The organism is Bradyrhizobium sp. AUGA SZCCT0177 (assembly GCF_018130125.1).
GTDB lineage: Bacteria > Pseudomonadota > Alphaproteobacteria > Rhizobiales > Xanthobacteraceae > Bradyrhizobium.
Genome location: NZ_JAFCMA010000029.1, coordinates 1 through 56,330, shown reverse-complemented (window position 1 = coordinate 56,330; position 56,330 = coordinate 1). Strand labels below are relative to the sequence as shown.

Genomic DNA, 56,330 nt, shown 5'->3' with positions numbered 1-56,330 from the left:
CGCTAGCGATGCCTCTCCGTGAGTACACATGTCGGCGGTGGCGTAGATCGCGCCGTCGACCCGGTAGAGCGCCACGTTGGAGCCATCGGGCAGCGGCGCCTGCTTGATTTCGCCTTCGACCACTTCATTGGCCGCGCAGAGGACGAGTGTTTCAGCCATATCAAGACCTAGAGCATGGTGCTGCCGCCGTTGACGCTGATGACCTGTCCGGTCACGAACGATGCTTCGGCGGAAGCGAGATAGGAAACCATCGAGGCGACTTCCTCCATTTCGGCCGGACGACCCATGGGAATGACGCTGACGAATTTGGCGGCGAGCGCGGGGTTGCTCTTGGTGATCGCCACCATCTGCGGCGTGTTCACCGCGCAGGGGGCGACCGTATTGACCGTGATGCCGTCCTTGGCGAATTCCCGTGCCATGCCTGTCGTGAGGCCGTGAACGCCGCCCTTGGCGGCGTTATAGGCAGCATGATCCCACAGGCCGTTGCGGACTGAATCGGCGCCAAGGTTGATAATGCGGCCATAAGCCTGCGCGCGCATCCTGGGGACCGCGTACCAGGAGCACCACAGCACGGTCCAGAGATTGCGATCGATGGTGGTCTTCAGGGTTTCCGGCGTTTGCTCGGCGAACGCCTTGATGATGCCGCCGCCGGCATTGTTGATGAGGATGTCGAGCCGGCCGAAGCGCTCACTCGCGAGATTGATGGTCTTCTCCGCCGTGCCCTGATCGGAGAGATCGCCGGCATGGCTGGTGACCTCGGCGCCGAACTCCTTGCTGAGATGTGCGGCAGCCTGTTTCAACCCGGCCTCGTCGAGGTCGGCAAGCACGAGCTTGGCGCCGTCCCGCGCCAACCGCTCGGCGATCGCAAGGCCGATGCCCTTGGCCGCGCCGGTGACGATGGCAACATTATCCCTGAGCTTCTTGTCCATTACCTGCCTTGCTTTCACAGAATGATGCTGACGCGGCCCTGGGCGCGGAGGCCTTCGCTGTCGAGAAGGCAGCGCTTTTCCTTGATCCGGAACGTGCCCTTGCCGGGGACGAGACGATAACGGTTGCTGCCGAAATAGGTGTCCGTCACGCCGTCCTTGGTGCGATAGGTGATAAAGGCCGAACTCACCTCGATATCGTCGCCGATATGCTTTCTGATGCGGACGTTGCTGACGAGGTGTCGCGTCCTCGAATGCGGGAACTCGGCATGCGCGGTTCGTTTCATCAAGCGCTTGACCCGCTCGCTGAGCCGGAAGCGGTCGTCGGCGACATAGAACAGGTTGTTGTCGGGCGAAGCGTCGACGGCGAGGTCGGTCGCCGGGACGTAATAAATCGCGTCATCGGTGAACAGCTCCAGCCATTCCGGCAGCCGCCATTCATCCAGCAGTTCAGCTTCGGCGAACAGGAAATCCTCGACGTCGGTGCGGGCTATGGTTTGCATCGCGGTTACTCCGTCGCTCATGCCGGCACCCTGAAAATATGTTCGTTCCAGTTCGACCAGAACGCGCGCATCTGCAATTCGTCGTCGTAGGACGGATTTTCCTTGCCCATGCCTTTCGAAATGTCGTTCCACTGCGCCTCGGCGGAGTTGCGAAAGCCGCGCTGGCATTGTTCGAGCGCCTCGACGTCGTCAGGCGTTGCAAAGCCGCCGGGCCCGAGAAATTCGAGGAAGTTGAACAGCCGGTATTTCCGCGCCCATTCGGTCTCTTCCTTGGGGGCTAGCGCCCAGGCGCTGATGTTCATGAAGTCGGGCGCGGCGGGATAGTAGGTTCGCACCGTCACCGCCATGATGTCGTTGATCACCAGGTTTGGAAAGATAAACAGATTGCGGTTGAAGGTGGCGATGCGATCGGCGCGTTCCTTGCCGAACCGCTTCACCAGGCCATCATAAAGACGAGTAAGCTCGCGTTTTCCTTCTTCGCCCCATGAGGGGATCCATTGCGCAACGGGACGGCCCCATGGCGCCTTGTATTCGAGCACGGCATGGCCTTTGCCGAGATCGCGCGCAGACCCCTCAAAGGCGACCTGAGCCAGCGCGCCGGTCGCCGACTTCAGGTAGTCCAGATAGGTCGCATGCGTCGTCAACGCGTGGTAACCGTCGATGCTGTTCTCGGTCAGCAGCTTCCAGTTCGCCCGCATCGAATATTCCTGAGTGCCGCCGACGATGGTCATTCCCATCTCGGCCTGGTCGCAGATCACATCGAGATATTCCTTCACCGGACCGAGATAGTCCGAAAGGCTTTCGACGCCCTTGTCGAAGCAGATGAAATTGAGATCGCGGTAGCTCTCGAACCGCGCCACCTGCTGCATATTGGAGGTCGAGCGCTCCTTGAAATCCTCGGCGTAGGAGGATTCGCCAGGCTGGCTGCGCAGCGTTCCATCCAGCCCAAATACCCAGCCGTGATAGAAGCATTGGAAGGATTTGGCGCTGCCGTGCTTTTCGCGGCAGACCTGCGCGCCGCGGTGCGGGCAGGTGTTGAGCATCGCCTTGAGATTGCCCTTGCCATCGCGCGCGAACAGAATGTTCCGCCCCCCGACCGAACGCGTGACAAAGTCCCCCGGCTTGGCGAGTTCGGAACTATGGCCGAGGTAGAGCCAGCATTTGTCGAAGATCTGCGCCCGCTCGGCCTCCAGAATATCGGGATCGACAAAGGCCCGGCGCGAAACCTTGAATATCTTCTTGCCTTCATCGATCATGAGCGCGGTATTCATCCGTTGGAACGCGTTCATTGCTGTTTCTCCCTGGAAAGTTCTTTTCTTTTCATTTCAAGGCGGCCCGCAAATCGTAGGCGGGCGATTCAAGATCGGCACGTGACGGCTTGGTGTTCGCCGCGATCACGCGCTTGAGCATCGCCATCTCCTTGGCGGCATTAACCGACAACGCGCCGACCACTTCCGAGCCGCGCATCGCTACAACCGAGAATTTCCCAGAACGTTCATCGCCGCGGACGATGTGGTCGCTGTCGAGCATGTCGCCGGCGACCTGGATGTTCAGGTCATATTGGTCGGTCCAGAACCAGGGCGGGTCGCTGTACTCTCTGGCCTCGCCGATCATGTTCGCCGCGACCGAAATCGCCTGGTTCTGCGCGTTGGCCCAGGTCTCGACCCGGATCGCGCGGCCGTGACAGCGGCTCCATTGCAGAGCGGCATCGCCGGCGCAGAACACGCCTGACGCCGCGGTGCGGCCGCAGGCATCGACGGCGATCCCATCCGCCGTTGGCAGGCCAAGCCGTTCGGCGACCGTCGGCACCGGTTCAACGCCAATGCCGATCAGCACCAGATCCGCCTCGACCCCTTCGCCATTGCTGAGCTGAATGCCTTCAGGCGTACTTCCGGTGACGGTCGCGCCAAAGATGAAGTTGACTCCATGGCTGCGATGCTTGGCGGCGACGATGTCGCTGACGAGCGACGGGAATGCCCGGGCCAGCAAGCGCGGCTCGCTCTCGATCACCGTAACGCGACATCCGTTCTTTGCGGCTGCGCAGGCCGCCTCGAGCCCGATCACGCCGCCGCCGACGATCGCGATCCGGGATTGATGCTGAACGGATTTGCGAAAGCGCAGCGCATCCTCGACGTTGCGCAGGTACTGAATTTCAAGGCCCGGCTGTTCCAGCGCAGCAAGCCGGCGAGGCCGCGTTCCGGTCGCGATCAGCAGGCGATCATAGGCGAACGAACGGCCATCGGCTGTGGTAACCGTGCGGCGGTCGGCGTCGCAATCAGTCACTGCCGCGCCGGTTTCGAGCCGAACGTTCAGGACGTCGCTCCAATCCCGGGCCTGCTTGATGTAGGCTACCGGCGCGTCCGGGCTGAAGAGCATCGCTTTGGACAATTGCGGCCGCTCGTACGGCGGATGGGGCTCTTCGCCGAGGATGGTGATGGCGCCCTGAAAGCCGCGGGCGCGCAACGCTTCCGCCGCACGGCCGCCGGCCTGGCCTGCTCCTGCAATCACGATGTTTTCGACTGGCGCCGTCAATTTTCCGCTTTCACTCCCTGACGCGATCTTGATCGTCGCGTCCTTTCCGCAAGTCGGTTGAGCGGAGGTCCGCAAAACCCTGCAATTCGTTTCTTTGATTGCATCCATATTAAAAACAGTCCAACCTGCTTGTAAAGTAGCATCGCAGGTTCCGCCCGGAGAATGTGGGCGGGGAACACTGGTGCGGTGCATAACAATATCGAGGAAGCGCGTTGTGGCCGAGGCCATCGATACCCATACCCATTTCGTTCCCGGCAGCATTCCGCAGCAAGCCGGGCGCAATCCGCTTTGGCCGTCGATCGAACGCAAGGGGGCGGATAGCGCCGCGGTGATGGTCGGCGGCAAGGTGTTCCGCGTCATCGATTCCCGAAGCTGGGACGCCAGGCGCCGCATCGACGACATGGCAGCCGACGATGTCGACGTGCAGGTCGTCTCGCCGATGCCGGAACTGCTGTCGCACTGGTTTCCGGCCGCGGATGCCGACGCGCTGTGCCGGCATATCAATGCGGGTATCGCCGAACTCTGCAATGCGAACCCCGGGCAATTCATCGGCATCGGCATGGCGCCGATGCAGGATGCGTCTCTCGCCGTCAAGCGGTTGGACGAGATCAAATCGCTTGGCCTGCGCGGAATCGAGATTGGCAGCCACATCAACGGTATTCCGCTCGGCGATATCAGGCTGCACGATATCTATGCCGCGGCCGAACAGGCGGGCTTGATGGTGATGGTCCATCCGCTGCATCCGCTCGGTCTCGACCGCATGGGCGGTCGGCCCGAGCTGGCGGCGGTTGCGGCATTTCCGCTCGAAACCGCGTTTGCCGCGGTGTCGCTGATGACCAACGGTGTGACTGAGCGTTTCCCAAATCTGCGGATCCTGCTCAGCCATGGCGGCGGCGCACTGCCCTGGATCCTGCCGCGACTGCGGCACGCCCGGAGCATCGGACCGCCCTTGGACAGCCTGTTTCCGCGCGATCCCGGCGAGATGGTGAAGTCGTTCTTTTACGACACCATCCTCTATGACGATGTCGCGCTGGACTATCTGGTGACCAAGGTCGGCAAGGACCGCATTGTGGCTGGGTCGGACTATCCGTTCACGATCAAGCAGGATCGGCCGGCGGAGTTTGCCGAGCGGGCGCTGGGCCTCGCGCGTGAAACGTTTATGAGCAATGCGAAGGGCTTGTTGGGTCTCGACATCAGGGCCCCAGCTTGAAGCAAACCTGAAGGGAGGCTGTTCTGGCTACCTGTTATTCCTATCGTCAATTCTGTTCGCTTGGGCTTCTCCCACCGCGTACGCCGGCAAGGCCGGACCCGCAGGTGCCGCGCGACCGCGCATTGGGACCGTGCGCGCATGGCAAAATCGGTGCATTTTATTTCTATGCGGAGGGCTCGCGCGACGATCCCGCGTTCGGCTTTTGCGACATCGAGGTTTCGATCCAGGTGGTAGCGACCGGGAAGGTGCGGCTCGAACTCTATTGCATCGCCGACGGCTACCAGACCGCGCGCGGTGTCGGCGCCAGCCATCCGCTCAAGATCGCGGTGATGGCAAAGGACCGGGTGGTGGCCGTGGCGGGCTGGCATTTCGCCGACGTGATATGCGGCCACGCCGATCCCATGAACTTCGCAACCGATCTTGATATCGCGGATGAATTGTTCGCGCAGATCGACCGGATTGAACTGCAGGAAACCAAAGGCGAATCCAGGGCGTGCGAGTAGAAGGGTAGGCCGTGCTGATGCGTGCCGACGACGCTACCTGCGGGCCCACGACAAAAGAAACCGGCCAACTTGCTTGTAAGCCAAAAATTAGTATGCTAGTGTACCGTTAAATCGAGATCCGTTCAAGCGGGCTTAACGGGGAGGGAAGCATGATCCGGAAATTTGGATGGACGGCCGCGGTTGCCATGATGGCCGTTGCAACGATCGGTGACCTGTCGGCCGCCGAGAAGAAATACGGGCCCGGCGTCACCGACACCGAGATCAAGCTCGGTCAGACGGTTCCCTATAGCGGGCCGGCGTCGGCGTTCTCCAGCTACGGCCGGGTGATGACCGGCTATTTCAAGATGGTCAACGAGGCCGGCGGCATCAACGGCCGCAAGATCAACATGATCTCGCTCGATAACGCCTTCAGTCCGCCGAAGGCAATCGAACAGACCCGAAAGCTGGTCGAGAATGACGAGGTGCTGGCCGATGTCGGTACCGTCGGCACGACGCCGAATGTCGCGATCCAGAAATATCTGAACGGCGCCAAGGTGCCGCACATCTTCGTGTCTGCCGGTGGCCGGCGTTTCGCCGACCCGCAGAACTTCCCCTGGACCGTGCCGATGTATCCGGGCTTCGAGATGGAGGGAAAAACGTTCGGGCAGTACATCCTGAAGCACAAGCCGGCCGCCAAAATCGGCGTGCTCTATCAGAACGATGATTACGGCAAGGACTTTCTGGTCGGCCTGAAGGCTGCGCTCGGCGACAAGATCAAGATCGTTGCCGAAGTGACCTATGAAATAACCGAGCCGACCATCGACTCCCAGATCGTTCGTCTGAAGGATTCCGGATCCGACACGTTGCTGTACTTCTCGACGCCAAAATTCACCGCGCAAGGACTGCGCAAGGTGAAGGAGACGGGCTGGACGCCGCTGCAGTTCCTTGCCAGCCCGACCAATTCGGTCAAGACGGTGCTGGAGCCGGCCGGATTCGACAACGCGCAAGGCATCATCACGACGCAATTCACCAAGCAGGCTGGTGATCCGGCCTGGGCCGATGACCCCGAGGTGAAGGAGTATGTGGAGTTCATGAAGAAGTGGGTGCCGAACGACAATCCCGGCGATTTCGTCGCCCTGTCGGGCTATGTCAACGTGCAGGGCATCGTCCAGGCGATTACGAAGTGCGGGGACGACCTGACGCGGGAGAATCTCCTGAAGCAGGCGACCAACATGAAGGGCACGCGCCTCAAGATGATGCTGCCCGGAATCCAGCTCAACACCACGCCGCAGGACTATGCTCCCTATGAATCGCTGCGCATGGCAAAGTTCGAAGGCTCTTCGTGGAAGCTGATCGACGAGGCTGCAACGTCGGCCTCGGCCAAATAGCGGCATTGGTCCGGAGTACCGGCCGTCACCTGATCCTGATCAGCCGCTTGCCGGTGTTCTCACCGCGATAGAGTCCGGCGATCGCTCCCGGCGCGTGTTCGATGCCTTCGAGCACGTCTTCGGAATAGCGCAGTCGTCCATCGCGGATCCACTGGGCCAGACGGGTGACGGCCTCTTCGAACCGGGGCGCGTAGTCGAAGATGACGAAACCCTGCATGCGTGCGCGTTTGACCAGCAAATGGCGCTCGGTGCGCGGACCGTTGGGCCACGGATTCCAGCTCGACACCGACGCGGTACCGCAAATCACCACGCGGGCACCGACGGCGAGATGGCGAAGCACAATGTCGCTGATAGCGCCACCGGTGTTGTCGAAATAGAGGTCGACACCCCTTGGGCAGGCCGTGGCAAGCGCGGTCTCCAGACTGTCGCTCTTGTAATCGATCGCCACGTCGTAGCCGAACAGTTCACGACACTGGGCGACCTTGGCCGGCCCGCCGGCAATCCCGACCGTCCGGCAACCCGACAGTTTTGCGATCTGGCCGACCGCTGACCCCACCGCGCCGGCCGCGGTCGACACCACAACGGTGTCGCCGGGGCGCGGCTGGCCAACGTCCAGCAGCCCGAAATAAGCAGTGATCCCGTTGAGACCGGTGACGCCGAGCGAGAGCGAAAGCGGCAGTCCGTCTTCCCCGATCTTTCGCGTGACGGCGGCAGGTCCGACGACGGCGAACTCCTGCCATCCGAACATGCCCATCACCTTGTCGCCCGGCTTGAAGTCGGGATGTGCCGATTGCAGCACCTCGCCGGCGGCGAATGAGCGCATCACTTCGCCGATGCGCACCGGCTCCGAATAATTGGCGACATTGCTAACCCAGCCGCGCATGGCGGGTTCGACCGAAAGATAAAGGTTCTGCACCAGGATTTGCCCGTCCCGCAGATCGGGAACGTCGGACTCGATGATTTCGAAATTGTCGGCCTGGGGAATATCGGCCGGCCGGGATTTCAGGATGACCTGACGATTGCGATTGTTGTTCATGGCCAACGGTTCCTGTTGGGAGGATGCGGTGCTCGAACGCGACAAGCTGATTGGTCCCACCGATCCGCTTGCATTAGTCCGCAAAGATAGTACGTATGTGTACTATATCGGACAAGGCCCATATGTCGAGGTCGATCCGGAAGGCGATGCCGCCCAAACGCCAACAGGGGAGAGATCAGCTTGAGGGCCAATTTCGCGCGGGCTATCGCTGTCGTCGTACTTCTCCCGGCCGCTTGCTTCCCGGCGGCTGCTGCGGAACCCTATCCCTCGCAGCGTCTCACCCTGATCGTTCCATTCCCGCCCGGCAGCGCGACCGACAGCGTAACGCGGCATCTGGCCGAAAGCATTCGTGCAACGACCAACGCTACCGTTGTGGTCGAGAACAAGCCCGGCGCCGACGGCAATCTTGCGGCGCTCGCGGTCCTGAAGGCGGAGCCCGACGGCTATACGGCATTTGTGACGACGAATTCGACGCAGGCGGCGAACATCAGCCTGTTCAATTCGCTGCCCTACGATCCCAAAGCGGACTTCGCACCGGTCGCCGGCATCATGACAATACCGATGATGCTGACGGTAAGGGCTGATTTTCCGGCCAGGACCGTTACCGAATTCGTCGCGCTGGCGAAGCAGCGCGAAAAACCCTTGTCCTTTGGCAGCGGCAATACATCGAGCAGGGGCGCGGCCGAGCTATTCAGGTTTCGCCAGGCCATCGAAATGCAGCACGTGCCGTATCGCGGCATGCCGCAGGCCTTGACGGACGTGATGGGCGGGCAGATCGATTGTGTCTTCGCTGATCCCGCGAGCGCGCAAGGCCTGGTCCAGGACGGCAAACTGCGGGCTTTGGCCGTGACCAGTGCGAAGCGGCTGGAGACGATGCCGGAGCTACCCACCATCGCGGAAAGCGGATTGCCGGGTTACGAATTGACGGCCTGGGTTGGCGTCTTCGTCCGGGCAAAGACGCCAACCGAAATCATCGCAAGGCTCAACACGCTGGTCACCGGCTTCGTCAACAGCGCTGAGGCGAAAAAGTACCTGACCACGATTGGTGCTGCGCCATTTTCCTCGACGCCGCAGGAGCTCGGGGCCTTTCAGGAGGCGGATACCAGGCGCTGGGCCGAGATCGTCGCGACCGCGAAGATCGAAAAGAAGTGAACGGCGCTCTGCTGTTCGTCGACGTGCGCAAATGGCGCTGCGGCGATGGCGAGTTTGCCCTGAGTGTATGTGTCAGTGAAACGAAACGATCCAGGAACAATGAAAATGGGAAATCTGTGTGCGGGACGTGTTGCGATCGTGACAGGTGCGGGCCGCGGCCTCGGGCGCGAATACGCGCTGATGCTGGCCGAGCAGGGAGCGAAGGTCGTCGTCAACGATCTCGGCGCCACCGCGGCCGGTGAGGGCGCCGATCTGACGCCGGCGCAGTCGGTGGTCGAAGCGATCAGAGATGCCGGCGGCGAGGCGATCGTGAACGGCAACGACGTCAGCGACTGGGGCGGCGCGAAGGCGCTGATCGACGAAGCGGTTGGGGCATTCGGGCGCCTCGACGTCCTGATCAACAATGCCGGTATCCTGCGGGACCGCATGATGGTCAACATGACGGAGCAGGAATGGGACAGCGTCATCAAGGTGCATTTGAAGGGGACGTTCGCGCCTTCGCACCATGCGGCACAATATTGGCGGCAGGAAGCCAAGCGGCGCGGTTCCCCGGTGGGCGCGCGGTTGATCAATACGTCTTCCGCCTCAGGCCTGTTCGGCAATGTCGGCCAGACCAATTACGGGGCGGCGAAGGCGGGCATCGCCGCCTTCACCATCATCAGCGCGACCGAACTCCGGCAGTATGGAATAACCGTCAACGCTATCGCGCCGCGCGCGCAGACCCGGATGACGGAAGGATTGAGGGAGCGCACCGAGGAAGACATCAAGCGGCGCAATCCGCGCTGGGTCGCGCCGATCGTCGTCTGGCTGGCCAGCGAGGAAGCCCGCGACGTCACGGGCCGCGTGTTCGAAGCGGGCGATGGCATTCTCAAAATTGCCGAAGGCTGGCACGCGGGGCCGGGGATAGAGCCGGTCGAGGATCCCAATGAGTTGGGTCCAAAGGTTGCGGAGTTGCTGAAGCAGGCACGCCCCAATGCCGATATTTGGGGGCGAGACATCGTGTCATAGAGCGCCACCGCATCGCTAACGATCGATGCGGTCTGCTCAGCACGTAAAGGGATGAGCGGCTATGCCGCTTTCCTGCTCTTCCGTGGTTTGCCCTTCTTGCCGACGTCTGCTTCGCTCTCATCCGGCAGGGCGCTTCCGTCGGACATCGCCAGCAGATTGTGCTTCATCGCCAGCAATGCGTCCGAAGCCGCCTCCAATGCCTGCCTGTCAATCCCGTTGGTCAGTTGGGCATTGAACTTGTCGGTCTCCTTGCGAAGTTTTTCCAGGAAGCCGCGCGCCTGCTTGGTGACAAAGACGCGCTTGACGCGGCGATCGACCGGGTCCGCCTGCCGAAGCACGAAGCCGGAAGACTCCAGACGATCGATCAGCGCTCCCACGCCGACCTTGCCGACGTCGAGCTCATTGGCTAGCTGAGTCTGCGGCAGTCCGTCTTTCCGCGAGATGAAGGCAAGCACCCACCATTGCGACCGCGTGATGCCGAGCGGCGCCAGGGCGCGGTCGAACATCATCCGGCGCAGCCGGGAAACGTCGTGGATGAGGTAGCCTAGTCGGAGATCCCAGTCGGGCCGGTCGACCATTCGATTTTTTCCTCGTCAGAAGCTGATACCGATCGCGTGTCCATCACCGGCGATTCAACTGATATCATACACAAGCGTATTTTAAAAGGAACGCGCCGCGGCGATCCCGTCCGGGGCGATTCATGGCCGTGCGTATCCCCAGGAATCGGCTCTATTTGCTGGGGATTAGGCCGGATCGAGCTCCCGGGGACATCCTTGAGTCGGGACGATCGCGATTTACAGATGAAGTACATTAGTGTATTAATTTGGCTTGGCGGCCTGGCTTGGCTGTAATGTAAGCTTCGAATAGCGGGATTTGCCGTTCATGTTCAGCCGTGACGTCCTCAAGGGAAAGCGCATCCTCGTGACCGGCGGCGGCACGGGGCTCGGCAAGGAGATTTCCTTGGGCTTTGCCGCGCATGGCGCGCATGTCTTCATCTGCGGCCGCCGGCCGGAAATTCTCGAGCAGGCGGCGGGCGAAATTCGTGCGCGATCGGGCGGGCAGGCCGAGGCGCTGGTCGCCAACGTTCGCGATCCCGACAGCATTGAAAAGATGATGGCGGAAATCTGGGCTACCGGACCTCTCACGGGCCTCGTGAACAACGCCGGCGCCAATTTCCTGGCGCCGACCGAGACGTTGTCGCCTCGCGGTTACGAGGCGATCAGGTCGACCATCATGGACGGCTCGTTTTACGCGGCGCAGGGCTGCGGAAGACGCTGGATTGCGGCGGGGCTTCCCGGCGTGATCATCAGCAATCTCGTCACCTGGGTCTGGACAGGATCGGCCTATGTGGTGCCGGCCGCGATGGCCAAGGCCGCCGTCCATGCGATGACGATGTCGCTCGCAGTCGAATGGGGACCGAAGGGCATCCGCGTCAACGCGGTCGCGCCCGGTCCGTTTCCGACCGAGAATGCCTGGGACAAGCTCAATCCGCTGGCGGAGACCGGCGTGGGGGCGACCCAGGCGGACGAGGTTCCACTGCGCCGGTTCGGCAAGATGGATGAGCTGCGCAACCTCATGATCTTCCTGATGTCGGATGGCTGCAGCTACATCACCGGCGACACCATCAGCATCGACGGCGGGCATCATCTGGCGGCGCCAAGCACGTTTGCCGGGCTCTCAAAACTTTCGCCTGACGATTGGCAGCGGGCGCGCGAGGCCATTCAAGCCTCCACGCGCAAGGAAAAGGAAGGCCGGTCAGCCTGACGCCAGGCCGGCGACGAAAAGCCGGTCCATGCTGGCCGCCTCGAACGCATTTCCAAGAAGGTCCGAATGCCCTGGGAGAGACGCAATGGGTCTGGCAATCGCTACCACCAGCTTCGAATGCACGATCGACGGTGGCCTCGCGCATATCGTTCTCAATCAGCCCGAGCGGGGCAACCCGATCGACGGCGACTTCTGCCGCGAGTTCGGCCTTTGCATGGCAGAATTGAGCGAGCGCGACGATGTGCGGTCCGTGCTGATCTCCGCACGCGGAAGGCTGTTCAGTGTCGGCGGCGATCTCGCAGCGCTCGCCTCCCGTGGCGCCGCGTTGCCCGTGACCATCAAGTCTTGGACAGCCGATTTGCATGCCGCCATCGTGCGGATGGTCCGCATGCGTGCGCCGGTCGTCGTGGCCGTGCAAGGCAACGTCGCGGGCGGAAGCGTTTCGCTGATGGCCGCGGGCGATCTGGTGGTGATCGGCAAATCGGCGCGCATTTCATCCGCATTCGCCAGGATCGGCTTCACGCCGGACAGCGGCTCGACGACAACCGTGACGCGGCGCATCGGGGTCGCCCGTGCCCGGCGGTTTTTCCTGCTGGCGGAGACGATGGACGCCGACGCCGCGCTGGCGACGGGGCTGGTCGACTATGTCGTGAACGACGACGCGGTTGTCGCCGAGGCCGAGAAGATCGCGCGCGATCTGGCTTTGGGTCCCACCGAAGCCTATGGCGGGATCAAGCGCCTGTTCCTGCAGACGCTCAACCGTTCCATCGAGAGCCAGATGGAAGATGAGGCACAAACGCTCGCAGCGATCTCGCGAACGGCGGATGCCCAGGAGGGGATAAAAGCCTTCAGGGAGAAGCGCAAACCGACATTTGCGGGAAGATAGGTTCTATTGATCCCTGTAGGTCGGGTCGCGCTTCTCTCGAATTGCCGCGACAGCCTCCTGGTGGTCGCTGGTTTCAAGCAGCATCACCTGCTGGCGGTCCTCGATCATCAGCGCGGCATCGATGCCGGGAGCGTCGATCAGCGCGTTCAGCGTTTGCTTGGTCATGCGCAAGCCCATTGGCGAGGCGCGGGCCATTTCAGCAGCGAAAGCAAGGCCGGTCTCGAGCAATTTGTCGTCGTCAACGACGTCGCTGACGAGTCCTACCGCCTTGGCCCGGTCTGCACCCAGAAACCGCCCGGTCAGCAACAATTCCGACGCCACCGAAAGACCGATCAGCCGCGGCAGCAGATAGCCGGACCCCATGTCGCAGCCGCCGACGCCGACGCGTATGTAGGCGGCGTTCATCCGCGCCGCCGGCGTCGCGAAGCGAACATCGGAGGCCAGCAGCAAGGAAAACCCGGCGCCGCATGCCGCTCCCTGAACAAGTGCGACGATCGGCTGCGGGCAACTTCGCATCAGGCGGATGATCCGCGAATAGCGCTGCTGCATGTCCAGCTGCCGCTGCGGACGCCCCGCGCCGGGCGCTGCGAACGCATCGGATCCGAGTTCGGCCCCGGCGCAAAACGCCCGCCCATTGCCGCGGAAGATGACGATGCGCGTGGTCAGGCGTTCGTGCAGACCCGAAAAGTAGGCGATCAGCTCGTCGGCCATCGCTGGTGTCACCGCATTGAGCGCATCCGGCCGATTGAGGGAGAGGATTTCAATGGTGTCGCGCGCTTCGACGGTGATGGTCGTGAATTTGTCCATGTCGTGCGTTTCCAAGGGCATCATTCGGCGCCGGGACAACACAATGTCACGGGGCGATGTGGATGGCCATAAGCGGCCGGTTGTTCCAATCGTTCGGCCTCCGGCCTTGTGGCGAGGCCCGCCGCAAAGCGCTTGCGAAACAGAGTACACCATATCATAATATAGTGTACTAATTCTGGCAATGCGGCGTGACCCGCCAGTCCGTCACTCTCGGAGAGCACGATGCCGTATCAATCGGTTTTCAGGTCCGATCTGTTCAAGGGCAAGACGATTATCGTCACCGGTGGCGGCAGCGGTATCGGCCGTTGCACCGCACACGAACTGGTTGCTCTCGGTGCCAATGTCGCGATCCTCGGCCGCACTGCCGAAAAGCTGGCGGAGGTGAGGGCGGAGATTGAAGAGGATGGCGGACGGGTCCTCACCCATGTTTGCGATATCCGCGACGAAACGATGGTAATCGCTGCGATCGACGCGGTGCTCGGCACTTATGGCCGCATCGACGGGCTGGTGAACAATGCCGGGGGTCAATATCGCGCGCCGATGAAAACCATCTCGACCAAGGGCTTTGAGGCCGTGGTCCGCAGCAATTTGACCGGTGGCTTCATTTTCATGCGCGAGGTCTACAACCGCTGGATGGAGGCCAATGGCGGGGCCATCGTCAACATCATTGCCGACATCTGGCATGGCTGGCCCGAGTTCGCCCACTCCGGTGCGGCGCGCGGCGGAATGCTGACGCTCACCGAAACCGCGGCGTGCGAATGGTCCGCTTCCGGGGTTCGCGTCAATGCGGTCGCGCCGGGAGGCATCGTGTCCAGCGGGTTTGATACCTACACGCCGGAAATGCAAAAGAAGCTGCATGATTTCACGGCCGGTGTGCCGCTGCAGCGGTTCGGCACCGAGGCCGAAATCTCGGCCGCGATTGTGTATCTGTTGTCGCCGGCTGCCGCCTACGTCACCGGTTCCTGCATTCGGGTCGATGGCGGCACACCGAATGCGCGGACCACGTGGAAGCTCGAACCGCACAATCGTAGCGCGCCCTTTGAAGGCTTTCATCGCTCCAGGCTTCCGGAGGCGTTGAAGAAAGCGCCCTGACTCCTGTCGGGCAGCGTCAATAAGAAATAGTATGCATGTGTACGAATACAGAAAGGCGAGGAAACGGGATGGCGGGACTCTATTTCGAGCAGTTTTCGGTCGGGCAAACTTTCGTTCATGAAATCCGGCGGACGGTCACCGACATGGACAACATCCTGTTCTCGTCGCTGACCTATAATCCGGCGGCCGTGCACATCGATCACGAATACGCCAAATCGACCGAATTCGGCAAACCGCTGATGAACTCGATCTTCACCCTCGGCCTTGTCATCGGCCTGTCGGTGCAGGACACCACCCTTGGAACGACGGTCGGAAACCTCGGGATGGAAGACACCAAATTTCCACGCCCGGTCTTTGCCGGTGATACGATCAGGGCGGAAACGAAGATCCTGGCGGTGCGCGAGAGCAAGTCCCGCCCGACCCAGGGCATCGTCACGTTCGAGCATCGCGGCTTCAACCAGCACAACGAGGAAATCGCTTATTGCCGCCGCACAGGCCTGATGATGAGGCGTCCCGCATGAGATTGCGCTCCCTTCTGTTTGTGCCTGGCGACAGCGAGCACAAATTCGCAAAGGCATCCGGTATCGGCGCCGACGCGCTGATCCTCGATCTTGAGGATGCCGTAGCGCCGCCGCGCAAGGCGCTGGCGCGCGAGATGGTGAAAAACCTGCTGGGTGGTCCGGCGCGCGACTGGGCGTTTCTGGTGCGCATCAATCCGCTCGGCAGCGAGCTGACGCTCGAAGACCTCGCGGCGGTTGTTCGTCCGGGCCTCGACGGCATCCTGATCCCGAAGGTCAACGGCACGCAGGATATCGAACTGATTTCGAACTACGTCGACGTGCTCGAGGTGGCTACCGGGGTCACGCCGGGGCATGTGAAGTTACTCGTGGTGGCGACCGAGACACCGGCTGCGATGATCGGCTTTGCGAGTTATGCAACGCCGAGCAGGCGCCTGGTTGCGATGACGTGGGGCGCGGAGGATCTGGGCGCGGCGCTCGGCGCGCTGTCCAACAAGGAAGCCGACGGGAGCTGGACGTTTCCCTATCAGGTAGCGCGGGCGCAATGCCTGTTTGCAGCTGGTGCCGCTGAAGTCATGGCGCTCGATACGCTGTATGTGGATTTCAAGGACGAGAAGGGGCTGGCGGAAAGCTGCCGGATCGCACGCCGCGACGGCTTTGTTGGAAAGATCGCCATTCACCCCGCTCAGGTCGCGACGATCAATCAATGCTTCACGCCGTCGGAGACCGATCTGGCCCACGCGCGCCGCGTGGTGGCGGCCTTTGCCGCGCAGCCTGATGCGGGAACGCTCGGCATCGACGGCAAGATGTATGACATGCCGCATCTGATCGCGGCAAAGCGCGCGCTCGCCTCGGTCGGGGAGGACGTCACATGAGTGCATTGGCCAACGAGTTCGAGCCGGGAGACGATCAGGCGGCTATTCGCGAGGGCGTACGCTCAGTCGTCACGCGCTTTGGCGACGACTACTGGCTGGCGCGCGATGACGACGGCAAGTTTCCGTTCGAATTTCATCGCGCGATGGCCGACGCCGGCTGGCTCGGCATCACCATGCCGGAAGAGTATGGCGGTTCCGGTCTCGGGGTGACCGAGGCTGCGATCATGATGCATGAAGTCGCCAGCCATGGCGGCGGTATGTCCGCGACATCGGCGGTGCATATCAACCTGTTCGGACCGCATCCGATCGTCGTGAAGGGCACGCCGGAACAGAAGGCGCGCTGGGTGCCGCGGCTGGTCGCCGGCGAAGATCAATGCTGCTTCGGTTTTACCGAGCCGGATGCCGGGCTGAACACGACCAGGATCAAGACTTTCGCGCAAAAGGTCCCCGGTGGCTATCTCGTGCACGGCCAGAAGGTCTGGACCTCGACCGCACAGGTCGCCAACAAGATCATGCTGCTGACCCGGACCACCAAGTATGAAGATTGCGCGCGGCCGACCGATGGCATCACGATCTTCTACACCGACCTCGACCGGTCCAAGATCGACGTTCATCGCATTCCAAAGATGGGCCGCAAGTCGGTTGATTCCAATGCCATCTTCATCGACGGCCTGTTCATTCCGGAAGCCGACCGGATCGGCGAGGAGGGCAAGGGTTTTTCCTACATCCTGCACAGCCTCAATCCCGAGCGTATCCTGATTGCGGTCGAAGCGATCGGGATCGGCCAGGACGCGCTGCGCCGGGCGGCGAAATATGCAAGGGAGCGCGTGGTGTTCGACCGGCCGATCGGCCAGAATCAGGGCATCCAGCATCCGCTCGCGGAAAACTGGATGTATCTGGAGTCAGCCTGGCAAATGGCGATGCGTGCTGCCTGGCTCTACGATCACGACAGACCCTGTGGCGCCGAAGCCAACGCCGCCAAATTCCTCGGCGCCCGCGCCGGCCACGACGCGGCGTGGCAGGCGATCATGACCCATGGCGGCTTTGGATACGCCAAAGAGTATCACGTCGAGCGCCTGTTCCGCGAAGTCTCGATCACGCGGCTGGCCCCGATCACCGAACAGTTGATCCTCAGTTTTATTGCCGAGAAGGTGCTGGAATTGCCGAAGAGCTATTGAGGAATTCTGAAAATGATTCGCTTTTTCGTCATGGCCGGGCTTGTCCCGGCCATCCACGTCTTTCTTGCCTAAGGAAGCCAGGATGTGGATGCCCGGCACAAGGCCGGCATGACGACGTGAGAGCCGCGAAGCGGCTTCTCGAACGATGCAGCCCCGATCTGCCCTACAGATTGCGCGAAATCAGCTCACGCATGATTTCCGAGGTGCCGCCGTAGATCCGCAGCACCCGCGCATCCGCGTAGAGGCGGCAGATCTCATACTCGCGCATAAAGCCGTAGCCGCCGAAGAATTGCAGGCATTGGTCGACAAGCCGGCCATGCATTTCGGTGATCCAGAGTTTTGCCGTCGACGCCGCGTAGGTGGTTAGTTCGTGGTTGATATGGTCGTGCAGACACTGGTCGGCATAGGCCCATCCCACCGCAAGATCGGATTTCAGGTCGGCCAACTTGAACCTTGTGTTCTGGAAGCTGCCGATCGGCGATCCAAAAGCGTTGCGCTGCTGCACGTAGTCCTTGGCAAGATCGAAGGCCTTCTGCGCCGCGGCGATCGAATGCAGCGCGATGGTCAAACGCTCCTGCGGCAGCTCGCTCATCAGCGCGCCCATCGCGCCACCTTCCGCTCCCAGCAGATTGCTGACGGGGACGCGCACGCCGTCGAAGAACAGTTCTGATGTATCGGAGGAGAGGTGTCCGAGCTTTTCGAGGTTGCGGCCGTGGCGAAAGCCGGGACGGTCGGTCTCGACAAGAACCAGACTCATTCCTCGTGAACCACCTTCCGGGTTGGTCCTGACAACGACGATGACGAGGTCGCACATCTGCCCGTTGGAGATGAAGGTCTTCTGGCCCGAGATCACGAACTCGTCGCCTTCGCGTAACGCGCGGGTGCGGATGCCCTGCAGGTCGCTGCCGGTGCCGGGTTCGGTCATCGCGATCGCGCAGACGGTTTCACCCGTCACCATGCGCGGTAGCCATTTCTTCTTTTGTTCGGGTGTGCCGTAACTGAGCAGGTACCCGCAGCAGACATCGTTGTGCACGGAGAAGTCGGTGGCCGGGCCTGCGAAGCCGGAATAGCTGAGTTCCTCGATCACGACGGCATTGTGCCGGAAGTCACCGCCGGCGCCGCCGAACTCTTCGGGGACCTGCGGGCAGAGCAGGCCGGCCGCGCCGCCGGCGCCCCAGAGCGACCTGTCGATGATCCCGGCTTCTTCCCATCGTGCGAAATCGGGCGCGATCTTCGATGCCGCGAAGCGCCGCACGGTTTCCCTGAACTGTTGATGTTCTTCGTCGTAAACCCTGCGATGGGGCAGCATTGAGGCCTCCCGTTGATTGCTTTTGGCGATCCGGCCGCTACATCATTCCGATCGATCAGCGGTCAGAACGCGACCTTGTCGCCGCCCTTGAGCTCAAGGATCTCGCGCGCCTCGTCGGCCGTCGCGACGTCCAGGCCCAGCCCTTCGATGATCTTTCGAACCTGCGTCACCTGATCGGCGTTCGACGCCGCAAGTTGGCCGGCGCCGATCCACAGGCTGTCTTCGAGGCCGACGCGCACATTTCCGCCGATGGCCGCCGCAATCGCCGCGACCGGCATTTGTGCGCGCCCGGCGCCCAGCACCGACCAGCGATAATTGCCGCCGAACAGGCGATCGGCGGTGCGCTTCATGTGCATGACGTCTTCCTGATGCGCGCCGATGCCGCCCAGGAGGCCGAACACGGTCTGGATGAACAGCGGCGCTTTCACCAGACCCTCGGTCCAGAAGTAATGCAGATTGTAGAGATGACTGGTGTCGTAGCACTCGAACTCATAGCGCGCGCCGGTCGAGTTAAGCGTTTCCAGCGCGTAACGGATATCCTTGAAGGAATTGCGGAACACGAGGTCGTGGGAGCCCTCCAGCATCGCGGGCTCCCAGTCATGCTTGAACTGCTTGTATCGCTTGAGCATCGGGAACAGGCCGAAATTCATCGATCCCATGTTCAGGCTGGCGACCTCCGGCTTCCAGACTGCCGCGGGCTTGATCCGCTCTTCGACGGTCATATAGGGCGAGCCGCCGGTCGTCAGATTCACCACCACGTCGGATCGCTGCTTGATGACACGAAGAAACGGCTCGAAGGCTTCCGGCGACTGATCCGGCCGGCCGTCTATCGGATTGCGGGCGTGAAGGTGCACGATCGCGGCGCCTGCCTCGGCCGCCCCGAGAGCGGATTCCGCGATCTCCGCCGCCGTCACCGGGAGGTGAGGCGACATCGAGGGCGTATGGATCGAGCCCGTGATCGCGCAGGAGATGATGACCTTACGTGCCGGCACGGTGTTTTCCTCTTGCGGAGCGCGTTCGGCTGATGCCGGAGAGGGCATCAGCAAGGCGAGGGAAGCGACGCGTTCATTGTCGAAGCTTAAGTGAACTTGTGGAAGTCCGGCGTCCGCTTCTCGTTGAAGGCGGCGACACCTTCCTTCGATTCCGCAGTATCGTAGAAGAGCTTCACGGCGTGTAGGGCGAGGTTGCTGATACCGCGAATGTTGTCGCTGTCGGCGTTGAACGAGCGTTTTGCGAGCGCGATCGCGGTCGGTGACCGCTGCGCAAGCTTGTCGGTCCAGTCCTTGACCGCGGCATCGAGTTCGGCGGCCGGAACCACCTTGTTGACGAGGCCCATTTCACGCGCCTGTTCGGCGGTGTAACGGTCGTTGATGAACCAGATTTCGCGCGCCTTCTTGTCGCCGACGTGGCGGGCCAGCAAGGCGGTGCCCCAGCCGGCGTCGACGGAGCCGACTTTCGGTCCGACTTGCCCGAACTGCGCGGTGTCGGCGGCAATCGTCAGGTCGCACAGCGTCGCCAGCACGTTGCCGCCGCCGATCGCAAAGCCGTTGACGCGTGCAATGACAGGTTTGGGAACATCCCGGATCAGGCCCTGCAACTCGTCGATCGGCAGCCCGACGACGCCGCGGCCGTCATATTGCCCTTCATGCGCGGACTGATCGCCGCCGGTGCAGAAGGCCTTGTCGCCGGCGCCGGTCAGCACGATGCTCGAAACGTTGCGGTCGTTGGCGGCAATCTGGAACGCCTGAATCAGTTCTTCGAGGGTCTGGCCGCGAAAGGCATTATAGACCTTGGGTCGGTTGATGATGATCCATGCGGCACGATCGCGGACTTCGTAGATTACGTCGGTGAATTTGGTCGGATCTGCTATCATCGCTAAACCTCACATCTGCTAGATCATGTTCATGCCGCCGGAGACCGAGATGGCCTGTCCGGTGATGAATTTGCCGTCGTCCGACGCCAGTAAAGCGATGATCCCGGCATAGTCGTCGGGCTCGCCCATGCGCTTTAAGGGAATGCCGCGAACCATCGCGTCCTTCCATTTCACAGCCTGTTCGCCTTCGCCCAGCACCGCCGCCATCATCGGCGTGTTGGTGGGGCCCGGACACACCGCATTCAGCAGCACGTTCTTGCGGGCGAGTTCGCGGGCGATCGATTTGGTGAAGGAGATCAACCCGCCCTTGCAGGCCGAGTAGACCGCCTCGTCGCTGGTGCCGACGCGGGCCGCGTCGGAGGCGATATTGATGATACGGCCGCCGCCATGTTCGACCATCAGCGGCGCGATGGCGTGGTGGGTATTGAGCGGACCATACAGATTGATGCGGATGATCTTGTCCCAGAGTTCCTTGTCGGTCTTCAGGAACGGCATCGGCCGGTCCCAGCCGGCGTTGTTGACGAGAACCCAAATGGGGCCGATTTCGGCCTCGACCTGCGCGACTGCGCGATCGACCGAGGCGCGGTCGCCGACATCGACGGTGTAGGTCGTGATCGCCGACTGCGGCGCCAGTTTCGCCGTCTCATGTCCGGCGTCGGGATTGATGTCGAAAATCGCGACCTTGCAGCCTTCTTCCGCGAGCCGAAGGGTGATGGCGCGGCCGATGCCCTGGCCGCCGCCGGTAACGATCGCTACCTTGCCTGATAAGCCTCTCAAATCTCACTCCCTTGGTTTGCGACGCTTCGGTCGTCTGTTCTGTTTCGGCGGATACCTTGGCGTCCGCCGGCCGTGTGGCATCAATGCGATCAACCGCTCTTGGTGAGCGCAAAACCACATTGCGCGAACATCTGGCGGGCGATGATGGTTTTCATGATCTCGATCGATCCGCCCGCAATCTTGACGATCCGGGCGTCGACATAGGCGCGCGCGATCGGGTACTCCGTCATATAACCCCAGCCGCCGAATAATTGCAGGCATTCATCGACCGCTTCGCAGTGAAGTTCGGAAGTGAACATCTTGGCCATCGCGGCGTCGACCGGATCGAGCTTTCCTTCCATGAAGAGCGAGATGCATCGATCGGTAAAGACACGGGCGACCGTTGCTTTGGTCTTGAGATCGGCGAGCTTGAACTGGGTATTCTGGAAGTTGGCGAGCTTTTGACCGAACACGCTGCGGTCCGACGTGTATTCAACGGTCCAGTCAATCACGGTTTCGGTGACGGTGGCGGATCGGATCGCCTGGGCCAGCCGCTCCTGCGACAGCTTCGTCATCATCAGGGCAAAACCCTTACCCTCCTGTCCGAGCATGTTGGTCGCGGGAATGCGGATGTTCTCGAAGAACAGTTCGGAGGTATCCTGGGCCTTCATCCCGATTTTTTCGAGGTTTCTTCCGCGCTGAAAGCCGGGCCGGTTGCTCTCGACGATGAACAGCGTCAGGCCCTTGGCGCCGGCGCTGCCGTCGGTCTTGGTCGCCAGCACGACGAAATCGCAGAGCTGGCCATTCGAGATGAAGACCTTCTGGCCGTTGATGACGAAATCATCGCCATCGCGCACGGCGCGGGTCCGGATCGCCTTGAGGTCGCTGCCGGCATGCGGTTCCGTCATGCCGAGCGAGCCGATTGCTTCGCCCGAGACCATCTTCGGCAGCCAACGCCGCTTTTGCGCTTCGGTGCCGAACGAAAGCAGATAGGTCGCCACGAGATCGGTGTGAATCAGAAATCCCGGGCCGCTCGCGCCGGAGCGCCATAATTCCTCGAACACGACCACGTCGAACAAATAGTCGAGGCCCATGCCGCCATATTCTTCCGGAACGGTACAGCAGAGTAGCCCCTCGGCGCCGGCCTTGAGCCACAGTTCCCGTGGCACGATGCCGTCCTTTTCCCACTGCGCATGAAACGGCACGATCTCGCGATCGACGAAGCGCCGGACCGATTCCCGGAAAATATGATGTTCCTCGCGGAAAATGGTGCGCTCGATCATCGACATCCGTCCACATCAATTTAGTTAGGTAGTGTACTATATGTTCGAGGATGGTAAAAGGCAAGCTGGCGCCGCGGGCTTTTTGCATCAGCGGTAAATAACGTCAGTGTCAGAACTTTCGCGCCCTGCGGCATCATCGCTGCAACCGAAGTAGAGCATTTTTCAAGGCGGCAAAGCTGCTGGTTTAAACTAGTACACAGATATACGATATGCTATAGGGCAAAAAACAACGGCGGAGAGGAAGCCCATGGACGAACTGCGAAAGTTGCAGCAATTCCGCGCCGAACGCCGCGAAAACAATGTCCTGCATCTTGTTTTCGACATGCCCGGCCGTCCGATGAATGTGTTCTCCAACGCCGCGATTGCCGAACTCGCCATTTTCAGCCGGTGGCTCCGCGACAGCGACGTCAAGGGCGTGGTGATCCGCTCGGGAAAGCCATCGGCATTCTGTGCCGGCGCCGATCTCGCCGAACTGGGATTGGCCTACGACATGATCATGGCAGCGCCGGCCGAGACGCGTGATCGCGTGGCGTTCGACCATTTCTTCCGCCTCAGTCAGGCGCTGCGTGGAATCGAAACCGCGGGCAAGCCGGTCGCGGCGGCAATCGCGGGCCTGGCGCTCGGCGGCGGCGGCGAACTGGCGCTGGCGACCCACCACCGGGTCATGGTCGATGATCCCAAGGTCGCGTTTGGCTTGCCGGAGTCTCTGGTCGGGCTGTTGCCGGGAGGTGGGGGAACCCAACGGCTGCCGCGTCTGACCGGAATCGAAAAGGCATTTCCGATCCTGCTGGACGGTGCGCGGCTGTCCGGCCAGGCCGCTATTGCCGCCGGCGTGGTCGATGAGTTGGTTCCTGCCGGCGAAGAGGTGGCGGCGGCGGAACGATGGGTGCTGTCGCATCCATCGGCGTCGCAGCCTTGGGACCGTTCCAGTTGGCGGCCGGTGGATGTCGATGATGCAGCTTCAATCATCGAGCGGAAACGCGAGGGTGTTCTGGCGGAAACACTTGGGCACTATCCGGCGCCGCTCGCTATTCTCGATTGCGTCGCGCAAGGGCTGCCGCAACCCTTTGATGCGGCGATCCGCAGCGAGATGCAGATATTCTCAAAGCTCATCCAGCGGCGCGAGCCGCGCAACATGATCAGGACGCTGTTTCTCGGGCGGCTCGATCATGACCGTTTTCGCAAGGCGGGAGGCATTCCGGCGCCCGTCGAACAGGCCGTGGCGGCGGTATCCGAGGCGCTGCAGGCCGGAGCAGATGCAACGCTTGCAAACGCGTTCGCCCGCGCCGGTTTTCACGGCCCGGGCAAGGCGCCGGCATTCGATGGCGTCATTGCGCAATCCGCATTCTGGCTGGAGGCGGAGCCTGTCACCGACGGCAAATGCGCGCTGCGTGAGCGGCTGGCGCGGGCGTATGCCGTGGCAGACCAATGGCGGGCCTCTTTCTCCGAGGATCAGCGCCGCGCGGCGGATTATCTGCTGGTCACGAAATACGGCTTTCCCGCCTACATGGCAGGTGCCTTCTCCTCCGCCCAGCCGGGCGCCTGACTGATGCCGGCGTCGAAACTTCATCTACCGCGGCTCGCGCAACTCAATTGAGAGAACGACAGTGTCAAAACCCCTGACCGGCATCCGCGTCCTCGACCTGTCGAAGGTCCTGGCAGGTCCGCTATGTGCGCAATATCTCGGCGATCTCGGCGCCGACATCATCAAGGTGGAGACCGTCGGCCAGGGGGATGAGACGCGCGGCTGGCCGCCGTTTCCGGCGCCGGGCCTCGGCACGGTCTTTCTCAGCGCCAACCGGAACAAGCGTAGCATCGCCGTCGATATGAAAACGGAGAAGGGCCGCGAGATCGTCCACGCGCTTGCAAAATCCGCCGACGTCGCCATCGAAAGTTTCGGAACGGGGGTCGCTGAGCGCCTTGGCATCGACGCCGCAACGCTGCGCACCCTGAATGACCGCCTGATTCATTGCAGCATCTCCGGGTTTGGCCGCGCCGGGCCGCTGAAAAACTCGCCCGGCTATGACGTGATCCTGCAGGCATTTTGCGGGGTCATGTCGATGACCGGCGACGAGGACGGCGGCTATATCCGCAGTCCGATCTCGCCGATCGACCAGATGACCGGCGTGCATGCCTTCAGCGGCATTCTGGCGCTGCTGTATGCGCGGGAAAAAACCGGGAAGGGCGGCGAGATCCAGGTCTCGCTGTTCGAAACCGCACTGGGCCTGCTCGGTTACAACCTCCAGACCTTCTGGGAGCGCGGCGTTCAGCCGCCGAAATGCGGATCGAGCCATGAATCGCTCTGTCCCTATCAGGCCTTCGAGGCGGCCGACGGGCCGATCATGATCGGGGTCGCCAACGACAATCTCTGGCGCAAATTCTGTGCGGTCACCGGATTGAGCGCAATCGTCGATGATATCAGATTCAGGACCAATGCGGATCGCGTTGCGCACCGCAAGGAAACCCTCGGTCATGTCCAGGCGGCGCTGCGGCAAAATTCCGTCGCGCACTGGAACGAGGTGCTGACCGGCGTCGGCGTGCCCTGCGCGCCGATCAATTCGATCGCGCAGTTGCTCGACCATCCGCACACCAAAGCGAGCGGCATCATTGTCGATTACGAGCACCAGACCGCGGGCAGGCTGAAGGGTGTCGGTCACCCGGTTCTGATCAACGGGGCGGAACGTCGCGCAGGCAGGCCGCCGCCGGTGCTGGGACAGCACACCGACGACGTGCTGGGTGAAATAGGTCTGTCATCCGAAATAATCGGCGAATTGCGTCGGGAACGTGTGATCGGTTGAGGTTTGCGCCGCTTAAGGGGAATCGAGAAGATGGGACAATCAACAGATACGGCCTTGGCCGCGCTGAAAATCAGCGGACGTGTCGCTTACGAGCGCCTGGCGCGGCCAATGGCGCGCCGGTTCGACGATGTGCCCTGCACACCTTACGCTGTTACGCCTGAATGGCTGACGGCGGTCCTCTGCGGCAAGGTCCCGGGGGCCATTGTCACAGACGTTGAAATCAAGCCTGCGAGTGCGGGCACCCACGAGCGGCATCAGTTAAGAGTGTCCTACAACGAGGAAGGTCGCCGCGCCGGCTTGCCGGTCTCGATCTTCACCAAGTCGCTGCCGAGTATCGTCACCCGCATGATCGGCGGCTTCAACGGCACGGCGCGCGTGGAGGGCAGTTTCTTTACGCAGATCCGCGCCCAGCTCGAGATCGAAGCCCCGCTGTGCTATCATTCCGCCTATGATCGGCGAACGTTTGCGGCGATCCATCTGCTGGAAGATTTGGTCGCAACCAAGTCAGCGACGTTCTGCAATCACAAGACATACGTCACCCGCGCCATGGCCGACGACATGATCGATCTCTTGGCGTCGTTGCACGGCCGCTTCTACGGCGATCCGACGCTGGCCGAACGCTACCGCTGGCTCGCCAGCTATCCCCGATGGTTCACCATCGGTGCGGCGAAAATGGGCACCGAGTATTACACGAGGAAAGCGTTTGACGCCGCCGCTCACGTCATTCCAGCTGCGGTCATGGCGCGCCGCGACGATGTCTGGCCCGCAACAATGCGCGCACTTGCGCTGCATGACAGCGAGCCGCAGGGCCTCATTCACTCCGACGTGCACATCGGCAACTGGTACCGGACAGGCTCGGGCCAAATGGGGTTGTGCGACTGGCAATGTCTGTCGCGCGGCCATTGGTCACGCGACTTCGCCTACGCCGTGACGGCGTCGCTGACGCCGGATGATCGCCGGAGCTGGGAGCGCGAACTGCTGGCCCGCTATATCGAGCGGTTCGCGGAGAAGACCGGCGTCAAGCCGGACTTCGACCTCAGCTTCCGGCGCTATCGGCAGCAGATCGTGCACGCGCTCGCAATGTGGACGATCACGCTGTGTCACTCGCCGCTGTTGCCGAACATGCAGCCCGAGGCCACGACGCTGACGATGATCGGGCGGATGACGACGGCGATGGCCGATCTGGACGCGCTCGACAGTTGATCTTCGTTGGCTTGCAGTTTTGTGCGCCGAAATCCGCCGCGTCGTTGCGCTTGTGTACTAGTTCGTCGAGCAAACTCCCGGCGTGACGGCATACGTGTGGCAGAGCAGCGCAGGTTGGTTGGCGTTTTGCGTTTGCGGGACATATAAGTATATGATAAACACGTGTACTAAATAGCGGGCATAGACCCGGCTCCGCCGGCACGGCGGGAAAAGAAGCAGTTCGGCGTCGCGCCCGCGATCGGATCGTTGGCGCACACCTAACGTGGCGGGGAGGGTGCTTTGCGGAAGCGGGTGCGCAAATTGGCGGCGTATCGGACGGACGCGTTTCGTCCGCGGACGCATGACGAGAGGGCGCCGGCGTGATCGCGCTGCTGATCGCCAATTCGCTGGCGCTTGCCTCGCTGTTGATCATGCTCGCCAGCGGCCTTGCGCTGATCTACGGGCTGCGCGACGTCATCAATTTCGGTCACGGCGCGATTTACATGCTCGGCGCCTATCTCGGCTACACGGTCTCGCTGGTGGGTGGATTCTGGCTGGCATTGATCGTGGTGCCGATCCTGCTCGCGCTGCTCGGAATAGCCTTTGAGTATCTGGCGCTGCGGCCCCTGCAGGGCAGGTCGCATATCGAGGTCGCGCTGGTCACGCTCGGGCTCGGCATCATCCTCGGGCAGATCATCATCTTCTTTTATGGCGGCGTTGCGCGCAGCGTCGATGCGCCGCAAATCCTGTCCGGTTCGGTCACGGTGCTGAACCTGTCCTATCCGGTCTACCGCATTTTCCTGATCATCATGGGGCTGGGGTCGTGCGCGCTTCTTGCCCTGTGGCTCAGATACACATCCTCGGGGCTCTATGTCCGCGCGGTGAGTCAGGATCCGTCCGTTGCGCGCATGATGGGCATCAATGCCGACCGGCTCAGCTTGCTGGTGACCAGCCTCAGCACCGCGTTCGCCGGTGTCGCCGGCGTGCTGGCAGGTCCCTATCTGTCGATTGACCCGGGAATGGACGTGACGATGATCGTCAACTGCCTCATCATCGTGGTGATCGGCGGCACCGGAAGCATTGGTGGCGCGATCGTCGCAGCATTGCTGTTCGGCTTCATGCAGGTCGCGGGATCGGTTTTCCTGCCGAATATCGCGGCCCTGGTTCCCTACATCTTGCTGATGATCGTGTTGCTGGTCGCCCCCCGCGGCATCGGGCGCGGCAGGGTGCTCAATTGAGTAACCGGACAACGACCGCGGCAAGCGAGCGCGTTGCCCCACTCGGCGCGATCGGCGGATCGTCCCTGCGCGTGCCGCTGACCCTTGTCGCGGTTGCGATCGTGTTCGTGGTGGGTGCGGTGGCGCCAACCCGCTTCGCCGGCGATTTCGTGCTCCGGCTGGCCAATGAAGGCTTGCTGCTCGGCATGCTCGCCCTCAGCGTCGCGTTCCTGATGAACCAGGCCGGACTGGTGGCGCTGGGCGCGGCGAGCATCTATGGCGGCTCCGGTCTGCTGTTCGCCATCGCCATGAACGACTGGAACCTGACCCCGGTGTGGGCGTTGTGCGCCGCCTTTCTCATCATTGTCGTCTACGCCACCGTTCTTGGCGCGCTCATTGTGCGCACCAATCCGCTCGCCTTCATGATGCTGACGCTTGCCGCCGGCGAGATGATCAGCCACGCCGTCATGCTGGAAGCATTGCGCGACTATACCGGAGGCGCCGACGGGCTCGTCGTCAGCTTCAAGGGTACGGTATTCGGCATGGAGGCTGCGGACTTTGCCAGCCCGGCGCGGTTCTGGTTGGTGATGTGGGTCGCCGCATGGCTTTCCGGTTTGGCGCTTTGGGCCGTCGGCCGCTCCCGCCTCGGCGCCATCCTGCGCGCGGTGCGGGAGAACGAGGAACGCATGCGGTTCTCGGGATTCGACACCTATCTGCCGCGCCTGATCGCCTATGTGCTCGTCAACATCGTCGCCGCCGTTGCCGGCCTGCTGCACGTGCTCAACGCCGGCTTCGTCTCGCCGGAGAGTCTTGGAATTTCGGTCAGCACCAATTCGCTGGTCGCGGCCCTGATGGGCGGCATCGCCGGCTCCGTGGGACCGCTGCTGGGCGGCGTGATCTTTTCCTTTGCGCAGGATGAATTCGGCGCGCGCGGGCTGACGCAGCTTTTGACCGGCATCGCCATCGTCGTGTTCATCGTGGTTTTCCCGCGCGGTGTCGTCGGCGGATTGTCGAGCATGGCATGGCTGCGGAAGCTCGGGTTCGGCGGACGACGGGAGACGTCCTGACATGCTCAAGATCGAGAATCTTTCCGTGAGCTATGGATCGGTCCGGGCCCTGTCGGACGTCGATCTGGAAGTCCTTGGCGACGGCATTCTTCACGGCGTGATCGGTCCCAACGGCGCCGGCAAATCCACACTGCTCGACGCGGTTTGCGGCCGCCGCCGTCCGGTCGCGGGAACCGTCCACTATCGCAACGAGGATATCACGCGGCGCTCGGTGGCCTGGCGGCGGCGGCAGGGCATGGCGCGCTCGTTCCAGCGCACCAGCGTGTTCCAGGATCTGACCGTTCACGAACAGCTTCATTTGGTTGCGCAGCATCTTGGCGACAACAGGCTCGACGACGTGATCGAGGTGATGGATCTCTCCGGCTATCTGCACCAGAAAGCCGGCCGCATCGCCTACGGCGTGCAGCGCAGGGTGGACGTCGCCCTGGCCTTGATCGGCCGCCCGCATTTGCTGTTGCTGGACGAGCCGGGCGCAGGCCTTTCGGCGGCGGAGACGCTGCACCTGTTCGAGCATCTGCGCGATCTCGTGAGCGAGCGGAAGATTGCGGCGGTCGTGGTGGAGCATGATGTCGACGCGGTATTCGCGTGCTGCGGCAAGGTCACCGTGCTCGACCTCGGCCGCCACCTCGCCACCGGCACGCCCCAGCAAATTCGCGCCGACCATCGCGTCGTCGCCGCCTATCTCGGAACCGCGGCATGAGCGCGCTCCGCATCGAGAAGCTGGTTGCCGGCTATGGCGCCTCGACGGTGCTGCATGGGATCGACCTCACGGTCAATGAAGGGGAATCGGTGGCCGTGGTGGGCCGCAACGGGGCGGGCAAGTCCACGCTGCTGCTCTCGGTTTTTCGCGAGACCAACATCATCTCCGGCGCAATCTGGGTGCATGACAGCAGGGTCGATCATCTGCCCGGCTATATGGCGGCGAAACTCGGCATTTCGATTGCGCCGCAGGGCCGTCGCATCCTGCCCAATCTGACCGTCAAGGAGAACCTGCTGCTCAGCAAGGCGACGGGCAGGGCGGGGTATTGGGATCTGAGGGCCGTCTACGATCTGTTCCCGGTGCTCGAAGAGCGCGCGAACCGGCCCGGCACCATGTTGAGCGGCGGCCAGCAGCAGATGCTGGCGATTGGGCGGGCGCTGATGGCCAATCCGAGTCTCGTCTTGCTCGACGAGCCGTCGGAGGGCCTTTCGCCGGTGCTGATCGACGGGCTGGTCGGCGCGCTCAATACCATCCGCCAGGCCGGAACCGGCGTGCTGGTGGTCGAGCAACATTTGAATCTGGTCAAGCGTGCGACCGATCGCTTCATCATTCTGGCCAAGGGAGAAGTCGTCGGCTCAGGACCGACACCGGCGATCGGTGCGCCTGAGAACCAGGCACTGATGGCGTTGTAATCAGAAAATTTAAAACCAGGCGTAGGGAGAGGACATATGAGGAAGGCACTTACCAGTACGGGCTTCGGCGCGCTGCTTTCGGCGGCCCTCGCCATCGCGATGGCAACCACGGCGCCGACCACAGCTTCCGCCAACGATACCGTCAAGATCGGCGTGCTGCTGATTGACAGCGGGCCATTGGCCGGCCTGAAGGAAACCCAGACCAAGGCGGTCAATCTGGCGATCGAGCGGATCAATGCCGCCGGCGGCGGCGCCGGCAAGAAGCTTGAAGCCGTCTTTATCACCTATCCCGGCACGCCTGATACCGCCGTGGACGGCGCCACGCGCGCCGTCCAGAAGGATGGCGCGTTGTTCATTACCGGAATGGACACCTCGTCCGTCTCGCCGGCGCTACAGGCGAAACTTCCGGCATTGAAAGCCCTGATGGTCGAAGTGATGGCCAATGCCGATGGTCTGACCGGCAAGGGCTGCTCGCCGAATTACTTCCGGGTCAACGCCAACGACTCGATGATCATGGGTTCCTACAGGGAATTCCTGAAGGACCAGGGCGTCAAGAAATGGGACATCATTGCGGTTGATTACGCGGCAGGGCGCGACTCCGCCGACAAGTTCAAGGGCTTGATTACCTCGCAGGGTGGAACGATCGCGAAGACGTTGTTCACCCCGTTCGGAACGCCGGACTTCGGCGCCAAGATTTCCGAGCTCGGCGCAGAACCGGCCGACGGCCTGTTCGTGACGATCTTCGGCAGCGACGCCATCAACCTCGCCAAGCAGCAACAGCAGTTCGGCCTGTTCAAGAAGTACAAGATGGTGCTGGGAAATTCCTTCGTGATCCCGCAAACGCTGCCCGCTCAGGGCGACACGGTGCTGGGCGTCTACCAGAACATCGGCTTCGTTGCCGGATTTCCGGGCGCGCAGGCCGAAGACTTCGTGAAGGCCTACAGTGAAAAGTACAACGGTGAACTGCCGCCTTACACCGGCGCTGACCAGTACGCCGCCATTCAGCTGATCGCGGCCGCACTCAACAAGGCGAATTCGACCGACATCAACGCCGTGCGGACGGCGCTGTCGGGCCTGAAGGCCGATACGGTGCTTGGCGACGTGGAGATGCGCGCGGGCGATCATCAGGCCGTGCGGCGGATGGCCATCAGCCAGATCCTGCCGGGTAAGGATGGCAAGCCGACCTACCACATCAAGAAGATCGAGCCGGGCCCGGACATCATTCCCCCGGTCGATCCCGCCTGCAAGAAGTGAGCGGTCCGGCGCCGATGTCGATCAAGTTTCGACACCGGCGCCGAATTGTCTGCGTCAGGCCGCGCCTGTTTGCGGCCTGCCTGTCACGGCACCAGCGACACCTTGCCGAATTGCGCCCCGGACGCGAGATGGTCGAATGCGGCGCGTATGTCCGCCATGTCAAATGTCGCATCGATGACCGGTTTCACCAGATCGCGATTGAATACATCGAGCAGTTGGCGGAATTCACTGAGGCTGCCGCCGGTCGATCCGTAAATCTCCAGCTGGCGGATGAACACGCGTTGCAGATCGGCCGGCGGGTTGGAACCCGTCGTCGCGCCGCAGGTGACAAGCCGCCCGCCGCGCCGCAGCGACCGCAGCGATTCACCCCAACTCGCTTCGCCGACGCTGTCGATCACCATATCGACGCCGCCATTGCTCATTTGCAGGATCGCGTTCGACACCCGGTCTTTCTGGTAGTTGACGCCGCCGCTGGCGCCCAGCGCGATCGCGCGCTCGATCTTGGCGTCGCTGGACGAGGTGACGAAGACCCGCGCGCCCACCAGTTTTGCCAGCTGCAGGCAGGCGACCGCGACACCGCCACCGATGCCGACGATCAGGACGCTCTCGCCGGGCTGCAAAGTTTTCTTGCCGAACAGCATGCGCCAGGCGGTGAGGTGGCCCGTCATCAGCGCGCCCGCCGCGACCAGATCGGTGTTGTCGGGCAAGGGCAAGAAACAGCGGCTCGGCATCGCGATGTATTCGGCAAAGCCGCCATGGCGGTGCTCGCCCATGATCTTGACGTTCTCGCACAGCGGCTGGTCGCCAGCGAGGCAATAGCGGCAATTGTTGCAAAACGCCTCGGAAAACAGGACGGCCTTCATGCCGGGCTTCAACCCGCTGCCGGGCTCGGCCTCGACGATCTCGCCCGCGGCCTCCACGCCCATCACCTGCGGCAAGGTGTGCGTGATCCCGGCGCCGTTGTCGCGCATGTAGAGATCGACGCGATTGAGCGACGAGGCCGCGACCTTGAGCACGGACTCGCCGGGGGCAGGGGCCGGATCGGGAAAATCCCGCCAACTGACGCCTTCGGCTCCGCGCCGTTCCAGGACCGCCGCTTTCATGGTGCCTTCTCCTTCGCCCGTCGCGCGTTCCGGTATTCGGACACACGTTTATCATATGCGTCTTGCGCTTGTTCTCTCAAGGCGCCGTCGCGCCCGCCGCGGTCGGTACGCGGTCCCATGTCGATAGGTGAACGGACCGGTCGATTTTGCAGTTGCGGTTCATCGGAAAACTAGTACACTAGCTAACGAATAGGCCGTCAAGCGCCGCGATAAGATTCCAGGGAGAGAACGCATGAGCGGAAATCGATTTGATCCCGTCGCCCACGCACGGTCGATGCGCGCAGGCGGCTTCTGGATCGACAAGAGCTTCGACGAATTTCTGCAAGCGACCATCGCGGCGACGCCGGGAAAGCTCGCCCTTCTGGCCGACCGCGCCGATCGCCCCGAGGCCAGGCGCTTCACCTATGCCGAACTCGGCGATCTGATTTCGCGCGCGGCGGCCGCCCTGAAGCGCCTCGGCGTCGGCCCTCGCGACGTCGTCTCCGTTCAGCTCCCCAATTGGTGGGAGTTTGCCGTGATCGCGCTCGCCGCGTTCCGGGTCGGCGCCGTCGTCAACCCCCTGATGCCGATCTTCCGCGAACATGAGCTGAGCTACATGCTCGATTTCGCGGAAACCAAGCTTTTGATCGTACCAAAACTGTTCCGTGGCTTCGATCACGAGGTGATGGCGCAGTCGCTGCGGCCCAAACTGTCAAAACTGCAGCACATCATCGTGGTCGACGGCGAGGGGGCCAGCAGCTTCGACCAGGCGTTGCTCTCCGGCAGCGATCGTCTCGCGCCGCCCCCGAACGGAGAGATCGGCGCGCTTCCGGCCGATCAGATGGCCGTGCTGATGTTCACCTCGGGCACGACAGGGTCGCCCAAAGGCGTCATGCATTGCCTCAATACGCTGCTGGCTTGCAATATCGCGCTGGCCGGCCGCTTCGGCCTCGATACCAACGACACGATGCTGGTCTGTTCGCCGCTCGGCCATATGACCGGCTTTGCGGCCGGCATGCTGCTCGGCTTCAAGATCGGCGCCACCGTCGTGTTCCAGGACGTGTGGGAGCCGAAACGCGGCATCGCGATCATGGCCAATGAAGGCGTCACCTATTCGGCTGGTGCTGCAACGTTCCTCGCCGACATGTGCGAGGCGGTCGCCGGTGGTGCGGCAAAGCCCGCGCGGCTGCGCAAATTCCTGTGCGCCGGTGCGCCAATTCCGCCGGCATTGATCGATCGCGTCTACCGCGAGCTCGACCTCAAGGTCTGTTCGCTGTGGGGCATGACGGAATCGCTGTCGAGCACTTTGACCGAACCCGAGCGCGCGCTTGAGAAATCGTCGAAGACCGACGGACGTCCGCTGGAGGGCGTTGCCGTCAAGGTGCTTCGCATGGACGGATCGCCGGCGCCGGTCGGCGAGAAGGGGTTGCTCAAGGTGCGCGGTGCGCAGATGTGCCTCGGCTACTATAAACGCGCCGACATGGAGCCGTTCGACGGCGAGGGTTGGTTCGACACCGGCGACATGGCCTACATGGACGACGAGGGCTACATCCGCATCGACGGCCGCATCAAGGACATCATCATCCGCGGCGGCGAGAACGTGCCGGTCTTCGATATCGAAAACCTGCTGTTCAAGCATCCCGCCGTGCTTTCGACCGCGATCGTGGGTTATCCGGATCCAAGACTGGGCGAGCGCGCCTGCGCGTTCGTGGTGCTGCGCCCCGGCCAGACGCTCGATCTGGCGGCCGTGCAGGCCCTGATGGCGGAGCACAAGGTCGCGAAACAATATTGGCCGGAACGCATCGAGATCGTCGCCGATCTGCCAAAGACCCCGGCGGGCAAGGTGCAGAAATTCCAGCTGCGTGAGATCGCAAAAGCCTTCGCCGAACCGCCGCACAAGGCCAGCGCATGAACTCCCGCCTGCAAGATCGCGTGTGCGTCGTCACCGGCGCCGCGCGCGGGATCGGCCTTGCGATCGCCGAGCGCTTCGGCCAGGAGGGCGGTCGTATCGCCTGTGTCGACGTCAGCGCGCGCCGTCTGGAGCCTGCGGTCGAGGGGTTGAAGAGCAAGGGGTTCGACGCCAAGCCCTATGAAGTGGATGTCGGTAAGCGCGACGATGTTCATGCCTTGTTCGCGAGGATCGAGAGCGAGTTTGCTGCGCCGGTAGCCGTGCTCGTCAACAATGCCGTCTTTGCGCGCTTCGAGCCGCTGGCGCAGATCGAAGTCGAGACCGTCGACCGCATGTTTGCGGTCGGCGTGCACGGCCTGATCTGGACCACGCAAGCGGCGGCGCCGCAGATGGAGCGTCGCGGCGGCGGCTCGATCGTGAATTTGAGTTCCGTGTCGGCGTTCAACCCCGCCAAGGACTCCATTGCCTATTCCGCCCTGAAGGCCGGCGTCGTCGGCCTCTCCCGGGCATCGGCGATCGAGCTCAGTGCCAAGAAGATCCGCGTCAACGTGATCGCACCGGGCATGATCGGCACGCCGGCTTCGATCGCGCAATTCGATGAAGCGACGATCGCGACGCGCCAGGCCGAGATGCCGGCCGGACGCTTTGGCGAGCCGGAAGAGATCGCAGCCCTTGCCGCATTCCTCGCCAGCGACGACGCGAGCTACATCCAGGGCGCCGTCATCACCGCCGACGGCGGTTGGACCATTCCTGCCAGATAGGAGAAGCGCGATGAGGCGACTGGAGGGCAGGCGCGCGGTCGTTACCGGCGGTGGCAGCGGCATCGGCCGCGCCAGCGCGATCCGTTTCGCGCGCGAAGGCGCTTCCGTGCTGGTGGTCGGCCGGGCCGGCAATACCGAGGAAACGGCAGCAGCGATCCGGGACGAAGGCGGCATCGCATCGGCGTTGATCACGGACGCGGCGGTCGAGGAAAACGTCGCCGAGATCGTCCGGCGCTGCGTGGCGGAATTCGGCGGTCTGGAAATCTTCTTCGCCAATATCGGCGTCACCGGAACCAACACGCCGCTGCTGGAGCAGACGGTCGAGGAGTGGTCGGACGTCTACCGCATCAACACCATCAGTTGCTTCCTCGCCATCAAATATGCCGGCCGGCACATGACGGCGCAGGGCTACGGCTCGATCATCCTCACCTCGTCGGCCGCATCGCTGCGCGCCAATGCCGGCGCCATCTCCTACAGCGCGAGCAAGGCGGCGGTGAACAATCTGGCGCAGACGGCGGCCAACGCCTTTGCCGGCACCGGCGTGCGCGTCAATGCCGTATTGCCGGGGCTGGTGGAAACGCAGCTGACCCGAAAAGTGTTCGAGGATGCCCGCGCGCGGGGCGTCGAAGCCAAGCTCGGCCATGTGACGCCGATGAAGCGACCCGGGCGTGCCGAGGAGATCGCCGCCGCCGCGGCCTTCCTGGCCAGCGATGATTCGTCCTACGTGGACGGACAACTGCTCTCGGTCGATGGCGGCGTCAGCAGTACCCATCCGTACGGTCGGATCGCGCTCTAGCAGCGGCCGAAAACAAAGAGAGCACCGGAGAGGCGCCATGGACTTCGAACTGCCCAAGGAAATCACCGACAAGCTTGCTGAGCTGGACGCCTTTATCGAGGCCGAGATCAAACCGCTCGAGCGCGACAATATCAAGTTCTTCGATCATCGCCGCGAGAATGCCCGAACCGACTGGGATGATGACGGACGCCCGCGCACCGAATGGCGTGCGCTGATCAGCGAAATGGAGCGCCGCGCCGACAAGGCGGGGCATCTGCGTTACGGCCTGCCGAAATCATGCGGCGGCCAGGCCGCATCCAATCTTGCGATCGCAGCGATCCGCGAGCACCTCGCCGCCAAGGGACTCGGCCTGCACAACGATCTGCAGGACGAATCCTCGATCGTCGGCAATTTCCCGATCATTCCGGCGCTCGCCGACTACGGCACCGAGGAACAGAAAAGCTATATCGAGGGCATCATCACCGGAAAGAAACATCTTTCCTTCGCCCTGACCGAACCCGGACATGGCAGCGACGCGACCTGGCTGGAGACGACAGGCGTGCGTGACGGCGAGCATTGGGTCATCAACGGCCGCAAGCGCTGGAACAGCCAGGTTGCCCGCGCCCACGCCAATCTGGTGTTTGCGCGCACCTCCGGCAAGCCGGGCGAAGCCAGGGGCATCACCGCCTTCATCGTTCCGACCGATACGCCGGGTCATCACGTGCTTTACAATCACTGGACCTTCAACATGCCCAGCGATCACGCGGAGACGGAACTGCTCAACGTGCGCGTGCCCGACAGCGCCATTCTGCACAAGGAGGGGGAGGGCCTTGTCGTCGCGCAGCGCTTTGTGCACGAGAACCGCGTGCGCCAGGCCGCGGCGAGCGCGGGCGCCGCGCGCTACTGTATCCTGAAGGCGGTCGAATACGCCAAGACACGCGTCGCCTTTGGCGAGCCGCTCGCCCGGAAGCAGGCGGTTCAGTTTCCGCTGGTCGAGCTGTGGTCCGAATACGAACTGGTGCGCAACTTCATCTTTCGCACGGCGTGGCAGATGGACCGCCAGAATCCGCTGGAGATCAGCGATATGGTCTCGATCTGTAACTTCCGTGCCAACCGGCTGTGCTGCGAGGCGGCCGACCGGGCGATGCAGGTGCATGGCGGCATTGGCTACAGCCGTGCGCTGCCGTTCGAGCATATCTACCGTCACCATCGCCGTTATCGCATCACCGAGGGTACCGAGGAGGTGCAGATAAGGCGCGTCGCGCAATACCTGTTCAACTTTAGCGGCAAGCGTGCGAGCAGCGGATGACCGGGGCTGATGCCTCCGACCGCGGCATCGACTTCGACGTGGCGCGGCTCGATGAATATCTAAAGGATTGGCTCGGCGGCACAGGTCCGACGCGGGTGGAACGCACCCATGGTGGGATGTCGAACCCGACCTACTTTGTCACCCGCGGGGCGTGGCGCGCGGTGCTGCGCAAGCAGCCGAAGAACGTGCTGCCGTCGGCACATGCGATCGACCGCGAATTTCGTGTCTTGACGGCGCTGCAAGGCAGTTCCGTACCGACACCAAAACCCTATCGATACTGCGAGGATCGCGAGATCGTCGGGACGCCGTTCTATCTCATGGAATGGCTTGACGGCCGCGTCTTCAACGAGTTCGGAACGCCCGGACTCGCCCGCGCCGAGCGCACCGAGCTGTTCCGCTCGATGTGCGCCGCGCTGGCCGCCATCCACAGGCTGGATTACCGGGCGCTGGGCCTGGGCGATTTCGGCCGGCCCGGAAACTATTTTGCCCGCCAGCTCAAGCGCTGGTCGGAGCAATGGTCGCAGTTCCGCCGCGGCGACGATGATAACCCCGCGCTCGACAGGATGGTGCGCTGGCTTGCCGAGCGCTTGCCCGAAAGCGAGACCGTCGCACTTTGTCATGGCGACTTCCGTATCGCCAACGTCATGTTTCATGCAACAGAGCCGCGCGTGGTCGGCGTGCTCGACTGGGAGCTCTCGACGCTCGGTCATCCCCTCGTCGATCTCGCCTTCAACAGCCAGGCCTGGCTGATGGCACCGGACGAAAACGGCGGATTGCTCGGCCTGCCGCTCGCGGAGCTGGGGATTCCGTCCGAGCGCGATTATCTGGAACTCTATTACGAACTGTCCGGCGCGACCGAGCGCCTCACCCGATTTCACCAGGTGTTCGCGATGTTTCGCGGTGCGGTCGGCAGCGCCGGCGTCGCCGCGCGCGGGGATCTCGGCACCGGGGTGTTGCCGGACGCGGCGCGCGTCGGACGGCATCTGGCGCGGGCCTATGCCGCGCGAGGTGTCGCGTTGATCGAGGAAGAACGATGAGCATGCGCGAACGGCCGGCCATGACCATCGACGAGGCGATCCGGCGCCGCCGCTCGGTCCGTGGCTTTCTGCCCGACGAGGTTCCGGAGGCGACGTTGCGGGAGGTTTTCGAGCTTGCGCAATGGTCGCCGTCGAACTGCAACGTGCAGCCCTGGACGCCGCATGTCGTTTCGGGTGAAGCGTTGAAACAACTTCGCGCGGCGCTGGTCGCGGCCGGCATGCGGGACGAGCCGATCAAGCCGGACTGGCCCGCTGACGGCAAATTCACTGGTATCTACCGCGAGCGGCAGGTGGACGCGGCGCAGAAATTATATGGCGCGATGGGGGTCGAGCGGAGCGACGTGGTCGGCCGCAAGATGGCCTATATCCGCAATCACGCCTTCTTCGATGCGCCGCACGCCGTATTGATCTTCATGCCGACGCCGTTCGATACGCGCGAAGCGGCCGATATCGGCATGTATGCGCAGACGCTGATGCTGGCGCTGACCGCGCGCGGCATCGCGTCCTGCGCACAGGGCGCGCTCGGGCTGTTTCCTGAAATCATCCGTGAACAGCTCGGCATTCCCCGGAATTACAAACTGCTGTTCGGCGTTTCGTTTGGCTACGAGGATCGCAGTATCAAGGCCAACGCGGCGCGCGTCGGCCGCGCTGATATTGGCGATGCCGTCCGATTCCATCGCTGAGACAGAGGAGACTTCATCGTGACGGGACCGTTGAACGGCTTTCGCGTCGTCGAGATGGGCGGGATCGGCCCGGCGCCATTCGCCGGAGCGCTGCTCGGCGATCTCGGCGCCGACGTGCTGCGGATCGACCGCATCGCCAGGCCGGGCATCGAGCCGGATTTGCCGCCGCGCTTCGACTTCTACAATCGCAACAAGCGCTCCGTAGCGCTGGACCTCAAGCAGCCGCAGGCTGTGGCGACCGTGCTGGATCTCCTAGCCGGAGCGGACGCCCTGATCGAAGGGTTTCGTCCCTCGGTGATGGAGCGGCTCGGGCTCGGTCCCGACATCTGCCACGGGATCAATCCGCGGCTGGTCTACGCGCGCATGACGGGCTGGGGGCAGGAGGGGCCGATGGCGCAGGAGGCCGGCCACGACATCAACTACCTCGCGCTGACGGGCGCGTTGCATTGCCTGGGCGATGCCGATCGGCCGCCGCCGCCGCCGCTCAATCTGGTCGCCGATCTCGGCGGCGGCGCAATGTATCTGGTGGTGGGCCTGCTCGCGGCGTCGATGGAAGCGCGTCAATCGGGCCGCGGACAGACGATCGACGTCGCCATGATCGACGGCGTCACGCATTTGATGTCGGCGTTCCAGGCTTTTCGCCAGCAGGGCAGCTGGACCGGGCGGCGTGCCGATAACATCGTCGATGGCGGCGCGCCGTTTTATGGCAGCTATGCCACGCGCGACGGCAAGTTTATCGCGGTGGGCGCCATCGAACCGCAATTCTACGCCAGTCTCCTGAAGGTGATGGGCATCGACGGCGAACGCCTGCCGGACCAGAATGATCGTGCGGCGTGGCCGGAGATGCGCAAGCGCTTTGCTGAGATTTTCGCAACGCGCACGCGCGATGAGTGGGTCGCGAAAGCTGCGGGGCGCGACGCCTGCCTTGCGCCCGTGCTGACGATCGACGAAGCGCCGGAGCATCCGCAGATGCAAAGCCGCGATGTTTACGCGGTGTTCGACGGTCTCCGGCATCCGAGCCCGGCGCCGCGATTTTCCCGCACGCCTTCCGAACTTCGCCGGCCCACGCCATCTCCCGGACGCGACAGCCGGGAAGCTCTCGCAGATTGGGGTATTTCCGCCGCGCAAATCTTGGAATTGGAAACCGCCGGCGCCATGGGGCAGGTTTGACGGGCCGCCTGGGGAATTGGTCGGGGAAGGCGCCTTCTATCGGCCCGAGGACCGTCCAAGACCATCGGCCGCCGCATTCAGAGCGTTCGATTCCACGGCGTTAGCGCTGCTTGGCTTTTTCGAGAAGTTTGGCTGGGGAACTAGGATTCGAACCTAGACAAACAGAGTCAGAGTCTGTTGTGCTACCGTTACACCATTCCCCAAGAATTGCTGAGCGACATCAAAGGCTTAGTGAGCCGGTCGGCAATTGCTCGCGTCCGGATCCTGAGAATCCGGCGAACTGGCGCCCTTCTACTCGCTACCTTGCGCCCTTGGCAAGCGCGCGGGGAAGGCGTTGTTGCAATGGGGGCCCGCCAAATCGGGTCATTTACGGCGCGGTCGCGCCGCAGTCAGGGCCTTGGCCGATGAGCCTTTCATTCGAAGAACTGGACTTCCGCCCGACGCCGATGGGCGTGCTCAGCCTGCGGCGCCGGCGGCGGCCGATGTCCGACGTCGATGTCTACGAAATCAAGCTCGGCGACGAGTTTCTGATGTCGAGCCAGTACACGTTGGCCGAGATCGAGCTGGCTCGGCTTGGCCTCGCGGCGCATGGTCGCGCGGATCTGGACGTGGTGGTCGGCGGCCTCGGGCTCGGCTATACCGCACGCGCGGTGCTCGAAAACGCCGGCGTGCGCTCACTGATCGTGGTCGATGCGCTTTCAGAGGTCATCGAATGGCACGAGCAGGGATTGCTGCCGCTCGGCAAGGAGCTCACCGGCGATCCGCGCTGCCGCCTTGCCCATGGCGATTTTTTTGCGATGTCGGCCTCCGCCGAAGGGTTCGACGCGGGTTCACAGGGGCGCCGTTTCGATGCGGTGCTGGTCGATATCGATCACTCGCCGCGCAAGCTGCTGCATCCGCGGCACGCCGCGCTGTACGAGCCGGAAGGGCTGGCACGGCTCGCCGGCCATCTGCAGCCGGGCGGCGTGTTCGCGCTGTGGTCGAACGATCCACCCGACGATGCGTTCGAACGCGTGCTGGCCGGCGCCTTTGCGACCTCGACAACCCATGTCGTGACCTTCGACAATTGGCGCGGGGATCACGATGCCAGCAACACCGTCTATGTGGCCGTGAAAGCGGAGTAGCCGCTGGCGGGGGCCGTCGCCTGAGCAGAGCAGCCGACGCGCGCCGTTACTTGATCTTGTCGTAGGCCGCGGCGAAGTCGGCGAGCGGCATCGGAATGGTGATGTTTTCCTTGGCCATGTTCTGGAACGAGACTTTGAGTTGCTTGCCGGATTTCATCGCCGCCAGCATATCCGCCGGGATCTGGCTGTTGGCGTAGCAGCCGCGTTGCTCGCAGGTCTGGATCTGCAGATCGGAGACTTTGCCGTCATCGACCTGAAGCTTGGCGCCCGCCGGCAGGTTTAATCCAAGCGGCAACTGGATAATGGCCATCGGCTGACGCGTGTCGCCGGCGACGCGGATGTTGAGCAGCACGATCACCTGTCCGGTCTTGGTCAGAACCGCGGTTTGTTCGACCGCGCATTCGAGCGGCGCGTCGCGGCTTGGGCTGGAGCAGCGCGCGACCCAGCCGGGAGGGGCGGGGGTGTTGGCCGGCGCAGCATCGGCCTGCGGGGCCGGCGTCGGCGACGGCGTGGCCTGGGCTGCACGCGGCCCCGCCTTGGCCTTGGTTGCCTGCGGCGCCTGGGCGAAGCCGGGCGAGGCAAACGTAACGGCGACGACGAATGCGAGCGTTGCTGAAATTTTCACTGTGATCCGGCTCCGAAATATGTCGCTCTCGGATGTGCCGTCGGACGCTCAAAGTCAAGTAACTCGCCAGGCCAGATCGCCTGCAGGGTTAAATCACAGGCAATCCATCACGCGCAAAGCCAGTTCACTCGGCGGCTTGCTTGACAGCGCCCTGTTGTTCCGGATCGGCGTCGCGATCGGGATGCGCCGGTCGCCCCCAGCGCGCAAACGCGTTCGAGAGCCGGTCGAGATAGAGATAGATCACCGGCGTCGTGAACAGCGTCAGCGCCTGGCTGACGATGAGGCCGCCGACCATGGCATAGCCGAGCGGCTGGCGGATTTCCGATCCGGTACCGGTGCCGAGCATCAGCGGCACGCCGCCGAGCAGGGCTGCCATCGTCGTCATCATAATGGGACGGAAACGCAGCAGCGCCGCCTTTCGGATCGCGGCCTCGGGCTCCAGCTGCTCGTCGCGCTCGGCCGAGATCGCGAAATCAACCATCATGATGCCGTTCTTTTTCACGATGCCGATCAACAGCACGATGCCGATCAGCGCGATCAGGCTGAAGTCGAATCCGAACAGCATCAGGATCGCCAGTGCCCCGACGCCGGCCGACGGCAGCGTCGACAGGATCGTGATCGGGTGGATGTAGCTTTCATAGAGAATGCCGAGGATCAAATAGACGACCACGAGGGCCGCGAGGATCAGCAGCGGTACGGTGCCGAGCGATTGCTGGAAGGCCTGCGCGGTGCCCTGGAAACTCGAGTTGAGCGTCGTCGGCGCGCCGATCTCGACCATCGCCTTCTGGACGGCGCTGGTCGCCTGGCCCAGCGCCACGCCCTGGCCGAGGTTGAAGCTGATCGTGATCGCCGGGAACTGGCCCTGGTGGCTGATCGACAGTGGCCGCACCGGCACGCTGGTCCATTTCGCGAAGGTCGATAGCGGCACCTGGTCGCCTGTCGTCGGCGACTTCACATAGATCTTGTTCAGGGTGTCGATGCTGCCCTGCAGTTCCGGCAGCACCTCGAGGATCACGTGATAGCTGTTGAGCTGCGTGAAATATTGCGTCACCTGGCGCTGGCCAAAGGCGTCGTACAGCGTGTCGTCGATCAATTGCGGCTGGATGCCGTAGCGCGAGGCGGTGTCGCGATTGATCTTCAGTTCCACCGTGGTGCCATTGGTCTGCTGGTCGGTCGCGACGTCGCGCAGTTCGGGCAGCGTCTGCATTTTCGCCAGGATCTTCGGCGCCCATTCGTTCAGTTCGGCCAGATTGGCGTCCTGCAGCGTGAATTCGAACTGGGTTCGCGTCGGCCGGCCGCCCAGCCGCACGTCCTGCGCCGCCTGCATATAGAGCCGGGCGCCCTCGACCTTTTCCAGCTTGGGGCGCAGCCGCGCGATGATCTCCTGCGCTGACGCCTTGCGCTCGTTGCGCGGCTTCAGCGTGATGAACATGTTGCCGTTATTGCCGGCCCTGCCGCTGCCGCCAATGTTCATGGCGATGGTCGCGACATCGGGATCGGCCATCACGATCTTGCCGAGCTCCTCCTGGTGGCGCTTCATGTCGGCGAACGAAATATCCTGGCTGGCCTCGGACGTGGCGGTGATCAGACCGACGTCCTGTTGCGGGAAGAAGCCTTTCGGGATGATCACGAACAGGTAGATCGACAATCCCAGCGTCGCGAAGAAGATCATCAGCGTCGTGAATTTCCAGCGCAGCGCCAGGTCGAGGCCGCGCTCATAGGCGCGAAGCATGGCGTCGAACGCGCTTTCGCTCCATTGGTAGAAGCGCCCATGCCTGGTCTCATGATGCGACCTGAGGAAGCGCGAGGCCATCATCGGCGTCAGTGTCAGCGACACGATCATCGATACGAAGATCGTCATCGCCAGCGTGACCGCGAACTCGCGGAACAGCCGGCCGATGATGCCGCCCATCAACAGCAGCGGGATCAGCACCGCGACCAGCGAGATCGAGATCGAAACGATGGTGAAGCCGATTTCGCTGGCGCCCTTGAAGGCGGCGGCCATCGGCTTTTCGCCTTCCTCGATGTAGCGGGTGATGTTCTCCAGCATCACGATGGCGTCGTCGACGACGAAGCCGACCGCGATGGTGAGCGCCATCAGCGACAGATTGTCGAGCGAATAGCCGAATACCCACATCAGCGCGCAGGCGCCGAGCAGGGCCAGCGGCACCGTGATGGTCGGGATCACCGTTGCCCAGAAGCTGCGCAGGAAGATGAAGATCACCATCACCACCAGCGCGATGGTCAGAAGTAGCGTGAATTGCACGTCCTCGACCGCGGCGCGGATGGTCTGGGTGCGGTCGCTGATGACCTCGATCTTGATCGCAGGCGGGATTGCCGCGACCAGCCGCGGCAGCGTCGCCTTGATCTTGTCGACGGTGTCGATGACGTTGGCGCCGGGCTGTTTGAACACGACGAGGAACACGCCGCGCTTGCCGTTGGCCCAGGCCGCCTGCTTGGCGTCTTCCGGGCCGGTGACGGCCTGGCCGATATCGCGAACCCGCAGCGGTCCGCCATTGCGATAGGCGATGATGACGTCGTTCCAGTCCCTGGAATCGAGCAGCTGGTCGTTGACGTAGATGGTGTAGGCGCGGGTGGCGCCGTCGATATTGCCCTTCGGGCTGTCGACGGTGGTGATCGTGATCTGGCTGCGCACGTCCTCCATCGACAGGCCCTTGGCGACGAGCTTGGCGGGATCGATCTGGATGCGGATCGCGGGCTTTTGTTGCCCGCCGATGATGACCTGCGCAACGCCGGAAATCTGGCTGATCTGCTGCGCAAGCTGGGCGTCGACGCTGTCGCTGACGGTGGTCAGCGGCAACGTATCCGACGTCGCCGACAGCAGCAGGATCGGCGAATCCGCCGGGTTGACCTTGCGATAGGTCGGCGGCGAGGGGAGGTTCTTCGGCAATTGACCGCTGGCGGCGTTGATCGCGGCCTGCACGTCGTTGGCGGCGCCATCGATCGAACGGTTGAGATCGAACTGGATGGTGACCGCTGACGTGCCGAGATAGCTGGTCGAGGTCATCTGCGCGATGCCGGGAATTTGCGCGAGCTGGCGCTCCAGCGGCTGCGCCACCGACGAGGCCATCGTCTCCGGACTGCCGCCCGGCAGGCTGGCGGAGACCTGGATGGTCGGAAAATCGACCTGCGGCAGCGGGGCCACCGGCAACAGCGGATAGGCGACGAGACCGATGAACAGAATGCCGGCCATCATCAGCGAGGTGCCGATGGGGTAGCGAATGAAGGGCGCGGAGATTCCGCCGCTCATTTTCGGCCGACCTTGGCCGGCACCGGATCCGAACTTGCGACCGCGGTCGAAACCAGCGTGCCCGGCTGAACCTTGTATTGGCCAGCCGTGATCACCTGCTCGCCGGGCGACAATCCCTCATCGATCACGGAGCGCCCGTCGATCGACCGCGTCACCTTGATCTTGCGCAGTGCGGCCTTGTTGTCCTGGTCGACCGTGAACGCGTAGAGGCCGTCGGACCCATGCTGAACCGCATCGTCGGGCACCACGGTGGCGTCCTTCAGCGTCGCAATCAAAAGCCGGGTTGAAACCGACTGGCCCGGCCACAGCGCATGATCCTTGTTGTCGAACAGCGCCTTGAGCCGGATCGTGCCGCTCGTGGTGTCGACCTGGTTGTTGATCAGCGCCAGCGTTCCCGTCGACAGCACGCGCTTGCCGTCGGTCGACAGCGCGATCGTCTCCGGCGGCGCCACCGCAAGTGCAGCCCTGATATCGGGCAGTTGATCTTCGGGGGCCGTGAAGATCACGGCGATCGGTTCGATCTGCGCGATGGTCACGATGCCGGTCTGGGTTGCGGCATTGACGATGTTGCCGACGTCGACCTGGCGCAGGCCCGCAACCCCGGAGATCGGCGCCTTGATGGTGGCGTAGTCGAGCTGGGTTTGCGCATTGAAAATGGCCGCGGCGTCGGCCTCGATCTGCGCCGTCAGTTGCGCGACGGTGGAGCGCTGGGTATCGGTTTGCTGCCGGGTTGCGAATTCGCCGAGCTTGGTAAAGCGCTGCAAATCGAGACTGGCGTTGGCGAGATTGGCTTCGTCCTGGGCTTTCTTGGCCTTGGCCTGATCGAGCGTCGCCTGGAACGGCCGCGGATCGATCTCGACCAGCGTATCGCCCTGCTTGACGAACTGACCTTCCTGGAAGGCGATCCGGTTGATCTGGCCATCGACGCGGGTGCGGACCAGGACAGTATTAAAGCCTTGCACCGTGCCGAGGCCGGTCAGATAGACCGGGAAATCGGCCTTCTCGACGGCTGCAGTCTTGACGGCGACGCGGGCCGGTACGCGCTGCTGGGAACTGGCAGCCTGCGCGGCGTGGTCCTCGCCATGGAAGCGCTGCCAGCCGAAATAGCCGAGCCCGGCCATTGCACCGATCAGCAATAACAGACGGATCGCGCGCGATTTGGACATGCAGGCTTCTTGGGTTCGGGAGGGTATTCAAACGAGTCCCCAGCGAAGACCGGTGTAATATGCGCGCCGTTTGGCTGTAAACACACTAAGACTTGAAGAATCCTAAACAATTGGAAAGGTTTGAAGCCTCGCAGCTTGATCGAGAATGTTCTCCGCAATGCCTGCCGATTGCGCAACTCGCCGGGCGTTCGCGGGCCGCATCGCGGTGGATGAATGCATCAACAAACGTCGTGGCGAGACGAGTTCTGTTGAAGCCGGACAACATCGCCTCAACGCCTCGCGCGACGCGATCGACGGCTCGTCGAGCTCCCGCACCTCTTTTGGTCGCGTCATTTCGAAATGGTTGAAACACGATTGGATGTCGTCCATAGCGCGCGAGCAACGTTGCGACATCGGGAGCAAGTGATGGATGAGTTGAACGGACGCATGATGGCCTGCGAGATCCTGGTCACGGGATTGATCGCGCGCGTCGCCAACAGCTCGCCCGATCCGTTGCGGTTTCTCACCGACTTCCGCGACGAGATCAAAGCGGTGGTCAAGGGCGTCAACATCGCCGGGATGGAAAACACCGAGCGGGTACGACAGGTCGCGCAGGCGAAGGTCGATGAGTTGTTTTCGCTGATGAAGCCGCCGAGCTCGGATTGATCAAAACAGAAATGAGAGAAGGCCTGATTTCCAAGCCACCATTTTTTCAAGCCGCTATTTGCATCACTTTAGAACGCTTCAAATCTAAGTTTAGAACGGTTTCAAACTGCAGATTAGAATTACTTTTAACTCGATCGATTCAAGCACTCTGTTGCCGTAATCGCATTGACCGGAAATTCCCCACTGGATAGCACCGCAATGGGACGGATCGTCGCGCGTCAAAATTGCGCACGAACCAAAGTTTTTCAGGGGCGCGTTTCATGAACAAAGCTAAGGCACCGAAATCGCTGCGTTTCGGGGCGACGATCAGCTCGGCCAATCAAACCATCGAAAACAATTCCGGCAAGACGGTCACGGCGGTCGCGGGTCTGATCGCCGTTGCTTCGTTCTCCGGCGCCGAAGCCCAGCAATCCAGCCTCCCGCCGGTGACGGTCGATGCCCCGGTCGCTCGCCCGCGTCCTGCTGCTGCGAAACCTTCGGCGGACCAACTCCGTGCCCGCTCGGCGCTGCGGCGTGCGGCGCGCCGCGCGCAGCCCACGCCGGCCGCGGCGGTGCCGTTCCCCAATGCCGGTGGCTTGCGCGCGGACCGCAATCCCTATGCAAATCCGGATGCGCCCTACATGGCCACCCGGGTGCAGGCGTCAGGCAAGTTTCCCGAGCCGATCCTCAATACGCCAAAGACGATCACAGTGCTGACAAAGGAAGTGCTGGAAGACAAGAACGCCACCACGCTCAAGCAGGCGATCCTGAGCACCGCGGGCGTGACGCTGGGCACGGGCGAGGGCGGCAACGCCTTCGGCGACCGCTTCTTCATCCGCGGCTTCGACGCTCGCAACGACATATTCATCGACGGCGTGCGCGACTCCGGCGTCAGCGTCCGCGAGAATTTCTTCACCGAGCAGGTCGAGATTCTCCGCGGACCGGGTTCGTCCTTTGCCGGCCGCGGTACGACCGGCGGCGCGATCAACATCGTGACCAAGCAGGCGACCACTGAGAAAAGCTTCTACAACATGGACACCACGTTCGGCACCGACCACGCCAAGCGGGTGACGCTCGACCTCAACCAGGTGATCAGCCCGACGCTGGCGCTTCGTGCTGGCGGGCTGTTCCAGGACGCGGACGTCGCCGGCCGCAGCTACGTCACCGATAACCGCAATGGCGGCTTTGTCGCGGCAACCTGGAAGCCGGTCGATGCGGTGAAGATCACAGGCAACTATATCCATACCGAGCTGACCGGTATCCCCGATTTCGGCGTGCCTTACTACCGGCCGAGCACGGCCACCACGGCCGGCGGCCCGTTCACGGATTTCGGCGTCAATCGCAACAACTGGTACGGAGCGATCAACCGCGACTTCTACAGGACCGGCCAGGACATCGGCACGATCAACGCCGAGGTTCAGATCACGCCCGACCTGATGATCAGTAACAAGTTCCGCGCGTCTAGTTCGACCCAGAATTACATCGGAACGCTGCCGGAATCGCCGGTACTAGCCAACCCGCTCTCGGCTTCGACGCTGACGTCCAACCCGCAGAGCCGTTTTCAAATCACCGACGTGCTCGCCAACCAGACGGAAGCGATCTACAAATTCCAGGATGCGGTCGGGTTCAAACATACCGTGCTGGCGGGTATTGAAGTCGCTCGTGAGAGAACGTCGATCGACAAGTATTTGGGGCTTACCTCGGAGGCAAACGGAATTCCTGTAAGCCCGTCTGGCTCGCCAACGAACACCAGCGTCTTCTATCCTCAAAACACGAATTTGCCTCACGGAATCCCGTCGCTTTCGGGATTCCCGACAAAGGTCGCGATCGACACCACGAGCGGATATGTCATGGATTCCGCCAATTACCGCGACCTCGTGATCGTCAACGGTGGTTTCCGCTACGATGACTACAGCATCAAGACGTCAGGATACGCGGCAAATAATGCCTTCGGCCAGCAGTCGGCGGATTTCCAGATTCCCAACTTCAACCTCGGTGTCACACTGAAGCCGTTGCCGAACGGCAGCTTCTATGTGGCTTACGCGACCTCGGCGAACCCTGTCGGCGCCGAGTTCGACGGCACCAGCACGGCCTATGGCGGCATCAATCCGGTACTGCCCGGTGGCAATACCCAGATCTTCGGGCCGGAAAAGAACAAGGCCTTCGAAGTCGGAACCAAATGGGAGCTGTTCGATCGCCGCCTGCTGGTGACCGCGGCGCTGTTCCAGACCGAGAAGGAAAACGCTCGCGAAGCGCAGAATGTGAGCAGCTCCAGCACTGCGACCGCGCTTGGGTGTGTCTATCCGACCGGTACGACGGGCAACATTTCCTGTATCACGGCCGGTGCCGCTTACCGCATCCGCGGCATCGATCTCGGGGTGGGCGGCAAGATCACCGACAAGTGGAGCGTGTTCGGCGGGCTCGTGCTGATGCAGTCGGAGGTCACGAAGTCGCTGGCGCCGTCACCCAACACGGTGCTGTTCCCCACCAACGTCGGACTGAAGCTTGCCAACGTCGCGCACCAGTCCTTCAGCCTGCTGACCAAATACCAGCTCACGGACGTCTGGGAGCTCGGCGGACAGGCGGTGTACCGCTCGGAGATTTACGGCGGCACCTTGCTGGCCGCCAACCAGGGCACGTCGATCCCGAGCTACTGGCGTTTCGACACCTTTGCCGAAGCGAAGATCAACCAGAACTGGAAGGTCAAACTGTTCGTCAACAACATCTTCGACAAGCGCTACTACGACGCGCTGTATCAGAGCGCAGCACCGTTCGTGCTGGAAGCGCCTGGCCGCGCGGCCTATCTGGTGCTTTCGGCGCGGTTCTAGACAAATTCTAAGGATGCAGGTGGCATGCTGATCTGCATCCCCGCGGTGCTTGATAAGGCTGATGTGGCGGACTTCCGCCGCATCATGGATGAGAGTGCATGGGAGGATGGTCGTTCCACCGCTGGCGCGCAGTCCGCGTTGGTCAAGCGCAACGAGCAATTGCCGCCGGACAGCGAGGTCGCCCGCAAGCTCGGCCATCGCGTGCTGTCGGCGCTGACGGCGAGCCCGAGATTCATCTCGGCGGCGATCCCGCTGCAGATCTTTCCGCCGCTGTTCAACCGCTACGCCGCCTCCGACGGACATCATTTCGGTGTCCATGTCGACAACGCGGTGCGGGGCGACACCCTGACCGGCTTGCGGATCCGGACCGACCTGTCGGTTACGTTGTTTTTGTCGGAACCCGACGAGTACGACGGCGGCGAACTGGTGGTCGAGGACCGCTATGGCTCCCAGGAAATCAAGCTCCCGGCCGGGGACATGGTTCTTTATCCTGCTTCTAGTTTGCATCTGGTGACGCCGGTCACACGAGGTATGCGTGTCGCATCTTTTTTCTGGCTGCAGAGCATGGTACGGGATGCTCACGCCCGCAGCCTGATCTTCGATCTCGATACCGCGATCCAGGCATTGGTAGAGCGACTTGGGCGGGATGACCCTGAAACGGTCAAATTGACCGGTATCTATCACAACCTAATCCGCTACTGGGCCGAAGTATGAATTCCATAATTGTTCGCACCACCATTGCCGTGATCGCCGCCCTGGCGATGCTTTCGTCGACCGTGCCTTCGTCGGCCCAGCAGAAGATGGCGCCTGCAGCGCCGCCCGCGCCTGTGGTTCAGCAAGCTCCGGCGGCGGGGCAGCAGCCCGCCGCGCCGGCCGCACAACCTCCGGCCGCACAACCTCCGGCCGTTCAGGCTCCCGCGCCGTCGGCGGCCGCAGCGCCAAACGCCGCATCCCCGGCGGCAGAAGCCACCGCGGCGCCGGCCCAGCGTGACAAGCTGCTGAAGGCCGCCGCTGCGGAACTCCGTGAATTGTCGCCGTGGTCGATGTTCAAGTCGGCGGACGTGCTGGTCAAAGCCGTCATGATCGGTCTCGCCTTTGCTTCGCTGCTGACCTGGACCATCTTCATCGCCAAGATGATCGAGATGACCGTCATCCAGCGCAAGCTGCGCAACGCGCTTAACAAGATCAGCGACGCCCGCTCGCTTGCGGAAGCGCAATTCGCGCTGGGCGCGAAGGGTAGCGTGCTGTCGTCATTGCTCGCGGCCGCGATGCGCGAAGCACGGCTGTCGGCGGGTATCTCGAGCGACGCCGGTATCAAGGAACGCGCGGCGTCGAGCTTCGCCGAGATCGTGCGCGCCGAGGCGCGGCGGATCCGGCTCGGCATGGGCCTGCTCGCCACCATCGGCGCAACGTCGCCCTTCGTCGGACTGTTTGGCACGGTCTGGGGCATCATGAACAGCTTCATCGGCATCTCGAAATCGCAGACGACGAATCTGGCCGTGGTGGCGCCCGGTATCGCCGAAGCGCTGCTGGCGACCGCGATCGGTCTGGTCGCCGCGATCCCCGCCGTCATCATCTACAATCACTTTTCGCGCGTGACCAAGGGCTACCTGGAACTGGTCGGCCGCGCGTCGGGCGCCGCGGGACGGCTGCTGTCGCGCGATCTCGATCGCACCCATGTCGGCGGTTCGCATTCCCGCACGGCAGCGGAGTAGGCGATGGGCGCTTCAATCGCAGACAGCGACGACGACGACAGCGATTTTGCGGAATCGCACGAGATCAACGTCACGCCGTTCATCGACGTCATGCTCGTCCTCCTGATCATCTTCATGGTGGCGGCGCCGCTCTCGACCGTCGATCTTCCGATCGATCTGCCGACATCGACCGCGACCCCGCAGAAGAAGCCGGACAAGCCGACTTACGTGAGCATCAAGCCGGATCTGGCGGTTGCGATCGGCGAGAACCTGGTCAAGCGGGTCGACCTGGTGCGCTCGCTCGACGCGATGCCGGATATGAGCAAGGATAAATATGTGTTCCTGCGCGCCGACCGCGCGGTGCCCTATGGCGAGTTGATGGACGTGCTGGAGATCCTGCGCGCCGGCGGTTATTCCAAGCTCAAGCTGGTGACACTCGAAGGCGTTCCGGATGCGGCGGCCTTGCCGGCAGCGCCGGCGCCGGCCGAAGCGAAACCTTGAACGGCTGATTGCCGATGACTGACCTCGACGAACAAACGACGTCCCGGCGGCTCTGGGTTTTCGCAGGCGTCTGCGCGCTCGCGCTCCACATCGGCGGCGCGGCGCTGGCGATCTCGCATTTGCAGGCCGAAGAGGCCGACGATGCGCTCGGCGCGACCGCGATCGAGATCGGGCTCGAAATGGCCTCGGTCCATCGCGAGGTGACCGATCTGCCGCCAGGCCCCGATACGGATGCGTCGACGGCGTCACCTCAGCTCGCCGAGCAGAAGGCCGAGGTCAAGGAAACCGAGCTGCCGCAGGACAAGCCAACCGAACCCGAAGAAGCGGACCGGGTGGTGACGGAGACCGAGTCGAAAAAACCCAAGGAAGACGATCCGAAGATCGCGGCGGTGCAGACCGCGGCCTCGACGGAGTCAGTCGCGTCAGAAGCAACCGCCACCCCCAGTTCCGAGGCGATCCCGGAGGGGCCGCGCTCGATCGCACCGGCCATCGGCAGCGGCGAGACCGCGCGCCGCGTGCGTGCGACCTGGCAGAAGGAACTGAGCGCCCATCTCGACAAGCACAAGAAATATCCAAAGGATCGCGCACAACAGGCCGCCGAAATCGCTGTTCGTTTCACGCTGGACCGGATGGGGCGCGTGCTTTCGGTCAGCATCGAAAAAGGATCCGGCGACGCGGCGTTCGACGAGGCCGCACTCTCAATGGTGCGGCGCTCCGATCCCGTGCCAGCGCCGCCGCCGCTGATCGCGGACGAGGGGTTGAGCTTTACCGTGCCGGTGATCTTCCGGGTTAAATCGAAGAAGGGCTGAGCGGGTAGGGCGCAGCGGAGTGATGTTTCCACCAGTTGGCCAGGATAGCCAGGGAAGTCGCCGCTCCGGGGCCTACGACGCTGGCTCCGTTTGGAGCGCGCGCACCGCAGCTCTGATCATCGCGACGATTTCGAGCCCGGCGGCGCCGTCCTCAGGCTGACGCCACGCGCTCTGGATTGCGACGACCACCTGCTCGGCCGGATTGACGACGATGATCTGGCCATAGTCGCCATTCGCCGAAAAGACACCGTTGTTGACGCCGCCCGGCAAGGGCGGCATCGCCCACCAGTGGTAGCCGTATCCCAACGGCGAACCGGGCATGAGCCGACCGAAGCCGGTGGGGGCGCTGTCGGGCTGTCCGGCGAGATCGCGCCAGCCGGGCGGAAGGACCCGTCGGCCACTGAAAGCTTCGCCATCCTCCAGCACCAGCTGGCCGAAGCGGCCGAAGTCGCGCAGGCGCGCGCTGACGCCAAACCCGGCGAGCTCCAAGCCGCCTTCGGAGTCAAGTTGCCAATACCCATCGGCCTCCATGCCGGCAGGTCCCCAGATCGTTTCGGCGCTGTAGTCGGCCAGGGGCCGGGCTGTTGCGGCTGCGACCAGCGCGCCAATCAGGAAACTCTCGCCGGTCGAATAGTTGAAGACGACGCCCTGCGGCTCTGCGCGCGGCAGTTTGCATAGGAGGTCGAGGACGGAGCCCGGCCGCCGGCTCACCATCGCCTTGACCAGGCGATTGCAGTCTGACCGTCCGTCTGCATCATCGGCCTCGCGCCAGGCCACGCCGGAGCACATCCGCAGGAGATTACGGATCGTGACGCCCTGGTAAGCCGAGCCGCGCAACCGCGGCAGGTATTGCTCGCAGCGATCGTCAAGGCTGCCGATCGCGCCATCGTGGAGCGCCGCCCCGACGAGCGTCGCGGTGATCGACTTCGCGGTCGACATGCTGGTCCACCGGCTCTCCGGGGCGTTGCCCATGCCGTAGCGTTCCAGCGCAATCTCGCCGTGCTTCAGGATCAGCAGCCCGGCCATGCGGCAGCGGGCCATGTGGTCGCTGAGGCCGATGCGTACCCCGCCCACCTCAAAGGTCAGGTCCGCGAGCGAACGGGCGTGCGGTGGAAGCGGCCGCACCGCGTCGCCGCGCCGGATGATGCGCACCGGCCAGACCTGGTTCTGGTTGCGGAAGGTCGGCGCCTGGTTTTCGGGTGTCGTGTTCCAGTGGTTCGGAGCCGCCCGCTCCGGATCGGCGTCATCAGCGGCATTCGTCGGTGCAGGATTGGCCATGAATACCCCCTCGGTCGTTGAGACGACGCCAAATCGCCCGGGAACGGCGCGTTTGCAAAGCAAATCAAGTTGGTTTGACGTGGTCTGGTCCCACTGGCATGCTGACGGCCGACGATACGGAGACATAGCCCCGTCAGGGGATGTGCGAATGTCCGCCCAGGGGCAAACTGAGAAGTCCAGACCGGCGCGCGGGAAGTCGGGTATGCCTGCGGGACCGGACATCGTCGTGCCGTTCACCACGTCGCAAAAGTGCCATTAGCCGCTGTGAGCAATCGCAGCACAGCGGCCTCCCGAGCCGCCGCCGCTTCCACGCGGGTACCACCCGTCCTTGTGGAGGGGGTTCTCCTTTGATTTAGATCTGACCCGCTTGCTGGAGTACCTGGGCGAATGTCTTCATCGCCTGCAGCTGCTCTCGGTTTTCCTGTTCTTTGACCTTCACCTTGTTGCCGCCAGACGCCGCATCGAGCTCCTCGGAGGACAACTCGTGCAGTTCCAGAGCTTCGCTCTTAGCGTTGATTGCATTTCCAGTCATCGCATTTCCCCTTTGAATTAGCCGCCGCGATCATCCGCGCCGATGCGGCCATATCTGGCATCACCGCTCTCGTCGGTATGTGACGGCCATCACAAAATGTCTGATTTAACCGGGGCGCTCGCCTATAAGCTTGGGCGTGGCAGCGAAATCTTCCCGCTTATGTCGGCTTGGGTTCAGTCGCGTCACTTTGACTGCGTGCTGCGAACTTCCGCTCGTCAACAATCAGCGGGCATCACCGATCGTGTATGTCAGGTCCGACAAGTGCCACTTCCAGACGTCAAACCATGTCAGCGCCGCCCCGTCATCTTGCTCAATTCTTTCGATACGCGCTTCACAGCCTTCAGGCCGTCTGGATCGGCCGGAGCGAGTTGAGAGTGCATCTTGAAGTCAGCCAATGCCGCTTGCAGACTGCGTTTCTTCTCCCACGCAATGCCGCGGTTGTAATAGGCTTTGGCAATTTTCGGATCGAGCCGGATCGCCTCGTTGTAATCCGCAATGGCCCGGTCGAGGTCGCCCCTGTTGCCCCAGGCGCTGCCGCGGTTGACGTAGGCGCGCGCATATTTCGGATCGAGTTGGATCGCCTGGTTATAGTCCGCGACCGCCCGGTCGTATTTGCCCCCGGCGCCCCAGGCGCGGCCGCGGCCGTAGTGCGCTTCAGCATCTTTCGGATCGATCTCGATCGCCCGGTTGAAGTCCGCGATGGCCCGGTCGAGGTCACCCTTGGCCCCCAAGGCGCTGCCGCGGTTGGCGTAGGCGACCCCATATTTCGGATCGAACTGGATCGCCTGGTTATAGTCCGCGATGGCCCGGTCGAAGTCGCCTTTGTGGAACCAAATGTTGCCGCGGTTGCTGTACGCAGCCGGATACGTCGGATCGATCCGCATCGACTCGTTGTAGTCAGCCACTGCGCGGTTGACGTCACCCTGTGCCTGGTACGCCCCGCCGCGACGCGTATGCAGCCGCGCAAGGCTTCGACCCGTGTATTGTTGCGAGTCGATGGCGCGCGAGCACCCTGCGACCGCGAGGTCATCTGACAGCTTTATGCAGAAATCCAACTCGTCTGCGGCTGCGGCGGCCACTCTCGGCAACCCGGCGAGAACCACCACGGCTATGCAAGCTAACAACCGGTATGTTGAGAAGCGCATCTGCATCGCACGTGGTCTCCGCACGTTGGTCGCAGCAGCCGGAACAACCGACCGCCATTCTCCGGACGTTCATTTGTCCTTTAGTCGGGTCGCAGAACAAATGGTTCATCAGCGATGATTGGACGCTCGGTTTCCGGTTTGGGTCGTTCGCGTCGCTTCCGGCATGCCGGTCGACGTCCGCTCAGCGGGAATCACCGGACACGCGCCGTACCATTCGCAGACTGTCGTTGATCCTCTCTAGTGTGTATTCTGAGGTCAGAGCGAGATTGCTGCGTCGCTTCGCGAGCAAGCGCTATTTTGCGGCCCGGGTGCGACAAATCAACCCGACGGGCAAATCAGTTCTGATAGTCGGAAATCATGTCAAGCCCTGAAGTAAAAAAAGATTTCTGTTTACCAGAAGCCAAATCAGAGGCATATGTTTGGCCATCCCGTCCTGGTCAGAAGGGCGTCGGCCGTCGTCACGGACGTTGGACGGGTTGCGGTGGACGCTGGTTTACGCCTCGACGACGGCGTGGATAA

55 protein-coding genes and 1 tRNA gene (1 of these 56 running past the window's edge) are annotated in these 56,330 nt (G+C 62.8%); 35 read left to right on the top strand and 21 right to left on the bottom strand.

Annotation, left to right across the window (positions count from 1 at the left end; translation table 11 throughout):
• The 5 genes in view from JQ597_RS28725 to JQ597_RS28705 are tightly spaced (at most 31 nt apart) and all read right to left on the bottom strand, a layout consistent with a single transcriptional unit that may run on beyond the window.
• A protein-coding gene (locus JQ597_RS28725) for a non-heme iron oxygenase ferredoxin subunit (RefSeq protein ID WP_212268849.1) crosses the window boundary here: on the bottom strand, positions 1–159 show its 5' portion. 156 nt of this gene lie to the left of the window's left edge; only the first 159 of its 315 coding nucleotides appear in the window; the start codon lies at positions 157–159; its stop codon lies off the left edge, out of view.
• Between the two features lie 8 nt (positions 160–167).
• Entirely contained in the window at positions 168–929 is a 762-nt protein-coding gene (locus JQ597_RS28720; protein WP_212268848.1) for an SDR family oxidoreductase, read from the bottom strand.
• 14 nt (positions 930–943) lie between these two features.
• Entirely contained in the window at positions 944–1,450 is a 507-nt protein-coding gene (locus JQ597_RS28715; protein ID WP_212268847.1) for an aromatic-ring-hydroxylating dioxygenase subunit beta, read from the bottom strand.
• Positions 1,447–2,718: an aromatic ring-hydroxylating oxygenase subunit alpha gene (locus JQ597_RS28710; protein ID WP_212268846.1), complete on the bottom strand. Its 1,272-nt coding sequence runs from the start codon at positions 2,716–2,718 to the stop codon at positions 1,447–1,449. The genes JQ597_RS28715 and JQ597_RS28710 overlap by 4 nt, the downstream gene beginning before the upstream one ends.
• A 31-nt stretch (positions 2,719–2,749) precedes the next feature.
• On the bottom strand, positions 2,750–3,937 hold the full coding sequence (locus tag JQ597_RS28705) for an NAD(P)/FAD-dependent oxidoreductase (RefSeq protein ID WP_212268845.1): 1,188 nt from the start codon (positions 3,935–3,937) through the stop codon (positions 2,750–2,752).
• A gap of 238 nt (positions 3,938–4,175) precedes the next feature.
• Between JQ597_RS28705 and JQ597_RS28700 the strand changes: the two genes are divergently transcribed.
• The 3 genes from JQ597_RS28700 to JQ597_RS28690 all read left to right on the top strand — a co-directional run bounded on the left by JQ597_RS28700 (position 4,176) and on the right by JQ597_RS28690 (position 7,041).
• Positions 4,176–5,171: an amidohydrolase family protein gene (locus JQ597_RS28700; protein ID WP_212268844.1), complete on the top strand. Its 996-nt coding sequence runs from the start codon at positions 4,176–4,178 to the stop codon at positions 5,169–5,171.
• Positions 5,172–5,275: 104 nt separating this feature from the next.
• Positions 5,276–5,674, top strand: coding sequence for a hypothetical protein (locus JQ597_RS28695; protein WP_212268843.1), 399 nt, complete (start codon positions 5,276–5,278; stop codon positions 5,672–5,674).
• Between the two features lie 149 nt (positions 5,675–5,823).
• The gene (locus JQ597_RS28690; RefSeq protein WP_212268842.1) at positions 5,824–7,041 is read left to right on the top strand and encodes an ABC transporter substrate-binding protein; all 1,218 of its coding nucleotides are present in this window, start codon (positions 5,824–5,826) and stop codon (positions 7,039–7,041) included.
• A gap of 25 nt (positions 7,042–7,066) precedes the next feature.
• On the opposite strand, the gene JQ597_RS28685 is transcribed toward JQ597_RS28690, so the two are convergent.
• Positions 7,067–8,077, bottom strand: a complete 1,011-nt coding sequence (locus JQ597_RS28685; protein WP_212268841.1) for an NADP-dependent oxidoreductase — start codon at positions 8,075–8,077, stop codon at positions 7,067–7,069.
• On the opposite strand from JQ597_RS28685, the gene JQ597_RS28680 reads away from it, so the two are divergent.
• From JQ597_RS28680 to JQ597_RS28670, 3 genes are all read left to right on the top strand, one after another.
• The gene (locus JQ597_RS28680; protein WP_212268840.1) at positions 8,076–8,261 is read left to right on the top strand and encodes a hypothetical protein; all 186 of its coding nucleotides are present in this window, start codon (positions 8,076–8,078) and stop codon (positions 8,259–8,261) included. The two genes, JQ597_RS28685 and JQ597_RS28680, sit on opposite strands and share 2 nt — an antisense overlap.
• Positions 8,258–9,229, top strand: coding sequence for a Bug family tripartite tricarboxylate transporter substrate binding protein (locus JQ597_RS28675; protein WP_212268839.1), 972 nt, complete (start codon positions 8,258–8,260; stop codon positions 9,227–9,229). Before JQ597_RS28680 ends, JQ597_RS28675 begins: the two co-directional genes overlap by 4 nt.
• 105 nt (positions 9,230–9,334) lie before the next feature.
• On the top strand, positions 9,335–10,237 hold the full coding sequence (locus tag JQ597_RS28670; RefSeq protein WP_212268838.1) for an SDR family oxidoreductase: 903 nt from the start codon (positions 9,335–9,337) through the stop codon (positions 10,235–10,237).
• A gap of 59 nt (positions 10,238–10,296) precedes the next feature.
• Here JQ597_RS28670 and JQ597_RS28665 read toward each other — a convergent pair whose 3' ends face one another.
• Positions 10,297–10,815, bottom strand: a complete 519-nt coding sequence (locus tag JQ597_RS28665; RefSeq protein ID WP_212268837.1) for a MarR family winged helix-turn-helix transcriptional regulator — start codon at positions 10,813–10,815, stop codon at positions 10,297–10,299.
• Positions 10,816–11,119: 304 nt separating this feature from the next.
• On the opposite strand from JQ597_RS28665, the gene JQ597_RS28660 reads away from it, so the two are divergent.
• Complete coding sequence (locus JQ597_RS28660; RefSeq protein WP_212268836.1) at positions 11,120–12,001, top strand: SDR family oxidoreductase; 882 nt, start codon at positions 11,120–11,122, stop codon at positions 11,999–12,001.
• Positions 12,002–12,086: 85 nt separating this feature from the next.
• Positions 12,087–12,887, top strand: coding sequence for an enoyl-CoA hydratase/isomerase family protein (locus tag JQ597_RS28655; protein WP_212268835.1), 801 nt, complete (start codon positions 12,087–12,089; stop codon positions 12,885–12,887).
• Between the two features lie 3 nt (positions 12,888–12,890).
• Here the strand turns inward: JQ597_RS28655 and JQ597_RS28650 are convergent, their stop codons facing one another.
• Positions 12,891–13,694 (bottom strand): enoyl-CoA hydratase/isomerase family protein, encoded by an 804-nt coding sequence (locus JQ597_RS28650; RefSeq protein WP_212268834.1) that lies wholly within the window; start codon positions 13,692–13,694, stop codon positions 12,891–12,893.
• A gap of 222 nt (positions 13,695–13,916) precedes the next feature.
• Between JQ597_RS28650 and JQ597_RS28645 the strand changes: the two genes are divergently transcribed.
• The 4 genes from JQ597_RS28645 to JQ597_RS28630 all read left to right on the top strand — a co-directional run bounded on the left by JQ597_RS28645 (position 13,917) and on the right by JQ597_RS28630 (position 17,357).
• Positions 13,917–14,786 (top strand): SDR family oxidoreductase, encoded by an 870-nt coding sequence (locus tag JQ597_RS28645; RefSeq protein ID WP_212268833.1) that lies wholly within the window; start codon positions 13,917–13,919, stop codon positions 14,784–14,786.
• Positions 14,787–14,854: 68 nt separating this feature from the next.
• On the top strand, positions 14,855–15,307 hold the full coding sequence (locus tag JQ597_RS28640) for a MaoC family dehydratase (protein WP_212268832.1): 453 nt from the start codon (positions 14,855–14,857) through the stop codon (positions 15,305–15,307).
• Positions 15,304–16,179, top strand: a complete 876-nt coding sequence (locus JQ597_RS28635) for an HpcH/HpaI aldolase/citrate lyase family protein (protein ID WP_212268831.1) — start codon at positions 15,304–15,306, stop codon at positions 16,177–16,179. The genes JQ597_RS28640 and JQ597_RS28635 overlap by 4 nt, the downstream gene beginning before the upstream one ends.
• Positions 16,176–17,357: an acyl-CoA dehydrogenase family protein gene (locus tag JQ597_RS28630; protein WP_212268830.1), complete on the top strand. Its 1,182-nt coding sequence runs from the start codon at positions 16,176–16,178 to the stop codon at positions 17,355–17,357. Before JQ597_RS28635 ends, JQ597_RS28630 begins: the two co-directional genes overlap by 4 nt.
• Before the next feature lie 163 nt (positions 17,358–17,520).
• On the opposite strand, the gene JQ597_RS28625 is transcribed toward JQ597_RS28630, so the two are convergent.
• The 5 genes from JQ597_RS28625 to JQ597_RS28605 form a co-directional block, all read right to left on the bottom strand.
• Entirely contained in the window at positions 17,521–18,666 is a 1,146-nt protein-coding gene (locus JQ597_RS28625) for an acyl-CoA dehydrogenase family protein (protein ID WP_212268829.1), read from the bottom strand.
• A gap of 62 nt (positions 18,667–18,728) precedes the next feature.
• Positions 18,729–19,706: a 3,5-dioxohexanoate:acetyl-CoA acetone transferase gene (gene kce / locus JQ597_RS28620; RefSeq protein ID WP_212268828.1), complete on the bottom strand. Its 978-nt coding sequence runs from the start codon at positions 19,704–19,706 to the stop codon at positions 18,729–18,731.
• Positions 19,707–19,744: 38 nt separating this feature from the next.
• Complete coding sequence (locus JQ597_RS28615; RefSeq protein WP_212268827.1) at positions 19,745–20,539, bottom strand: enoyl-CoA hydratase-related protein; 795 nt, start codon at positions 20,537–20,539, stop codon at positions 19,745–19,747.
• Positions 20,540–20,557: 18 nt separating this feature from the next.
• Positions 20,558–21,316, bottom strand: a complete 759-nt coding sequence (locus JQ597_RS28610; RefSeq protein WP_212268826.1) for a glucose 1-dehydrogenase — start codon at positions 21,314–21,316, stop codon at positions 20,558–20,560.
• An 89-nt stretch (positions 21,317–21,405) separates the two neighbouring features.
• The gene (locus JQ597_RS28605; protein ID WP_212268825.1) at positions 21,406–22,578 is read right to left on the bottom strand and encodes an acyl-CoA dehydrogenase family protein; all 1,173 of its coding nucleotides are present in this window, start codon (positions 22,576–22,578) and stop codon (positions 21,406–21,408) included.
• 247 nt (positions 22,579–22,825) lie between these two features.
• On the opposite strand from JQ597_RS28605, the gene JQ597_RS28600 reads away from it, so the two are divergent.
• The 8 genes from JQ597_RS28600 (at position 22,826) to JQ597_RS28565 (ending at position 31,488) form a co-directional block, all read left to right on the top strand.
• Positions 22,826–24,124 (top strand): enoyl-CoA hydratase-related protein, encoded by a 1,299-nt coding sequence (locus tag JQ597_RS28600; RefSeq protein ID WP_212268824.1) that lies wholly within the window; start codon positions 22,826–22,828, stop codon positions 24,122–24,124.
• A 61-nt stretch (positions 24,125–24,185) separates the two neighbouring features.
• The gene (locus JQ597_RS28595) at positions 24,186–25,376 is read left to right on the top strand and encodes a CaiB/BaiF CoA transferase family protein (protein ID WP_212268823.1); all 1,191 of its coding nucleotides are present in this window, start codon (positions 24,186–24,188) and stop codon (positions 25,374–25,376) included.
• A gap of 30 nt (positions 25,377–25,406) precedes the next feature.
• Entirely contained in the window at positions 25,407–26,579 is a 1,173-nt protein-coding gene (locus tag JQ597_RS28590; protein WP_212268822.1) for a phosphotransferase family protein, read from the top strand.
• Between the two features lie 359 nt (positions 26,580–26,938).
• Complete coding sequence (locus JQ597_RS28585; protein ID WP_212268821.1) at positions 26,939–27,796, top strand: branched-chain amino acid ABC transporter permease; 858 nt, start codon at positions 26,939–26,941, stop codon at positions 27,794–27,796.
• Positions 27,793–28,842: a branched-chain amino acid ABC transporter permease gene (locus JQ597_RS28580; protein WP_212268820.1), complete on the top strand. Its 1,050-nt coding sequence runs from the start codon at positions 27,793–27,795 to the stop codon at positions 28,840–28,842. Before JQ597_RS28585 ends, JQ597_RS28580 begins: the two co-directional genes overlap by 4 nt.
• Before the next feature lies 1 nt (position 28,843).
• Positions 28,844–29,542: an ABC transporter ATP-binding protein gene (locus JQ597_RS28575; RefSeq protein WP_212268819.1), complete on the top strand. Its 699-nt coding sequence runs from the start codon at positions 28,844–28,846 to the stop codon at positions 29,540–29,542.
• Complete coding sequence (locus JQ597_RS28570; protein WP_212268818.1) at positions 29,539–30,234, top strand: ABC transporter ATP-binding protein; 696 nt, start codon at positions 29,539–29,541, stop codon at positions 30,232–30,234. Before JQ597_RS28575 ends, JQ597_RS28570 begins: the two co-directional genes overlap by 4 nt.
• A gap of 36 nt (positions 30,235–30,270) precedes the next feature.
• Complete coding sequence (locus tag JQ597_RS28565; protein WP_212268817.1) at positions 30,271–31,488, top strand: ABC transporter substrate-binding protein; 1,218 nt, start codon at positions 30,271–30,273, stop codon at positions 31,486–31,488.
• A gap of 83 nt (positions 31,489–31,571) precedes the next feature.
• Here JQ597_RS28565 and JQ597_RS28560 read toward each other — a convergent pair whose 3' ends face one another.
• Entirely contained in the window at positions 31,572–32,591 is a 1,020-nt protein-coding gene (locus JQ597_RS28560; RefSeq protein WP_212268816.1) for a zinc-binding dehydrogenase, read from the bottom strand.
• A gap of 232 nt (positions 32,592–32,823) precedes the next feature.
• Here JQ597_RS28560 and JQ597_RS28555 point away from each other — a divergent pair, with 232 nt between their 5' ends.
• From JQ597_RS28555 to JQ597_RS28525, 7 genes are read left to right on the top strand one after another with little or no spacing between them, the layout of a single operon-like run.
• A complete protein-coding gene (locus JQ597_RS28555) occupies positions 32,824–34,482 on the top strand; it encodes an AMP-binding protein (protein ID WP_212268815.1) in 1,659 nt (552 codons plus the stop codon).
• Positions 34,479–35,240: an SDR family NAD(P)-dependent oxidoreductase gene (locus JQ597_RS28550; protein WP_212268814.1), complete on the top strand. Its 762-nt coding sequence runs from the start codon at positions 34,479–34,481 to the stop codon at positions 35,238–35,240. Before JQ597_RS28555 ends, JQ597_RS28550 begins: the two co-directional genes overlap by 4 nt.
• Positions 35,241–35,250: 10 nt before the next feature.
• Positions 35,251–36,036 (top strand): SDR family NAD(P)-dependent oxidoreductase, encoded by a 786-nt coding sequence (locus JQ597_RS28545; RefSeq protein ID WP_212268813.1) that lies wholly within the window; start codon positions 35,251–35,253, stop codon positions 36,034–36,036.
• Positions 36,037–36,073: 37 nt separating this feature from the next.
• On the top strand, positions 36,074–37,324 hold the full coding sequence (locus JQ597_RS28540) for an acyl-CoA dehydrogenase family protein (RefSeq protein WP_212268812.1): 1,251 nt from the start codon (positions 36,074–36,076) through the stop codon (positions 37,322–37,324).
• Positions 37,321–38,361: a phosphotransferase family protein gene (locus JQ597_RS28535; protein ID WP_212268811.1), complete on the top strand. Its 1,041-nt coding sequence runs from the start codon at positions 37,321–37,323 to the stop codon at positions 38,359–38,361. Before JQ597_RS28540 ends, JQ597_RS28535 begins: the two co-directional genes overlap by 4 nt.
• Positions 38,358–39,044: a nitroreductase gene (locus tag JQ597_RS28530; RefSeq protein ID WP_212268810.1), complete on the top strand. Its 687-nt coding sequence runs from the start codon at positions 38,358–38,360 to the stop codon at positions 39,042–39,044. Before JQ597_RS28535 ends, JQ597_RS28530 begins: the two co-directional genes overlap by 4 nt.
• Before the next feature lie 15 nt (positions 39,045–39,059).
• Positions 39,060–40,214, top strand: coding sequence for a CaiB/BaiF CoA transferase family protein (locus JQ597_RS28525; RefSeq protein ID WP_502754682.1), 1,155 nt, complete (start codon positions 39,060–39,062; stop codon positions 40,212–40,214).
• 129 nt (positions 40,215–40,343) lie between these two features.
• Here JQ597_RS28525 and JQ597_RS28520 read toward each other — a convergent pair.
• A tRNA-Gln gene (locus JQ597_RS28520) sits at positions 40,344–40,417 on the bottom strand.
• Between the two features lie 201 nt (positions 40,418–40,618).
• Between JQ597_RS28520 and JQ597_RS28515 the strand changes: the two genes are divergently transcribed.
• A complete protein-coding gene (locus JQ597_RS28515) occupies positions 40,619–41,338 on the top strand; it encodes a polyamine aminopropyltransferase (protein WP_212268808.1) in 720 nt (239 codons plus the stop codon).
• Positions 41,339–41,384: 46 nt separating this feature from the next.
• On the opposite strand, the gene JQ597_RS28510 is transcribed toward JQ597_RS28515, so the two are convergent.
• From JQ597_RS28510 to JQ597_RS28500, 3 genes are all read right to left on the bottom strand, one after another.
• The gene (locus JQ597_RS28510; protein WP_349628895.1) at positions 41,385–41,963 is read right to left on the bottom strand and encodes an invasion associated locus B family protein; all 579 of its coding nucleotides are present in this window, start codon (positions 41,961–41,963) and stop codon (positions 41,385–41,387) included.
• A 124-nt stretch (positions 41,964–42,087) separates the two neighbouring features.
• Complete coding sequence (locus tag JQ597_RS28505) at positions 42,088–45,234, bottom strand: multidrug efflux RND transporter permease subunit (protein ID WP_212268807.1); 3,147 nt, start codon at positions 45,232–45,234, stop codon at positions 42,088–42,090.
• Positions 45,231–46,400, bottom strand: coding sequence for an efflux RND transporter periplasmic adaptor subunit (locus JQ597_RS28500; RefSeq protein WP_212268806.1), 1,170 nt, complete (start codon positions 46,398–46,400; stop codon positions 45,231–45,233). Before JQ597_RS28500 ends, JQ597_RS28505 begins: the two co-directional genes overlap by 4 nt.
• Positions 46,401–46,545: 145 nt before the next feature.
• Between JQ597_RS28500 and JQ597_RS28495 the strand changes: the two genes are divergently transcribed.
• The 7 genes from JQ597_RS28495 (at position 46,546) to tolA (ending at position 52,856) form a co-directional block, all read left to right on the top strand.
• Positions 46,546–46,806 (top strand): hypothetical protein, encoded by a 261-nt coding sequence (locus tag JQ597_RS28495; protein ID WP_212268805.1) that lies wholly within the window; start codon positions 46,546–46,548, stop codon positions 46,804–46,806.
• Positions 46,806–47,045, top strand: a complete 240-nt coding sequence (locus JQ597_RS28490; protein WP_192740401.1) for a hypothetical protein — start codon at positions 46,806–46,808, stop codon at positions 47,043–47,045. Before JQ597_RS28495 ends, JQ597_RS28490 begins: the two co-directional genes overlap by 1 nt.
• A 260-nt stretch (positions 47,046–47,305) precedes the next feature.
• Positions 47,306–49,852: a TonB-dependent receptor gene (locus JQ597_RS28485; RefSeq protein ID WP_212268804.1), complete on the top strand. Its 2,547-nt coding sequence runs from the start codon at positions 47,306–47,308 to the stop codon at positions 49,850–49,852.
• A 24-nt stretch (positions 49,853–49,876) separates the two neighbouring features.
• Positions 49,877–50,566, top strand: a complete 690-nt coding sequence (locus tag JQ597_RS28480) for a Fe2+-dependent dioxygenase (RefSeq protein WP_212268803.1) — start codon at positions 49,877–49,879, stop codon at positions 50,564–50,566.
• Positions 50,563–51,567 (top strand): tonB-system energizer ExbB, encoded by a 1,005-nt coding sequence (exbB, locus tag JQ597_RS28475; protein WP_249148271.1) that lies wholly within the window; start codon positions 50,563–50,565, stop codon positions 51,565–51,567. Before JQ597_RS28480 ends, exbB begins: the two co-directional genes overlap by 4 nt.
• Positions 51,568–51,570: 3 nt before the next feature.
• Positions 51,571–52,047 (top strand): TonB system transport protein ExbD, encoded by a 477-nt coding sequence (gene exbD / locus JQ597_RS28470; protein WP_212268802.1) that lies wholly within the window; start codon positions 51,571–51,573, stop codon positions 52,045–52,047.
• A 14-nt stretch (positions 52,048–52,061) separates the two neighbouring features.
• A complete protein-coding gene (gene tolA / locus JQ597_RS28465) occupies positions 52,062–52,856 on the top strand; it encodes a cell envelope integrity protein TolA (RefSeq protein ID WP_212268801.1) in 795 nt (264 codons plus the stop codon).
• 72 nt (positions 52,857–52,928) lie between these two features.
• Here tolA and JQ597_RS28460 read toward each other — a convergent pair whose 3' ends face one another.
• The 3 genes from JQ597_RS28460 to JQ597_RS28450 all read right to left on the bottom strand — a co-directional run bounded on the left by JQ597_RS28460 (position 52,929) and on the right by JQ597_RS28450 (position 55,817).
• On the bottom strand, positions 52,929–54,134 hold the full coding sequence (locus JQ597_RS28460; protein WP_212268800.1) for a serine hydrolase domain-containing protein: 1,206 nt from the start codon (positions 54,132–54,134) through the stop codon (positions 52,929–52,931).
• Positions 54,135–54,486: 352 nt separating this feature from the next.
• Positions 54,487–54,666 (bottom strand): hypothetical protein, encoded by a 180-nt coding sequence (locus JQ597_RS28455; protein ID WP_212268799.1) that lies wholly within the window; start codon positions 54,664–54,666, stop codon positions 54,487–54,489.
• A 287-nt stretch (positions 54,667–54,953) separates the two neighbouring features.
• Positions 54,954–55,817: a tetratricopeptide repeat protein gene (locus JQ597_RS28450; protein WP_212268798.1), complete on the bottom strand. Its 864-nt coding sequence runs from the start codon at positions 55,815–55,817 to the stop codon at positions 54,954–54,956.
• Between the last annotated feature and the right edge of the window lie 513 nt (positions 55,818–56,330).

What these genes read in the sequence shown, in the direction of transcription:
- JQ597_RS28720 (WP_212268848.1), bottom strand. Translation starts at nt 929, where the DNA reads ATGGACAAGAAGCTCAGGGATAATGTTGCCATCGTCACCGGCGCGGCC.
- JQ597_RS28715 (WP_212268847.1), bottom strand. Translation starts at nt 1,450, where the DNA reads ATGAGCGACGGAGTAACCGCGATGCAAACCATAGCCCGCACCGACGTC.
- JQ597_RS28710 (WP_212268846.1), bottom strand. Translation starts at nt 2,718, where the DNA reads ATGAACGCGTTCCAACGGATGAATACCGCGCTCATGATCGATGAAGGC.
- JQ597_RS28690 (WP_212268842.1), top strand. Translation starts at nt 5,824, where the DNA reads ATGATCCGGAAATTTGGATGGACGGCCGCGGTTGCCATGATGGCCGTT.
- JQ597_RS28680 (WP_212268840.1), top strand. Translation starts at nt 8,076, where the DNA reads ATGGCCAACGGTTCCTGTTGGGAGGATGCGGTGCTCGAACGCGACAAG.
- JQ597_RS28685 (WP_212268841.1), bottom strand. Translation starts at nt 8,077, where the DNA reads ATGAACAACAATCGCAATCGTCAGGTCATCCTGAAATCCCGGCCGGCC.
- JQ597_RS28670 (WP_212268838.1), top strand. Translation starts at nt 9,335, where the DNA reads ATGGGAAATCTGTGTGCGGGACGTGTTGCGATCGTGACAGGTGCGGGC.
- JQ597_RS28665 (WP_212268837.1), bottom strand. Translation starts at nt 10,815, where the DNA reads ATGGTCGACCGGCCCGACTGGGATCTCCGACTAGGCTACCTCATCCAC.
- JQ597_RS28660 (WP_212268836.1), top strand. Translation starts at nt 11,120, where the DNA reads ATGTTCAGCCGTGACGTCCTCAAGGGAAAGCGCATCCTCGTGACCGGC.
- JQ597_RS28655 (WP_212268835.1), top strand. Translation starts at nt 12,087, where the DNA reads ATGGGTCTGGCAATCGCTACCACCAGCTTCGAATGCACGATCGACGGT.
- JQ597_RS28650 (WP_212268834.1), bottom strand. Translation starts at nt 13,694, where the DNA reads ATGGACAAATTCACGACCATCACCGTCGAAGCGCGCGACACCATTGAA.
- JQ597_RS28645 (WP_212268833.1), top strand. Translation starts at nt 13,917, where the DNA reads ATGCCGTATCAATCGGTTTTCAGGTCCGATCTGTTCAAGGGCAAGACG.
- JQ597_RS28640 (WP_212268832.1), top strand. Translation starts at nt 14,855, where the DNA reads ATGGCGGGACTCTATTTCGAGCAGTTTTCGGTCGGGCAAACTTTCGTT.
- JQ597_RS28635 (WP_212268831.1), top strand. Translation starts at nt 15,304, where the DNA reads ATGAGATTGCGCTCCCTTCTGTTTGTGCCTGGCGACAGCGAGCACAAA.
- JQ597_RS28630 (WP_212268830.1), top strand. Translation starts at nt 16,176, where the DNA reads ATGAGTGCATTGGCCAACGAGTTCGAGCCGGGAGACGATCAGGCGGCT.
- JQ597_RS28625 (WP_212268829.1), bottom strand. Translation starts at nt 18,666, where the DNA reads ATGCTGCCCCATCGCAGGGTTTACGACGAAGAACATCAACAGTTCAGG.
- kce (WP_212268828.1), bottom strand. Translation starts at nt 19,706, where the DNA reads ATGCCCTCTCCGGCATCAGCCGAACGCGCTCCGCAAGAGGAAAACACC.
- JQ597_RS28615 (WP_212268827.1), bottom strand. Translation starts at nt 20,539, where the DNA reads ATGATAGCAGATCCGACCAAATTCACCGACGTAATCTACGAAGTCCGC.
- JQ597_RS28605 (WP_212268825.1), bottom strand. Translation starts at nt 22,578, where the DNA reads ATGATCGAGCGCACCATTTTCCGCGAGGAACATCATATTTTCCGGGAA.
- JQ597_RS28600 (WP_212268824.1), top strand. Translation starts at nt 22,826, where the DNA reads ATGGACGAACTGCGAAAGTTGCAGCAATTCCGCGCCGAACGCCGCGAA.
- JQ597_RS28590 (WP_212268822.1), top strand. Translation starts at nt 25,407, where the DNA reads ATGGGACAATCAACAGATACGGCCTTGGCCGCGCTGAAAATCAGCGGA.
- JQ597_RS28575 (WP_212268819.1), top strand. Translation starts at nt 28,844, where the DNA reads ATGCTCAAGATCGAGAATCTTTCCGTGAGCTATGGATCGGTCCGGGCC.
- JQ597_RS28570 (WP_212268818.1), top strand. Translation starts at nt 29,539, where the DNA reads ATGAGCGCGCTCCGCATCGAGAAGCTGGTTGCCGGCTATGGCGCCTCG.
- JQ597_RS28565 (WP_212268817.1), top strand. Translation starts at nt 30,271, where the DNA reads ATGAGGAAGGCACTTACCAGTACGGGCTTCGGCGCGCTGCTTTCGGCG.
- JQ597_RS28560 (WP_212268816.1), bottom strand. Translation starts at nt 32,591, where the DNA reads ATGAAAGCGGCGGTCCTGGAACGGCGCGGAGCCGAAGGCGTCAGTTGG.
- JQ597_RS28555 (WP_212268815.1), top strand. Translation starts at nt 32,824, where the DNA reads ATGAGCGGAAATCGATTTGATCCCGTCGCCCACGCACGGTCGATGCGC.
- JQ597_RS28550 (WP_212268814.1), top strand. Translation starts at nt 34,479, where the DNA reads ATGAACTCCCGCCTGCAAGATCGCGTGTGCGTCGTCACCGGCGCCGCG.
- JQ597_RS28545 (WP_212268813.1), top strand. Translation starts at nt 35,251, where the DNA reads ATGAGGCGACTGGAGGGCAGGCGCGCGGTCGTTACCGGCGGTGGCAGC.
- JQ597_RS28540 (WP_212268812.1), top strand. Translation starts at nt 36,074, where the DNA reads ATGGACTTCGAACTGCCCAAGGAAATCACCGACAAGCTTGCTGAGCTG.
- JQ597_RS28535 (WP_212268811.1), top strand. Translation starts at nt 37,321, where the DNA reads ATGACCGGGGCTGATGCCTCCGACCGCGGCATCGACTTCGACGTGGCG.
- JQ597_RS28530 (WP_212268810.1), top strand. Translation starts at nt 38,358, where the DNA reads ATGAGCATGCGCGAACGGCCGGCCATGACCATCGACGAGGCGATCCGG.
- JQ597_RS28515 (WP_212268808.1), top strand. Translation starts at nt 40,619, where the DNA reads ATGAGCCTTTCATTCGAAGAACTGGACTTCCGCCCGACGCCGATGGGC.
- JQ597_RS28505 (WP_212268807.1), bottom strand. Translation starts at nt 45,234, where the DNA reads ATGAGCGGCGGAATCTCCGCGCCCTTCATTCGCTACCCCATCGGCACC.
- JQ597_RS28500 (WP_212268806.1), bottom strand. Translation starts at nt 46,400, where the DNA reads ATGTCCAAATCGCGCGCGATCCGTCTGTTATTGCTGATCGGTGCAATG.
- JQ597_RS28495 (WP_212268805.1), top strand. Translation starts at nt 46,546, where the DNA reads ATGTTCTCCGCAATGCCTGCCGATTGCGCAACTCGCCGGGCGTTCGCG.
- JQ597_RS28490 (WP_192740401.1), top strand. Translation starts at nt 46,806, where the DNA reads ATGGATGAGTTGAACGGACGCATGATGGCCTGCGAGATCCTGGTCACG.
- JQ597_RS28485 (WP_212268804.1), top strand. Translation starts at nt 47,306, where the DNA reads ATGAACAAAGCTAAGGCACCGAAATCGCTGCGTTTCGGGGCGACGATC.
- JQ597_RS28480 (WP_212268803.1), top strand. Translation starts at nt 49,877, where the DNA reads ATGCTGATCTGCATCCCCGCGGTGCTTGATAAGGCTGATGTGGCGGAC.
- exbB (WP_249148271.1), top strand. Translation starts at nt 50,563, where the DNA reads ATGAATTCCATAATTGTTCGCACCACCATTGCCGTGATCGCCGCCCTG.
- exbD (WP_212268802.1), top strand. Translation starts at nt 51,571, where the DNA reads ATGGGCGCTTCAATCGCAGACAGCGACGACGACGACAGCGATTTTGCG.
- tolA (WP_212268801.1), top strand. Translation starts at nt 52,062, where the DNA reads ATGACTGACCTCGACGAACAAACGACGTCCCGGCGGCTCTGGGTTTTC.
- JQ597_RS28460 (WP_212268800.1), bottom strand. Translation starts at nt 54,134, where the DNA reads ATGGCCAATCCTGCACCGACGAATGCCGCTGATGACGCCGATCCGGAG.
- JQ597_RS28455 (WP_212268799.1), bottom strand. Translation starts at nt 54,666, where the DNA reads ATGACTGGAAATGCAATCAACGCTAAGAGCGAAGCTCTGGAACTGCAC.
- JQ597_RS28450 (WP_212268798.1), bottom strand. Translation starts at nt 55,817, where the DNA reads ATGCAGATGCGCTTCTCAACATACCGGTTGTTAGCTTGCATAGCCGTG.